This window comes from Pseudomonas sp. BIGb0558 (assembly GCF_024807515.1).
GTDB lineage: Bacteria > Pseudomonadota > Gammaproteobacteria > Pseudomonadales > Pseudomonadaceae > Aquipseudomonas > Aquipseudomonas yamanorum_A.
Genome location: NZ_JANUEW010000026.1, coordinates 1 through 55,680 on the forward strand (window position 1 = coordinate 1; position 55,680 = coordinate 55,680).

The following is a 55,680-nucleotide window of genomic DNA, read 5'->3' on the forward strand; positions in this document are numbered from 1 at the left end:
GCGGGGGTAGTTCCCCCCGGGTGTTGGGCTCCCCCCCCCAAAAACCGCGGGCCCCCCCCCCCCCCCCCGCGCCCCCCCCCCCCCCCGCCACAGCAAGCTCCCTCGCCACAGTGTTGCACCCCATGCGGTTCAAACTGACCGCCTTTCGAGCAATCCCCGTATAATCGCCGTTTTTCTCGAAGGCACCCTCTCCCGTGGGCAATAAACGCTACAGCTGCATCGGTCTGTATAACCCCAAATCCCCCGAAAACGTCGGCTCGGTGATGCGCGCCGCCGGCTGCTACGGCGTGGCCTCGGTGTTCTACACCGGCAAGCGCTACGAGCGGGCCCGGGACTTTATTACCGACACCAAGAAGGTCCACCACGACATTCCGCTGATCGGCATCGACGACCTGAAAAAGATCCTGCCCCTGGGCTGCATCCCGGTCGCCGTCGAGCTGGTTGAAGGCGCCCGCCCTCTCCCCGAGTACACCCACCCGGACCGCGCGCTGTATATCTTCGGACCGGAAGACGGCTCCCTGGACAAGGAGATTCGCGACTGGTGTGAAGACGTGATCTACATCCCGACCACCGGTTGCATGAACCTCGCTGCCACCGTCAACGTGGTGCTTTACGACCGCCTGGCCAAGGGCAACAACACCCGCTCGGGTCCCAAGTACTGATTTTTTGGGAACATCCACGGCCTGTGCGCAGTCAGCTGCATATCACTAAGCCCTTGTTGGAGACAGATCATGAGCGACAGCAAAACCCTGCGACCCGTTATCCGGTCCACGCCGTTCGAGCCTCAACCCACGCAAAACGTCCAGGGCTGGGAACGCATCGGCTCCCTGGCCGGTGGCGTGGTGATGATGGGCAAAGGCCTGCGCCGTGGTGGCTTTTTCGGTTTGATTCAGGTGGCGATTGGCGGCGTGGCGCTGGCACGCGGGATCAGCGGGCACAGCTCGGCGAAAGAGTTGCTGGAACGCAGCCGTCAGGAAATGAACACCGTGCGGACCAAGATTGAACGCGCCGGTGAGGAACTGAAAAACCTCAAGACCAAGGCTGAAGTGGCGGCAGAGAACGCCAGCAAAACCACAGGTTGAACCCGATACTGTAGGAGCCCGGCTTGCCGGCGATGGCGTCCTCAAGGGCCTCATCGCCGGCAAGCCGGGCTCCTGCAGGGATCAGCGCAGCAGCTTGCTGTCGAGCACCACCGACGACTCCCCGATAATGCTCTCCCCCAGCTGCACAAACTCCTTCGTGCTGATGCTGTTCATGCGCATCACCGCCTGGGTCAGGTCATCCAGCGAACGTTTGTTGTGGGTTTTCACACGAATCTCGCGGTCCAGCTCCTGCAACAACACCACCGCCCGTGCCACCGTCGCGCTGTTGGCGTGTTCAACCCGCAGGCTGGTCACGTCCTTGCCTTCCTGGGCCAGCTTGGCCTGGATAGCAGTGTAACGATCGTCACTGATCCCGCCGGCACGACGCATCAGTTCAATGGCGTAATACTGCGCCAAGCCCTCGCTGATCCAGTCGCTGCCCTGATGGTCGTTGAAGCGACCGATGGCCTGCACCACTTCACGGAGCAACGGGCTGCTGCCGTTTTCGCTGACCAGCGGCGTGCGGCTGTTGAGGTAGATCGAATCCCGCGCCGAGAACGCACCGCGACGCATCGGATCACTGGCGCCCACCACCAACAGTTTCGCCGGATGCCGCGGGAAGGCCGCTTGCACTTGAGGCCAGACAAACGTCAGCAAGGTCAGCACGTCCATGCGGTGCATGCCCTGCCCCTTGGGTGACGCCACGGTGATTTCAGTCTCGCCCAGGCGCATCCTGCGGCTGCCCAGGTTGCCGGCGAGCATCCAGCCGGTGGGCCGGTCAAACAGGCGGGACACGTTGTCGATGCGGAATTTATTCTTGCCGATGCGCGGCCAGGCCGTCTCGACGCTTTTCCAGCCGGTGGGCAGTTCAAACACCAGGCGTGACACCAGCTCAATGCCGTCCTGCTGGTCGAGACGCGCAGCGGGCACCAGGTCCTCACCGCGAAACAGCGCCCAGCTCGGGGTCATGCGGGCTTCGTAGACTCCCTTCTTGCGCGCATGGCTCAGGCGTACACGGTAGGTCAGGCTGGCCTTGTCGGCGCTGGGTTGCCACAGGCCACGGCTGTCACCCGGCGTATTGCCCGGCAGTACTTGCCACTGGCCATCGGCCTTGAAGTCGCTGTAGTCACCGTCGCGGCCCAGGTCGAAGTTGAGGCTGCGCACCGCCGAGCCCTGGGACAGGCTCAGGCGTACTTCAGCCTGATCACTTTGGGGCAACAGCTTGACGTGATAGTCCAGGTCGACTTTCTTCGCCCACGCCGACGTACTCAATGCCAACAACAGCAGGCTTGCCGCCAGCCTGGCTCCAACCGTCATACACACTCCCTCTCAACCTGCGCGAAAAATCAGGTAATCCTCCCAGTCATCCTCGGGCACGCTGCCTTCGGCCAGCATGCGCCCGGACTGGGAAATGCGTTCGTGGTGCACCGCGTCGCGATCGCCGCACACCAGGTGGTGCCACAGCGGCAAGTCCTTGCGCTCGCTGACCAGCCGGTAGCCGCAGGTAGGCGGCAGCCATTTGAACTGGTCGGCCTGGCCCGGGGTGAGCTGGATGCAATCGGGCACCGAGTCCCGACGGTTGGGGTAATCGGTGCACTGGCAGGTTTTGAGGTCGAGCAGTTTGCAGGCGATGCGCGTGTAATAGACGCTGTTGTCGTCTTCATCCTCGAGCTTTTGCAAGCAGCACAGGCCGCAGCCGTCGCACAACGACTCCCACTCATCCTGGTCGAGTTGTTCGAGGGTTTTACGGATCCAGAAAGGTTCGACTTTGGCGGCCATGGCTCTACATCAATATCGGTATGTTAAAAGGCCGCCAGTCTAGTGCCCATGGCCGCCGGGGCCAAGCGCTTACGACTGTCGGTAGAACAAGACTTGTCAGTCGACCGGCGGCGAAGTAGCTTTGAGCTCCGGTTTTTTCATCAGGATCAGCCCAATGAGCAGCAACCCACGCGTCGCCGACTACCCGATCCACCCACAATTCACCGACCGCTGGTCGCCGCGCGCCTTCACCGGCGAGAGCATTCCGGTGGACACCCTGTTGAGCTTCTTCGAAGCGGCCCGCTGGTCGCCGTCGGCCTACAACTCGCAGCCGTGGCGGTTTCTCTACGCACGCCGTGACACGCCGAACTGGGAGCGCTTCCTGGGCCTGCTGAACGAATTCAACCGTGGCTGGGCGCAGCATGCGTCGGCCCTGGTGATCGTGGCATCGAAGACCGACTTCCAGGTGCCCGGCGCCGCCGAAGAAACCCCGGCCCTGTGGCACACCTTCGACACGGGTTCCGCCTGGGGTCACCTGGCATTGCAAGCCAGCCTCAGCGGCTGGCACACCCACGGCATGGCCGGTTTCGACCAGGAGCTGACCCGCAAGGAGCTGAAGATCCCCGAAGGCTACGCCCTGCACGCGGCCGTGGCGATCGGCAAGCTGGGAGACAAGTCGACCCTGGCTGATTACCTGCAAGCCCGGGAAACTCCGAGCCCGCGCAAGCCGTTGAGCGAGTTGGTGGCCGAAGGCGATTTCAGCCTCTAGGCAGAGCCTGGGAGTTACCGGGTCCTGGAAGACGCCGGTAACTCGCAAACACCCCGCTACCTGACAAGCAAACCGAAGTCCCTGAGCAACTCTTTCTTTCTACTGTTGTACGTCTTCATCTCCCACTCATACAGACCATCACCGGGCACCATGTCTTCAAGGGACAACGACTGGATATCCACCGGGTAGACTCTTTTATCCGCCGCGGAATACAGAAAGTTCTTAAGCTGCAAGTCCTGATGGCGTATGCCCTTTTCCTCCATCCCCTTCAATGCGTCATCCAGCCAGGTTCGTGCCTCTGGCGTCAAGCTGCGCCGTTCGACCGTGGCCAGGTTGACCCCATCCAGTTTGCCCATCTTGATATAAGCCCGGCCGTTCTCAACGACTGCCGTCGCGAAACCCTCGCCATAATATTTATTCAGGCAGTCCCGCTCCTGCGTTACATAATCGGGAATGCGCGTGGCGTTTGTAGTGTTGAAGTCTTTATAGACGCTTTTGCCATCCAGGCTTTCGTAGACCACGCCCTCACCGCCCCGGCCAATTTCAGGCCCAAGGTCAGAGGCGACCGACTGCGGGCTACCACCCCGGGCGCCCAATCGTTGCCACTGATCACCCTGAACATGCTGGACCAACACCGGCGTCTGCCGGTTGTTGTGATAAATCCGCGCCTGGACCACGCCGTCGGCGGTTCGGGTCGCCTCCCGCACCTCATAGACGGCGCTTTGGCCGGTACTGTCGGTATGGCGTATATGCGACACGTGCCCGTCTGCGGCCACATAGAGCCCCTGGCTGTTACGTGAAAGCCCGGCGATTTTCGATTCAGGCACCTTGAATTCAGTCAGCAGTCGATTGCCTAGCTCAGTGCCCTCCATTGTCGCTGCGCCGCCCCGGCGTATCAGCCGGGCGCCCCCCAGCACCAGATCGTCCAGGCCATTGAGCGGATTGAATTCGCGGATAAGCGTGGTGCCAATAATCCTCGATACCTTGGCCGCCTTGGCAGCCGTGCCGGCAAGCCGGGTTCCGGCCTTCGCCACTTTCCCCGCAACCCCCGCCCCGGCAGTGAGGAAACCAAAGGCATCCATGGCCAGGTCCATTGCGCCGTCGACATAGTTACCGTTCTGAAAATTGACGATGGCGGACCGAAGCGGAACCAGGTCCAGAAAGAAATTCGTAACCTTCCACTCCTGTTCCATTTGTCGGTCCAGGGGAGTGATTCCCTTGGCCTGCTTCACCACGTCCTGGTTGTCGATATTCAGGTGCTCGACAAATACATCGGCAATGGCCTTGGTACGCGCCGTGGTAAAGCTTGATGGTGGCAATGAACCCTGCGGCTGCCCTCGACCCAGGTCCGAAGTACCGGCCTTGGTCGGCGTAAAGGTTTCTGTCTTGTAAGTCTTGTTGGCATTACGCGGTATCTGCTCCGTCAACACTGAGGTGGGTACCGTGGTTATCTCTGCATTTTTCAGATCGATTTTATAAACGACAACACCGTTGGCACCCGAGGCTTTCAGCAGCAGGTTTTCATCGGTGTGATGCAGGGTTTTAGACGTGAAATCCATCCCCAGTGCGTAGGTCTTTTTTTGAAAGAACTCAAGCTGGCCCTGTTCAAGCTTTCGCCTGTCGGCCAACGGAAGCTTGGCCACCATGTGTTTGATGGTGGTCGCAATCCCTTGCTTGCGTGAGTCGATGGCCTCGCTGAACTGTGCGTCGAAGGTTTTATTCACCTCCAGTTTCAGCGGAGCATTTATCGCCGCAACAGGAATGCGCCGGTCGCTGGTTTTCCAGCGGTAGCCATTCAGTTCCATCATGGCGATATCCAGCATCGAATAAAGCCCGGCGGGTGCGCGGTTTGGGTTGTAAAGCGGCTCGATGCCCGGCTGCCGTGGATCATCGACTTTCAGGAGTTTTTCTTCAAATGGCAGATCGTTCCCAAACTGCTCTTTGAGCTTGGCCAATGCAATGTCTTGGCGACTCGGGATTTCTACCTCCAATAACCGCGAGGCGACTATCCGTTCCTTTTGCTGCTGATTGAACGCAGTCCTTGCACGCTCCACTTCATCAGGGCTGTAGTGATCATCGGCTTTTCCCGGGACAATCCCGTTGACCACGCCCCAGTCAATCAGCGCCGCCACTTGGGCCTGCTCGGTCACCGCACGATCATCCAGGCCAGCACTTTCAGCGGCCGACATCACTTGGGCGAAGGTCATGTTCGGCACCTTCCCCGGCGCCTTGGCTTCAATGGTCGCCGCCGCGATGGCCAGGCTGACCCAGGCGGGGCTGCCGTAGGTAACGCTGTCGGGGATGTCCTTGATCAGAAACACCGGGGCCTTTCTTGCCAGCAGCAGGTAAGCGCCGGTCGCGGCCATTGCCGGGCTGGTCTTGCCATTGCTGCTCAGGTGCTCGCTCAAGGCCGCCAGCACCGCCGAAGCCGGCTTGCCCCAGTGGTCCGGGTGCGCCAGGTTGAATCCTGCCACCCGGTTTCGCAGGGGCTGGGCGATGGATTCCGGGTCTAGCGTCAGATTGATGGCGGCCAGTGTGTATTCATTCACACTGGTATCGGTGGCGAGGCCATTCAGTTCGGTTTGAATTACCTGGCCCAGCGCCCGCCCGCGCGCGGAGTTAACGAGGGTTTCCAGGGTGCTGGCCGGGTCATCGAGTGGCGGTTGATTGCGGTGCAGATACTCCAGCACCCCGAGGCTTGCGCCGATCTGTGGCGGGTTCGGGTTCTGGCTGCCATGGCGCAACGCGGCGGCGAGAGCCTTGCGCTGATCATTGGCATGCATCGGGACCGGCCAGGACAAAGCGCCACCGAAATTTCCCAGGGGGTGCTCAAGGGCCTTGAAGCCGGAATGTGCGCTGACCACCGGGGCATCCTGCGTCAAGGGCGTGTTTGCGGCCGACACCGTTGCACGATCAGTGGGCAGTAACGGAATAACGCGGGCAGGTGCAGCGCCAGTATGAAAATTCAACATCGGACCAGTTCCATTGGAAAGAAGGGTCCAAGCCTCACATAGGCACTGCCAGGGGAGAATTGCAGGAGTGTTTACAGAGATTTGTCAGGGCCAGTCATCAGGCCCTGCCGAGCCGCTCCAGAGAACCCGGAACTGCTCGCCAAGCCTCGTATTTTCAGTAGCCGCGCTCGAAACTCACTTCGCCGCGCAACACTTCGTTTGCCTGGTACGCCCGTAAATTTTCGACAAACAACTGCACCATCATCCCCGGTGAGGTCGGCGCCGAGCTGTGACCGGTCAGCAGCAAACCCCAGGCGGTCCAGAACGGATGGCGCTGTGGCAACGGCTCCTGACGGCAAACGTCGATCACCGCGCCCGCCAGATGCCCTTCCTTCAAGGCTTCCACCAGGTCCGCATCCACCACTGCCACCCCGCGCCCGACGTTGATAAACAACCCGGTCGGCTTGAATTGCTTGAACAGCGCCGCATCGTACAAGTCATGGGTATTGGGCGTGTTAGGCAGCAGGTTGACCACGTAGTCCACCTCGCCCACCAGGCGCGGCAACTCGTCGAGCCCGGCCACTTCGATAAACGGCGCCTGTTCGCGGGCTTCACTGGCGATGCCATACAGCTCAACGCCAAACGGCTGCAAAAACTGCGCAACGCTACGGCCGATATCACCAGTGCCGACGATCAGCACCTTGCGCCCCGCCAGGCTCTGGCCCATGCGGTTGTCCCACTTGCGCTCGACCTGGCTGACCAGCCGCGCCAGTACTTCTCGCTCGTGGCCAAGCATGTAGGTGAGCACGTATTCAGCCATCACCTGGCCAAAAATGCCCACGGCGCGGGTCAGGCGGTAATCCCGCGGCAGGCCTTCAGCCAACAATGGCGTGATGCCAGCCCAGGTGGATTGCAGCCATTGTGGCTGGTGGCCCTGGCGCAACAAGGTGGCCAGCAGGTCCGGTTGGCCCAGCCACACCGGGCAATCGGCCGCCAGGCGCGACAATTCAGCGGAGTCGCCGCTGGTCATGACCTCAAGGTCCGGCGCCGCTTCGCGCAGCAGTCGGGCGTACAGCGGGTGATCGTGTTCAGCAATCAGAACGCGCATGGTTCAAACCTTTCAAAAACACTGCAGGCGGCCGCCGGCCCAATTCACTGTCCGTTGCGGCCACCGCCAAAAATTGAATTCCATTGATGAATGTGCCCCGGACGGGGCACTGACCGATCACATCGGGTCATTACGTCGCAGCAGCTCTTCGGGCAAGTGTTCGATGTACTCGTCCTCGGCCGGCGGCATCTGCAGGTGGTAGCCCTGCTTCTCGAGGTTGTCCAGGACCACGGTGATGTCCTCGCGGGACAGCTTGCGCTCCGGGCTCAACACCAAGTCAAAGGCGTGGTGCGGCTTGCCGAAGGCGGCCAGCAGGCTTTCCGGCACGCGCTCCAGTGCATCGCTTTTCAGCACGTAGAGGTACATCTCGTTGCGTTTGAGGCTGCGATAGATGGAGCAAATACGTTTCAAGGCTGTTCTCCGGCAGTGGCCAGGCTGTCCAGCAGCGCCTGGCCCATCAATTCGCGGCGCCAGCCACGCAGCGAATCTGGCAATTTGTAAGGCCCCTCGGGGTAGCCGCTCTTGACCAGGGCTTCGAGGGTTTTCTTGCGCAGCATCAGTTCCGGCGCCATGTCCAGGCGCTCAGCCTCGGCCTGGCCCAGGGCGCGCAGTTGCTTGATCAGCGTGGCGGCGTCCACCGGCAATGGCTCGGCAACTGCCGGCGGCCATTGGTCCATGGAGACGCTGCCGGCACGCTTGATCAGGCCCAGCAGGAACTCGCCGTCCTGGCGCACGGTGCGCGGGTGCATGTCTTCGATCTTGCCCAGCGCGGCGAGGTTATCCGGCTGGGATTTGGCCAGGGGCCATAACGAGTGTTCACGAATGATCCGGTTGCGCGGCAGGTCGCGGGCACGGGCCTGCTGCTCGCGCCAGGCGCACAGTTCACGCAATACGGCGAGCTGGGCACGGGACAGTTTCCAGGCCAGCTTGGCGTCGCGATAGACCTCGTACGGGTCGACTTCGCGGCGCAGGTTGGCCACCAACTCGGCACCGTCTTCCAGGACCCAGGTGTATTTGTCGTCGGAAAGCTTCGGGCGCAGGCGTATGTAGACTTCCGCCAGGTGCACCGCGTCTTCGGCGGCGTAGCTGACTTGCGTCTCGGACAATGGCCGCTGCAGCCAGTCCGAGCGGGTCTCGCCCTTGGGCAGCTCGATATCGAGCACGGCTTGCACCAAGCGCGAATAGCCCATGGAAAAACCGAGGTTGAGGTAGGCCGCCGCCAGTTGCGTGTCGAACAACGGCACCGGCAGGCTGCCGGTCAGGCGCAGCAACACTTCCAGGTCTTCGCTGCAGGCGTGCACCACCTTGATCACCGCTGGGTTTTCCAGCAAGGCGGCCAAGGGTTGCCAGTTGTCGATGGTCAGGGGGTCGATCAGGTAAGCGCGAACGCCATCACCAATCTGGATCAGCCCGGCAATGGGATAAAAGGTGTCGACCCGCATGAATTCGGTGTCGAGGGCGACGAATGGCAACTGCTGCCATTCGGCGCAATGCTGGCCGAGGCTATCGTTGTCGCAGATCCAGTGAATATCGATGGCCACACGGCTCTCCCTTGAAGAATGGCGCGCAGTATATATCGCGAAAGGGAGTTGCGAGCATTCGCAGTGCACCTGCGACCATGAAAACTCCTATAGGCTCTGAAGAATAGTCCGACAGGCGGGACTTATCCTCTCTTACGCAGGACGTAGACCCGCCACATGGCTGAGCCGGGCATGAATTCCTGTTGGTTGAGGACCTTGAAACCGGCCTGGCGAAACTCCGCCTCCACCTGTAACCGATGGCTGGCAACCGCCGCCAGGGCGGGCTGCGCAGCGCGGTAGCCGCTGTCGCTGTTGACCGAGACGATCACCGTGTCGCGGCTCACCCGGTGAAACTCCCCGAGCAGCGCCAGGCGCCCTTCTGCCGTCGGCACATGACGAAACAACTCCAGGCAAAAAATGCAGTCCACCGCGTTGGCCGACAGGCCGATGGAAAAGGCCGAGCCCTGGAAGGTCTTGATCCGCTTGAGCAAGCCCGGCGCGTGATGGGTGCGGGCATGGTCAAGCATGTCCTGGGAGTTGTCGGACGCGAGGATCACCCGGTTGCTGTGCTCGGCCAGCACCGGCCAGAAGCGCCCCGAGCCGCACGCCAGGTCGAGGATCAGCCCCGGTTCGCCGGCGATTTTCAGCGCACGGCGTACCAGTCGCTCATCACGCCACAGCGCCAGGCGCCGCAGCAACTTGGGCGGGCGCGTGTCAGCACAGACCCGGGCATGCTCCTGGCCTGCACGTTCGGCAAATTCAATCTCGATGGAAGACGGCAGTTGCGACGGCATCACACGACTCAGTTAATGGATCAGACATTCGCAGCTTAACCACCGTCTCGTGAAAAAAAGGTCGAAGGATTGTTTACCGCGCATGCAGGGCCAGTATCCGGCGCGCAGCCTGTCGGTTAACTGTCTGTGATCAAGGCTTCATCTTCAGGCCTGGTGCAAATACCAGCGCCAGTCCTGCTCCCCCACTTCACCCATGAACTGGCGATACTCGGCCCGCTTGACCGCCAGGTACACGCCGAGGAATTCACCACCAAAGGCTTCCCGGGCCCAGGACGAACCTTCGAGGGCGCGCAGGGTGGTCAGCCAATCGGTGGGCAGTAACTCCTTGGCCTGGGCGTAACCGTTGCCTTCCACCGGCGCGCCGGGGTCGCGCTGTTCGCGGATGCCCCGGTGAATACCCGCCAGGATCGCCGCCGCCGCAAGGTAGGGATTGGCGTCGGCGCCGCAGATACGGTGTTCGATATGCCGGGAAAACGCCGGGCCGCCGGGCACCCGCAACGTCACCGTGCGGTTGTCCACGCCCCAGGTGGCAGCCAGCGGCGCATAGCTGTTGGTCTGGAAGCGCCGGTAAGAGTTGGCGTTCGGGCAGAACATCAGCAACGAGTCGAGCAAGGTGCTGAGCATGCCGCCCACCGCATGGCGCAGCAGCGGCGTGCCGTCGGGTGCTTCGCTGGCAAACAGGTTGTTGCCGTCGCGGTCCGCCAGGCTGACGTGCATGTGCATGCCGGTGCCGGCCAGGTCGTCGAAAGGCTTGGCCATGAAGCATGCGGTCATCCCGTGCTTGTGGGCCACGCCCTTGACCAGGCGTTTGTAACGCACTGCTTCGTCCATGGCTTGCAGGGCATCACTGCGGTGCTCCAGGGTGATTTCCACCTGGCCCGGGGCGTATTCGGAAATCGCCGTGCGCGCCGGTATGCCCTGGAGTTTGCAGGCGCTATAGAGGTCGGCGAGGAAAGGTTCGATCTGCTCCAGTTCCCGCAGGCCGTAGACCTGAGTCGAGCGCGGGCGACCACCATCCACATCCCGCGCTGGTTGCGGGCGGCCGTTGCTGTCGGGTTTCTGGTCGAGCAGATAAAACTCCAGCTCCGCCGCCATCACTGGGTAATAGCCGTCGGCCTTGAGGTCGTCGATCACCTTGGCCAGCAGGTGCCGCGGGTCGGCCACCGTGGCGGGCATACCTTCGGTGGGGTGCATGCTGACCTGCACCGCCGCCGTCGGGATCAGGCGCCACGGCATGCGCTGCAAACTGCCGCTGACCGGGTAGGCGCGGCAGTCGATATCGCCGACTTCCCAGACCAGCCCGGAGTTCTCCACGTCGTCGCCATTGATGGTCAGGCCGAGGATGGTACTCGGCAGCGGCCGGCCACTTTCGTAGACCGCCAACAGCTCATCGCGGTGCAACAACTTGCCCCGGGGCACTCCGTTGTTGTCGAGGATGAACAGCTCGAACATCTCGATATCCGGGTTCTGGGCAAGAAAGGATTGGGCTTCGTGCAGGGTGGCAAAGGGCGTGCTCATGGGCATTCTCATACGTTCGCGTCAGGCAGGCGCGTGGGCGCTGCCAGGCAGATGCGCGGGGCATCCGGTTGGGCAAATCAACGTGTGAGAACGATGTCCGGTGGGCGCGCGTGGCGGCAGTGCCAGAGCGCCCAGAAGGCGAGTTCGGAGGGAAGTGCATCAGCGGTGATCCGACGACGGTCCGGACGGCTGGACGCGTTGGCGCCTGGCGATGTCTCAGGGTGTGTGTCGGGGGAACCGTCCATGCGGGAATCACAGTAAAGAGATGCCGGGCAGCCTCACACGCAAGGTTAAGCCGTTAAATCCAGTCTTGACGGAGTTTGGTTGTGCCACGGCTAAACATTTGCAAATAATGGCGGCCCTGCTCATGCCCAAGGACCCGACCGCATGAAAGCTTTGCTGACCCTTTCCCTGCTGGCCGGCCTGTCGACCCAGGCCCTGGCCGACAGCCCCGTATCGCGCCTGGATGAAGTGCTCCAGCGCGGTGAAATGAGCGTGTGCACCACCGGCGACTACAAGCCCTACAGCTATTTGCGCCCGGACGGCAGCTACGAAGGCATCGATATCGCCATGGCCCAGTCCCTGGCCAAGAGCCTTGGGGTGCAGGTGAAATGGGTGCCCACCACCTGGAAAACCCTGATGCCGGACTTCCTGGCCCAGCGCTGTGACATTGCCCTCGGCGGTATTTCGGTGTCGCTGGAACGGCAGAAGAAGGCGTTTTTCAGCCAGCCATTGGGCGTCGACGGCAAGATCCCGCTGGTGCGCTGCGCCGACGTGCAGCGCTATCAGACCGTGGAGCAAATCAATCAGCCGCAGGTGCGGGTGATCGAGCCTGCGGGCGGTACCAATGAAGTGTTTGCGCGGGCGCATCTGGGCAAGGCGCAACTGACGCTGTTCCCGGACAACGTGACGATCTTCGAGGAACTGTTGGCCAACAAGGCCGACGTGATGATCACCGACGCCAGCGAGGCCCGTTATCAGCAGAAGCTCAAGCCGGGACTGTGTGCGGTGAATCCCGAGCGCTACATGCAATACAGCGAGAAAGCGTTTTTGCTGCCGCGTGATGATGTGGCCTGGAAGAGCTACGTGGACCAATGGCTGCACTTGAGCACGGTGACCGGTGTGTATGACGGCATCATCAACCAGTGGCTGGCTGCGCCCTGACCAGTTCGACAAACGCCCGGCACGCCGCGCTGCGATAACCTCCCTTGCGACTGAGCAGCGCGGCCGTGCGTTGCGGCAACGGCGGGCTCAGCGGCACCGCCTGCAAGCCTGTCTGCACCCGGGCAATCGCGCTGGGCAGGATGGTCGCCAACTGAGTGTTCCGTACGATTTCGATAATCGCGCTGATGGAATTGGCCTCCATGGTGATCAGAGGCTTCGCCGCCTGGCTGCGAAAATACTCATCGATATAGCGGCGAGTGGCGAAGCCTGAGTTCAGCAGCACCCATGGCTGCTGAAGCCACGACTGTTGGCCAATACCCGGATGGCCGTCACTCACCACCACGCTCAGCGCCTCGACAAACACCCCTTCACACTCGATATCCGGCAAATGCTCGCCGGTGAAACCGATGCCGATATCCAGCAAATCCTCGGTCAGCGCCGCCTCGATGCGGTCCTGCGTCAGTTCCTCGACGCTGACGGTTATTCCCGGATACAAGCCGCTGAACCGCGCCAGCAGCGGCCCGATCAGGTAGGCGGTAAACGTCGGCGTCATGGCCAGGCGCACGCTGCCGCGGCTCAGGTCCTGCACGTCATGCATGGCCCGGGTGCCGGCCTGCAAATCCTGCAAGGCCAGGCGCGCAAACCGCACATAGGCCTCACCCGCGTCGGTGAGGCTGACGCTTCTGCCGGAGCGATCCAGCAACGCTGCGCCGAGGGTGTCTTCCAGTTGCTTGATCTGCTGCGACAAGGTCGGCTGCGACACATGCAGTGCCTCGGCCGCCCGGGTGAAATTGCGGTGCTCGGCAACAGCCAACAGGTAGCGGATATGACGCAGCAACATGAATGGCGCTCCAACTATAGGCATGACTTATGGAAACCATAATAAGCCGGTCTTGGACGCTATAGCTGAAAACTTCCATCCTTGCCCCATCAGCGACGCAAGGAGAACCACCATGCAAGATCTCATCGACGGCTTTCGCAAGTTCCAGGGTGAAGCCTTCACCCAACGCAGCGATCTGTTCAAGCACCTGGCCACCACGCAAAACCCCGGCACGCTGTTCGTGTCCTGTTCCGACAGCCGCGTAGTCCCGGAACTGCTGACCCAGCAGGAACCCGGTGACCTGTTTGTGATCCGTAACGCCGGCAACATCGTGCCGTCCTACGGGCCGGAGCCTGGCGGCGTGTCGGCCACCGTCGAATACGCAGTAGCCGTTCTCGGCGTCAGCGACATCGTGATCTGCGGCCACTCCGACTGCGGCGCCATGACCGCGATTTCCACCTGCAAATGCCTGGATCACTTGCCTGCCGTGGCCAACTGGCTGCGCCACGCCGAGTCGGCCAAGGTGATCAACGCCGCCCGCACTCACGCATCAGACGCCGACCGGTTGAACTCACTGGTACGGGAAAACGTGGTCGCACAACTGGCTAATCTCAAGACTCACCCTTCAGTGGCACTGGCCCTGGAACAAGGCCGGTTGAGCCTGCACGGCTGGGTCTACGACATCGAAAGCGGCGGCATCGACGCCCTTGACGGCCGCAGCGGGCGCTTCGTCTCGCTGTTGGACAACCCGAACACCCGCGCCCACGCCGCCTGAAACCTATTAAACCCCAAGAGGAAATCACCATGCTGCAATCCCAATTTGCCCAAACCCCACGCCTGGCCCTGGCCGACACCGTTATCGACATCAAGGCGCGCAAGAACCTGTCGTGGCAGGACCTCACCGACGGCACCGGCCTGAGCCTGGCGTTCGTCACCGCCGCCCTGCTCGGCCAGCACCCGTTGCCGAAAGACGCTGCCGACGTGGTCTGCGACAAGCTTGGCCTCGACCAGGACGCCAGCCGCCTGCTGCAAACCGTGCCCCTGCGCGGCTGCTTCCCCGGTGGTGTGCCGACGGACCCGACCATGTACCGCTTCTATGAAATGCTGCAGGTCTACGGTTCCACCCTCAAGGCCCTGGTGCACGAGCAGTTTGGCGACGGGATCATCAGCGCCATCAACTTCAAGCTGGACATCAAGAAGGTCGAAGACCCGGACGGCGGTTCCCGCGCGGTAATCACCCTGGACGGTAAATACCTGCCGACCAAACCGTTCTGATTTATCGGCAAACCGTCTACGCTCTTGGCACACCAACAAGAACGAGGGACGGGTAATGAAAGGACTGCTCCGAGCCACCTGGCTATTGCTGTTGTGCCTTGGCCAGGTGCACGCCGCGACCACTCAGGATGAGGACGCCCAAGCCGCCAAGGCCCTGCTGGAAAGGGCCTTGGCGTATTACCAGAGCAATGGCGACAAGGCCTTTGCGGCATTCAGCCGCCAGGGTGATTTCGTCGACCAGGACCGCTACGTATTCGTGGTCGACACCAAGGGCGTGCTGCTGGCAAGTGGCGGGCCCTCTTCGGCATTGATCGGGCGCAATGTGTCCGAGGTGCTCGGGCCGGATCTGAAGAAGTCGTTCAAGGACGCGCTGGCGGTGCCGGAAGGCAGTGGCATCCAGCAGGCCGAGTACCGGTGGCAGAACTGGAATGACGGCAAGGTCGAGCGCAAGCACGTGTATTACCAGCGCGTCGGGCAGCGGATCCTGGCCGTGGGTTATTACTTGCCACGGGCGACCCCGGAGCATGCCAGGGCCCTGCGCAATAAAGCGGTCAAGGCGCTGGAGAAGGACCCGGTCGGGACACTCAAGGCGATCAACGACATGCAGGGTGGTTTTCTGCAGGACGACCTGTATGTGTTTGTGGTTGACCTCGACACCCACCGCTATGTGGCCCATGGCACGACTCCGCGCTTGGTGAATACGGATTTCAGCAAGATCAAGGATCCCGACGGGAAGCCGGTGGGTGAGCCGATCCTGGCGGTGATGGCGGAGCAGGATCAGGGGGAATACAAGTACCGCTGGAAAAACCCGGTGACCGGAAAGGTCGAGAACAAGCATGCGTATTTGCGTAAAGCTGGGCATTTCATGGTGGCGGTGGGGTATTACAGTCCTTGATACGCCTTCGTAACGGCCTGATTTTTTTAGCCGGAAAGCTTCTTTTGCCGACGGCGGAGTATTTCCCTGATCCGCTTGCGCCTGTAGCGAAGCTCGAGAAACTTTCCACGCATTTCCCGGTGGCGCTTGCTGTTAAGTATCAGCAGGCCCAATAACGGCCAAAATAGACTTTCTGCATATAAAAATGGGTGCAGGGAGAATTGAATGGCCGGCAAAGCCATGAGCAGACAGACCACAAAAAAAACCACCATGCCCCACACCCATTGGGGCCGTCCATACATCATCATAAAATTGCAGAGGGTGATAATGCAGGCGAAGAAAGTAGCAGCGCGCTCACCAAATGTTGTCCATAACGCCAAAGGCGCCACGCGAAAATAGTAATGTTCCATCAGGAAAACTATTGCAGAGCCTCCCAGAAAACCGCAAAAAATGGCGGCCATAAAGGTAGGAAAGTAGCGTTTCAGAAATGGCTCCAACGGCATCAGATGGATCATTCTGAAACCTCCTCGTAAAGCCCAACCGCAATGGTGCGGATGTTCCCAGACATCGCACTGCCCGCAACACTCAATGCGGCGCCAAGAGCATCTTGAATTTGAGCGATAGTTCCTTGGCGGATTTCAGAGGATGTGTAGCGCTTGGGCATATCTCCCATCTTTTGCTTTAACTTGATCAATTTTCGAGTCATTTCCGGACGATTGATGCTCAGCAGCTCGTTGGTGAGCCTTACCCGCTCCTGGCGATTCAAACCTTTAAGGACCTGGCGCAAACTCTTACCGGTAGTTTTCCTGAGCACATTAACGAGTCGGATGGTTGCCATTGAAGTCACTCCAGCGCCTAACAATGAAGCTGCATCGAGACCGGCTGTGACAGTTTGGTACCACTCATCACTGTCCAAATAATCATTCTGGGCAGAATTAAAAAGTTCGTTACGAACCCGAACAAACCCGTTAAGACATTGAACGCTACTTGCCAGCCCGGCGGAAACACCAATGGCAGCGACCACGCCCGAGGCACCGCCACTGAATGGAATCAGTGAAGCGCCACTCATCGCAACCCTCCAACTAATCCATGCCGCCGTGCAGGCCAGCGCCATATTCACCAACTCAAACACCACCTGCGATTCCCGCGGCTCATGCTCCAGGCGCCGAATAAACTCCACTCTCCCGACAGACCGCGGTGCCTCGCGCAAAATCACCTTCTTGGGCACGATGCTGCAAATCGGCTGGAACTCACGCAACACAACCGCCCGTAAATTCCCATCGAGATACACCACCCCGGCCCCGACAATGGCGGGGTCGGCGTCGATGGCAGCAAACAGGCGGCGCACGTCGATACTGCTTTCCACCCGCTGCCGGGTAGTGAGATGGGCACTGGGAAAGCCGTCTTTCATTACGCTGGAAGTCATCCCTTCACTCCTTGGTCTTAAAGAGCGCAGAGCGTAAAGATTGAATCCCCTCGAAGAATGTCAGAAAACTCCTCTTTTCCAGACAGGCACTTCCTGATCACGTCCCACGGTCTTGTGGGCAATATCCGAATAAGAAAAGGTACGTCCCCCCGCCACTACCGGCGAAACATAAGAGAGGGAACGACGATGGCAACTGATATGTTTTTGAAGCTGGGAGACATCAAGGGAGAGTCAAGGGACCAGGTCCATCGCGACGAGATCGATATCACCGAGTGGAACTGGGGCATGTCCCAATCAGGGTCCATGCATACCGGCACTGGTGGCGGTGCCGGCAAGGTCAACATCGATAACCTGATGCTCACCAAGCGTATGGATAAATCCTCGCCCAACCTGATGATGGCCTGCTCCACCGGCAAGCATTATCCCGAAGCCAGGCTGGTAGTACGCAAGGCTGGGGGCGACAGCGCCGTAGAGTATCTGGTGATCACCTTGACGGAAGTCATGGTCACCTCCTACCAAGCCGATGCAACGCAAACGGCGGATGTACTGACCGAGGTTATCGGCCTGAATTTCGCCAAGGTCGAAGTCGGCTATCAACCGCAAAAAGCCGACGGCGGCAAGGATGGCGGCGCCGTCAAGTACGGCTGGAATATCCGCGAGAACATCAAAATGTGACCGAATGTGGGAGCGGGCTTGCTCCCACATTCAATCTTCATTGCTCCAACTATTTCGCCTTGTCTTCCCGCCCCCGCAGCACGCGGTTAGGCATCGCAATCGCGGCCGCCAAGCCCAGCAACGATACCCCGGCACTGACCATCAGCAAATGCCGGAACGTGATCAGCAACTCCCCCCGCAACGCGTCCTGCGCCGGCCCAGGCGCTGCATTCAAACCATCCAGCAGCACATTCCCCGAACTCCCCTCCGCCACCAGCGCCCCGCTGGCCAGGTGCGCAAAGCTGGAGTCCTGCAACAACGCCAACAACAGCGCCGACATGCACGCCACCCCGACCGCACCACCCAGGGAACGAAACAGATTGGTGGTGCTGGTCGCCACGCCAATGTCCCGCTGCTCCACCGAGTTCTGCGTACCCACCAGGGAAGTCGGAAACTGCATCCCTGCGGCAATCCCGCAGAGCAACATGAACAGACTGGTAACCGCCACAGCCTGGGGCGCACTGAGGGCCATGCCCAGAATCGCGATCGGGCTCAGCAAGGCGCCAATCAGGATCATCGGTTTATAGCGGCCGGTCACCGAAGTCATGCGCCCGGCGAAATACGCACCCATCGGCAAGCCAATCGCCAGCGGCAACAAGTGCAAGGCAGCGCTGTCGGCACCCGAGCCGGTAACGGTCTGGTAACGCAGCGGCATCAATACCGTGAGGGAAATCGCCTGGAAACTGGTAAAGAAAATCGTGCACCAACACAGCACCGCGCTGCGGTTGGCAAACAGGTGCATCGGCAACAACGGCTCCCGTGCCCGGCGTTCGTGCCACACAAACAGCGTCAACGCCACCAGCGCACAGGCCAGCAGCCCCAGCACTTCATTGTCACGCCAATGATGACCCTGGCCGATCTCGGTGATGCCCAGCAACAACGCAGTCAAGCCGACGATCATCAGCACGGTGCCGAGGTAGTCGATCACCGGCTTGCGCTGCGGCACCGGCAGCCCCACCAGCGTGCGATGGGCCACCCACCAGGCGCCCGCGCCCAATGGCAGGTTGATCAGGAACACCCAGCGCCACGACAGGTACTCGGTCATGTAGCCACCCAGCACCGGCCCGGCCACGCTGGCCACTGCGTACATGCTGCTGAAATAACCCTGGTAACGCCCACGCTCACGGGGCGGGATGATGTCGCCGATAATCGCCTGGCTGACCGAAATCATCCCGCCGGCACCGATGCCCTGGAGGATCCGCGCCAGCACCAGTTGCTCCATGCTCTGGGCCATGCCGCAAAACAGCGAAGCAACGGTGAACAGGCCCATGCCGATCAGCATCATCGGCCGGCGCCCGTACAGGTCGCCGAGCTTGCCGTAGATCGGCACCGCCACGGTCATCGCCACCATATAGCCGGAGATTACCCAGGCCAGCAGGTTGACGTCGTGGAACTGGGCAGAAATGGCCGGCATGGACACGGCGACGATGGTCTGGTCCAGCGCTCCGAGAAAGATCGCCATCATCAAGGCGACAAGGACACTGCGAACGGCGGGTGTGGCGGGCTGATTGAGGTTGGTCACGGCAGAACCTGCGAGCAAGGGCCCACGGGAAAAGGAGGCCCGCGGGAATGCTCGTCAGTGTACTAGATAGCTGGCTATTCGATAGCCTCGTAAGGAAGTCCGACGTAATTTTCTGCAATGGTTTTACGCCCGGCTTCGGAGTCGACGAAATATTCCAGTTCGCTCTGGGCGATGCGCTGGCTGAAGCCATCCGCCTCCGGAAATTGGTGCAACATCGAAGTCATCCACCAGGAAAACCGTTCGGCCTTCCAGATCCGCCGCAGGCAAATCTGTGAGTATTTTTCCAGCAACTCCACCCGGCCCTCGCGGTACACCTTGAGCAGGATGTTGAACAAGGTGCTGACATCGCTGGCCGCCAGGTTCAAGCCCTTGGCGCCGGTGGGCGGCACGATATGGGCGGCATCACCGAGCAGAAACAGGCGGCCGTACTGCATCGGCTCCACCACGAAGCTGCGCAGGGGCGCGATACTTTTTTCAATCGACGGGCCGGTTATCAGTTGCTCGCTGAGTGCCGTGGGCAAGCGGGTTTTCAGTTCGTCCCAGAAGCGCTCATCGGACCAGTCCTGCACCGATTCATCGGCCGGCACTTGCAGGTAATAACGGCTGCGGGTCGGTGAGCGCATGCTGCACAGGGCAAAACCGCGCTCATGCTTGGCGTACACCAGCTCATCATGGATCGGCGGGGTGTCGGCAAGGATGCCCAACCAGCCAAACGGATAGACCCGCTCAAAGATTTTCAGCGCCTCAGCCGGAATCGACTGACGCGCCACACCGTGAAAACCGTCACAACCGGCGATGTAGTCGCAGTCCAGGCGATACTGCTCGCCTTCATGCTCGAAACTCAGCCACGGCTCCGCGCGTTTCAAATCATGGGGCTGTACGTTACTGGCTTCGTAGAAAGTGACAGCACCGCTGGCCTGGCGCGCGGCCATCAGGTCGCGGGTGACTTCGGTCTGGCCGTAGATCATCACCGTCTTGCCGCCGGTCAACGCCTTGAGGTCGATGTGGGTCAGTTGCCCGTTCAACGCCAGCTCAAAACCCTCATGCACCAAACCTTCGGCATCCATCCGCGCACTGACGCCGGCCTGGCGCAACAGGTCGACCATGCCTTGCTCCAGCACCCCGGCCCGGATGCGCCCTTGCACGTAATCCGGCGTCTGGCGCTCAAGAATCAGGGTTTCAATCCCGGCGTTGTGCAGCAGTTGGCCAAGCAGCAGTCCCGAGGGACCGGCGCCAATGATGGCGACTTGGGTTTTCAGCGTTTTCATTATTTTTATGGCCCGCAAGCTTCACCGAACGTATTCGGTGAAAGAGTTGTCATTGATGGTGTTGCTGGCATTTTTCACTTGAGTGCCCGGCATAAGAAGGTGAAAACTGAGCCCAAAGCTGCGCTTTTCGCCAATTGGGGCGATTACCGCACAACTCTCCCGAAGTATCGGATGAAGCCATGACCAAAACTGCCAGTGCAGCGATTCCAGTGTTCAAACTCTACGGAGAGAGCCAGCAATGGCCGACCCCGGATTTGTTGCACTGTGAAACCATCTCCCGGCGCAGCCGTGAGTACCAGTGGGAAATCCAGCCCCACCGGCATGCGGACTTGTGCCAGTTGCTGTACGTGCACAAGGGCCAGGCGCAACTGGAGATCGAAGGCCAGCGCAGTACCCTCAGCGAATCGACGCTGCAGGTGCTGCCGCCGTTATGCGTGCATGGCTTTCGGTTTTCCGAAGACGTCGAAGGGTTCGTGGTCACCCTGGCCGCGCCGCTGATGGCGCATTTGCAGGAACAACTGGGCGCGGCGCTGGATGGCCTGAACGCCCTGGGCAGCTACCCCGCCGGCAAGGACAGTGACTACCTCAACAGTTTGTTCGCCCGGTTGCAGGAGGAGTACGCCAGCGACCAACCGGCACGGGACATGATGATGCACGCGCTGGTCAGCGTGCTGCTGGTGTGGATCAGCCGCCAGGCGACCCAGCGTCGTCATCCGCGCGCGCCGCGAGGCCGCGAATACTTCCGCCGGTTCACCCAGTTGGTGGAGCAGCATTACCGCGAACACCCGAAAATCGAAGACCTGGCCCACAAGCTCGGTATCTCGGTCTCACACCTGAACGGGACATGTCGGGAATTGGGCGGGCAGCCCGCCTTGCAGATCATGCACGACCGCCAATTGCTGGAAGCCAAGCGCCTGCTGACTTACACCAGCATGACCATCAACGAGATGTCGGAAGTGTTGGGGTTTTCCGACCCGACCAACTTCTCGCGGCTGTTTCGCCGGCGCGTCGGGTTTTCCCCGAAAGCGTTTCGGGAACAGTTGAAAGCCGATCAGGACGTTAGCGCAACGAGCTGAAGGCGGCCATGTGGCCAACGCATTGGCCGTGATTGCAGCTGGCGGCGTAGCTCGGCTGCATGCGGGCCTGTTCAACGCGGTAGGCGGCAGTGCCATAGAGCGCTGTAGCGGCGGCGCACAGGGTGAAAATCATCAGGTACTTTCTTGTTTTGATCGACATGATGCTGACCTCTGATCGGATCAAGAAGGTGCTTGTATAAGCATAGGTCAGCGTGGGCATGTCGCCATTATCGGGCGCCATTCAATCTGTTTATGTCGGCTTAGAGACCGACGTCCCATTCAGGCTCTTCCGGAAACCTCAGCACCAGGAAATCCAGCAGGCTGCGCAGTGCCGCCGGCATGTGCTTGCGCGAGGCGTACACCGCATAGATGTTCATCTGCTGCGGCTCGGCCTCGGGCAGCAGGCGGATCAGCTCGCCACTGCGGATGTAGTCGCCGGCCTGATAACTCGGCAGCCGCGACACCCCCGCCCCCGCCAGCGTCACCCGCAACAAGGTACTCGCCTCATTGGCGCTGATATTGCCCTGCACCGGCACCGACACTGGTTCGCCGTTTTCCACGAAGTGCCACAGGCTTTTGCCGAAGTAGGAATGGGTCAGGCAATTGTGCCGGGCCAGGTCCTGCACGCGCCGGGGTTGCGGGTGCTCGTGCAGATAGGCGGGCGATGCACAGATCACCGAACGGCACAGCGTGAGCCGGCGGGCGATCAGGTTCGGGTCCAGTTCATAGCTGGTGCGGATCGCCAGGTCGATGCGTTCATCCACCAGGTTCACCGTGCGGTCGAGCATCTGCATGTCGATACTGACCAACGGGTAGCGCTTGACGTATTCGGCGATGGCGTCGGCCAACTGGGCCTGGCCAAACGAGGTGCTGACACTCAGGCGCAGCAGGCCGCGGGGCGCTTCGTCGGGCTCGCTGACGGCGGCCTGCATGTCGCTGCACAATTCCAGCATCTGCCGGCAACGGGGCAAGGTTTCACTGCCGGCGGCGGTCAGGCTGAGCTTGCGGGTGGTGCGGTGCATCAGCCGCGCACCGACCCAGTCCTCCAACTCCGCCAGATAGCGCGACACCACCGGCCGCGACAGGTCCAGGTGGTCGGCCGCCGCTGACTGGCTGCCCAGGTCCACCACAGCCACGAACACCCGCATTGCTTGAAGACGATCCATGATTTGCCCGCTTTCAGAAACAAACTATGTCCCAGCATCGCATTTTTTGTAGCGTTTGGTGCAACTAAGCTCTGTCCACACCTTAGCGATGACTGGAGCTGCACATGTTTGGATTCTCCCCGCTCAAGCGCGTGGCCCTGGCCGCCGCTACCCTGGCCTTTACCGCCCACGCCGCGGCTGCCGACTTGACCCTGGACGCCTACAACCCGGGCGAAACCGCGATGATGCCGGTCACTTCGGTACTGGTCAGCGGCGACAAGGACGCGATCCTGGTGGACGCCCAGTTCGGCAACACCCAGGCCGAACAACTGGTGCAGAAAATCCGCGCCAGCGGCAAGCGCCTGACCACCATCTACATCAGCCACGGCGACCCGGACTACTACTTCGGCCTCGACACCCTGACCGCCGCCTTCCCCCAGGCCAAGGTCGTGGCACCGCAGCCGGTGGTGGACCATATCAAGGCCACCGTTGAGCACAAACTGGCGTTCTGGGGCCCGAAACTGGGGGCCGACAAACCTGCCAAAGCCGTCATCCCCCAAGTGCTTGAGGGCCACAGCCTGACCCTCGAAGGCAAGCAGTTGGAAGTGATCGGTCTCGACGGCGCGCAACCGGACCGCACCTTTGTGTGGATCCCGTCGATCAAGGCGGTGGTGGGTGGTGTGGTCGTCTCCGAGAACATTCATGTGTGGATGGCCGATACCCAGACCGCCAAATCCCACACCGATTGGCTGGCAACGCTACAACGTATTCAGGATCTGAAACCGCGCACCGTGATTCCGGGCCACTACCTGGGCACGCCGTCGCTCACATCCGTGGCGTTCACCGCCGACTACATCAAGGCGTTTGACGAAGAAACCGCCAAGGCCAAGGACTCTGCCGCGCTGATCAGCGCAATGAAAAAACGTTACCCGAACCTGGGCGACGCAAGCACCCTGGAACTGGGCGCCAAAGTCGCCAAGGGCGAAATGCAGTGGTGAGTTGATTCAACCCTTAACCGTACTGGAGAACGTCATGAGCAAGATCGCAATCATTGGTGCCACCGGTCGTGCCGGTAGCCAACTGCTGGAAGAAGCCTTGCGTCGCGGGCATACCGTGACCGCCATCGCCCGCAATACCGACAAGATCGGCGTACGCCCCGGCGTCACCGCCAAGCAAGTGGATGCGCTGGATGCCGAGGCGCTGGAACAGGCCATTCGCGGCAACGACGTGGTGATCAGTGCGGCGCACTTCGCCACGCTGCCGGCAGACGCGGTGATCAATCCGGTGAAAAAGGCCGGTGTGAAACGCCTGCTGGTCGTGGGTGGTGCCGGTTCGCTGCTGTTGTCGGGCGGTAGCCGGGTGATCGACAGCCCCGGCTTCCCCGAGGAATACAAAACCGAAGCCAGCGCCGGCAGCGTGTTCCTCGACACCCTGCGCCAGGAAAAAGACCTGGACTGGACCTTCCTTTCGCCCTCGGCGGAATTCACCGAAACCGCCCGCACCGGCAAATTCCGCCTGGGCCAGGATGAGTTGCTGGTGAGCGAGGAAGGCCGCAGCTGGATCAGCTTTGCCGACTTTGCAATTGCGCTGATTGATGAAGTGGAAACACCGAAGCATTCGCGCCAGCGGTTTACGGTCGGATACTGATCACCCGTACTTTGCGTAGCAGCTGTCGAGCCCCAGCGAGGCTGCGTTTGCGGTACATCTGATACACCGCAAACGCAGCCTCGCCAAGGCTCGACAGCTGCTACGCAGGTTTCTGTGCCTGGCTCACCAACCAATTCATAAGCTGCTCCAACCCCGCCGAGGGCTCCGTCGCCGGCGGGTACACCAGGTAATAACCCATCCCCGTCGGCACCCGCAGTTCAAACGGCGTCGCCAGCCGCCCCGCCTTGAGATCTTCGCCAATCAGCGCGCTGTCGCCAATCGCCACGCCGGACCCCTGGGACGCCACCGTCATCGCCAGGTCCAGCGTTTCAAAATGATGCCCCTGAGCCAGATTGCTCAAACGCGTATCCGCCGCCTTCAACCACAACGCCCAATCCCGTTCATCCCGCGTGGGGTGCAACAGCACCTGTTGCTGCAAATCCGCTGGCGTGTGCAAACCACCGAGCAACGCCGGTGCGCACACCGGCGTCAGGCGCTCATCAAACAGGTGCCGCGCCTCGCACGACTGCTCGGCAATCGGTGCATAGATCACCGCTGCATCGAACTGCTCACGGCGAAAATCGACGGTGTAGGCCACGGTAGTCGTGAGTTCCACCGGCACGTCCGGGCGTTCCTGCTGCCACTGCATCAGCCGTGGCAACAGCCAGCGCATCACGCAGGTGGAGGCCTTGAGCTGCAAGGTTTCGCGGCGGGTGCCGATCTGCTCCACCGCCTCACCGATCAAACCAAATACCTGCTGCACCCGCAGCGACCATTCGCGGCCCTCTTCTGTCAGGCTCAAACCCCGGGCCTGGCGCTGGAACAGCGCATAACCCAGGTGACTTTCCAGCCCGGCAATCTGCCGGCTCACCGCGCCCTGGGTGATGTGCAATTGCTCGGCGGCACGGGTGAAGTTGCAGCACTGGGCCGTGACCCAAAAGGTGTGCAAGGCGGGCAACGGCGGTAGGCGTTTCATAAGGGCGCAGCCATGACGTGAGGACATGGCTAGTATGACTTTTTATCGATTGTTGCCGCTACGGGCCAGCCGTTCCAATACCGGCCTTTATCAACAATAAGAGCGACGACAATGGCGACCTGCGGCGAAGTATTGGTCAACCTGCTGGAAGGCTACGGCGTGGACCAGGTGTTCGGTATCCCCGGCGTGCACACCGTGGAACTCTATCGGGGCCTGGCGCGCTCCAGCATCCGCCATGTCACCCCGCGCCACGAACAGGGCGCCGGCTTCATGGCCGACGGCTATGCGCGCACCAGCGGCAAACCCGGTGTGTGTTTCATCATCACCGGCCCCGGCATGACCAATATCACCACCGCCATGGGCCAGGCCTACGCCGACTCGATCCCGATGCTGGTGATTTCCAGCGTGCAGTCCCGCAGCCAGCTGGGCGGCGGGCGCGGCAAGCTCCACGAGTTGCCGAACCAGGGCGCGATGATCGCGGGCGTGGCGGCGTTCTCCCACACCTTGATGTCGGCGGCCGAATTGCCCGGTGTATTGGCCCGGGCGTTTGCGCTGTTCCAGGCCGGGCGACCGCGCCCGGTACACATCGAGATCCCGCTGGATGTGCTGGTGGAAAACGCCGACGCGTTGCTCGGCAGCGAGCCGGTCAGCGTGTCCCGCGCCGGTGCTGCGCCGTCGGCGGTCAAGCAGATGAGCCGGTTGCTGGCGGCCGCCAAACGCCCGCTGATTCTCGCCGGTGGCGGTGCCATCGACGCCGCGCCCGAGCTGACGCAATTGGCCGAAACCCTCGGTGCCCCGGTCGCCCTGACCATCAACGCCAAGGGCATGCTGGCCTCCCACCATCCGCTGCTGATCGGCTCGACCCAAACCCTGGTCGCCACCCGCGCCCTGGTGGCCGAGGCCGACGTAGTGCTGGCGATCGGCACCGAGTTGGCAGAGACCGACTACGACGTGACCTTCGCCGGCGGCTTCGAAATTCCCGGTGCCCTGCTGCGCATCGACATCGATTCCGACCAGACCGTACGCAATTACCTACCGCAAGTCGCGCTGGTGGCTGACGCACAAATCGCCACCCAGGCATTGCTCGCCGAACTGGGCAACACGCCCTTGGCCGCCCGCGACAGCGGCTGGGGCGCACACCGCGTCGCCCGCCTGTGGAGCGAACTGGAACCGACCTGGGACGCCGCCACTCGTGCGCAAACCCTGTTCCTCAACACCGTATTGGCAGAGCTGCCCGACGCCGTACTGGTGGGCGACTCCACCCAACCGGTGTACACCGGCAACCTGACCCTGAACCTCGACCAGCCGCGCCGCTGGTTCAACTCCTCCACCGGCTACGGCACCCTCGGCTACGCCTTGCCGGCGGCCATCGGCGCATGGCTGGGGCGTGGCAACGGTGCGCCGGTGGTGTGCCTGATCGGCGACGGCGGCCTGCAATTCACCCTGCCGGAACTGGCCAGCGCCGTGGAAGCGCGCACACCGGTAATCGTGCTGCTGTGGAATAACCAGGGCTATGAAGAGATCAAGAAATACATGGTCAACCGCGCCATCGAGCCGGTGGGCGTCGACATCTACACCCCGGACTTTATCGGCGTGGCCAAGGCCCTTGGCGCGGCTGCCCAGCGCATCCAGGGGATTGAAGAATTGCGCAGCGCATTGCGTGCCGCCACTGATCGCCAGGGGCCGACGCTGATTGAAATCGACCAGGGGCTTTGGATGAAAGAGGTGGCGGTATGAGCACGGTAGTGAACGGGCTGTACATCAATGGCGTGTGGCGTGCGGGCCATGAGGTGCTGGACGTGATCAACCCGGCGACCGAGGCCACGTTGGCCCAGGTGAATGTGGGTGATACCGGCGCAGTGACCGAGGCCGTCGGTGCTGCCAGCGCGGCCTTCCCGGACTGGTCCAGAAGCACCGGCCGTGATCGCGCCGCACTGCTGCGCAAAATCGCCGAGGGCGTCAGCGCCCAACGCGAACACCTGATGCACCTGCAATCGAGCAACAACGGCAAGCCGCTGTTCGAGGCCGGGATTGATGTGGATGACGTGATCGCCACCTTCACCTATTACGCCGGTTTGGCCGACGACATGGACGCCACCCAGGATCGTTCGGTGGCACTGCCCACTGCGGATTTCAGCGCCCGTGTACGCCGTGAACCGTGCGGCGTGGTGGGCCTGATCGTGCCGTGGAATTTCCCGATGGTGACCACCGCCTGGAAGCTCGCCCCGGCGCTGGCTGCCGGCTGCTGCGTGGTGCTCAAACCGTCGGAAGTGACGCCGCTGGCAGAGCTGGAACTGGCCAGGATCATCGCCTCGGTGGGGCTGCCTGCCGGCGTGTTCAACGTGGTCTGCGGCACGGGCCTGGCAGTTGGCGCGCCACTGGCGGCGGACCCGCGAGTAGCAAAAATCTCCTTCACCGGCAGCAATGCCGTGGGTGTGCAGGTGATGCAGCGCGCCGCCGAAACGGTCAAGGGCGTGAGCCTGGAGTTGGGCGGCAAATCTTCCTTGTTGGTGCTGGCGGACGCCGACCTCGACCTGGCCGTGGAGCTGGCCTGTGGCGGTGGTTTCTTCAACGCCGGGCAGATGTGTTCCGCCACCAGCCGGGTGTTGGTGGCCGACGAATTGGCGGACGAGTTCCTGACCCGTTTGCAGGCCAGGGCCGAGAGTATTCGCGTGGCGGACCCGTTCGCCGATGACGTGGAAATGGGCGCGCTGGTCAACCGTGCGCAGTACCAGCGGGTGCTGGGGCATATCGAGCGAGGCGTGCAAGCCGGTGCGAAATTGCTGTGTGGCGGCGCACGCCCGACGGACTTGCCTCACGGTTACTTCATTCGCCCGACGGTGTTTACCGAAGTGCCGCTGGACAGCGCGTTGTGGAACGAAGAAATCTTCGGCCCGGTGCTGTGTGTGCGCAGTTTTGCCAGTGAAGCCGAGGCGGTGGCGCTGGCCAATGACAGCGAGTTCGGCCTGGTGGCCAGTGTGCTGAGCAGCGACCTGGAAGCGGCTGAACGGGTGGCCAATGCGTTGCAGGTGGGCCTGGTGTGGATCAACGCGCCGCAGGTGATCTTCCCGCAGACGGCGTGGGGGGGTTACAAGCAGAGCAGCATTGGCCGGGAACTGGGGCCGTGGGGGTTGCAGGCGTTTCAGGAGATCAAGCATGTGATTCGGGCGGTCTGAAACCACCCGAAAGCACTGTGGCGAGGGAGCTTGCTCCCGCTGGAGTGCGAAGCGCTCCCAAAATTCTTGGGGCCGCTACGCAGCCCAGCGGGAGCAAGCTCCCTCGCCACAGCAAGCTCCCTCTCCACAGCAAGCTCCCTCGCCACAACAACCCCGCCCGCATTTTTTCAATAGCCCCAACGACTTTCTCATTTGCCGCCCTCCCCCACGCCCGGCCTAATGCTGCCCTTGTCAGCTTAAGGCCCGCCCATGGAAAACGTCCGCGCAAAACCCGCCACCGCCGTTTGGCTGATGATCAGCGTGGTGCTGGTCGCCCTCAACCTGCGCCCGTCGATGGCCGCCGTCGGTCCGTTGTTGTCGTCAATTCGCGCTGATGTGCCGTTGAGTTTCAGCACCGCCTCCCTGCTGACCATGTTGCCGGTCATGGCCATGGGCCTGGCGATGTTTTTCGGCATGGGTGCGGCCAAGCGCTTCGGCGAGCATCGCAGCATTGTGCTGTCGCTGGTGGTGATCGGCCTGGCCACCGTGTCACGCTTGTTTCTCGACTCGGCGGCTGAGCTGATCCTCAGCGCCATCGCCGCCGGCATCGGGATCGCGATGATCCAGGCGTTGATGCCCGCGTTGATCAAGTCGCGCTTCAGCGACAACGTTTCCCTGTTCATGGGCCTGTACGTCACCGCGATCATGGGCGGCGCGGCCCTCGCCGCTTCGTTCTCGCCGTTTGTCCAGGTGCACACCGGCAGTTGGCGCATCGGCCTGGCAATCTGGGCGGTGCTGGCCGTATTGGCGCTGGTGTTCTGGTACGCCCAACGCTCGGTGTTGCCGCCTCTGCCCCAAGCCGGTACCGGCCCGCAGGAGTCGTTCTTCGGCAATCGCCGGGCGTGGTTGCTGGCGCTGTTTTTCGGCCTCGGCACGGCGTCCTACACCTGTGTGCTGGCCTGGCTCGCGCCGTACTACGTGGAACTGGGCTGGAGCGAACAGAATGCCGGCCTGTTGCTGGGCTTTTTGACCGCCATGGAAGTGGTCTCCGGCCTGGTCACCCCGGCCATCGCCAACCGTCGCCAGGACAAGCGCGGCGTGGTCGCGGTGCTGCTGGTGCTGATCATCGCCGGCTTCTGCGGCCTGATCCTGAGCCCGCAACACCTGAGCCTGCTGTGGCCATGCCTGCTGGGCCTGGGGATTGGCGGGTTGTTTCCGATGAGCCTGATCCTGTCCCTCGACCACCTGGACAACCCCCGCCGCGCCGGCGGCCTGACGGCCTTTGTGCAGGGCATCGGCTACCTGATCGCCGGTTTGTCGCCGCTGATCGCCGGGATGATCCGCGACCAACTGGGCAGCTTCGAATGGGCCTGGTGGTCACTGACGGCAGTCGTGGTGGTGATGCTGCTGATAGTACTGCGCTTCGACCCACGGCATTACGCGCGGCATATTCGCTGAGGTCGTGTTGTAAACATTATTTGTCCCACCTCAAACAGAGAAAGGTCCGACAGAGCTTTCTATTGGCACGAACGTTCCGTTAACATTTTGTATTGTCTTGTACCGAGCTCGGTACAAACGATTTGCGGACGGAATGGATGCTAAACAGCAACTTGCTTAGAAAGCTCGATATGCAGGACCTGATGGTGTTTGTCGCTGTTTACGATCAAAGCAGCGTCACCGAGGTCTCAGAAACCCTGTTCGTCAGCCAGTCCACCGTGAGCTACAGCCTGAAGAAGCTGCGCACCAGCTTCGAAGATGAGCTGTTTATCAACACCCGGGCGGGCATGCGTCCTACGTACAAAGCCACAAGCATGTACGGCCATGTGCAGAAAATTCTCGAGAGCATCAACCTGTGCCACGCCGGCAGCCAGGCTTTCGACCCCACCCAGAAGGCCGTGGCCTTCAACATCTGCGCCCCTGAATATTTCGAACAGTTGATCCTGCCGCGCCTGCTGAAAACCTTCGACCACGCCGACCTGCCGGTGATCGTCAATGTGCACAAGCTGGAAACCGACATTCCGGCCGACGCCTTGCGCGACGGTCGCCTGGACCTGGTGATCTGCTTCGGCCCGCACTTTCATCGGGCGCACAAGGATTTCAAGACCCAGATGCTGCTGGAAGATGACCTGGTGTGCGTCTTCGACAAACACTCGGCCCCCCGGGAGCCGGCGTTCAGCCTGCAATCCTTCGTCGAGCGGCGCCATGTGTTCCCCACGCCCTGGAGTTCGGACACCAACATGATCGACGGCTGGCTGGCGCGCCAGTCCCGCAAGCGCCAGGTGATCGCCCGGGCCAACAGCTACAGCGCGGCGCTGAAGATGATCACCGGCACCGACTTTATCGTCACCCTGCCCCGTCGGGTGCAGAAGCTGCTGGCGGACCAAACCCTGTTCGGCCATTGCGATGCGCCGAACGGGTTGCCGGGGTTTACCCTGGATATGCAATGGAACGAACACAGCGAGCAGGACAGCGCCAACACGTGGTTCAGGGAGCAGGTGGTGAAGGTGTGTGCGGATCAGGGGTTGCTATGACCTTTTTTTGTAGGAGCGAGCTTGCTCGCGAAGAACGTTAACGATAACGCGGACATTCAGGATTCCCGCGTCGCCTGTCAGTTCTTCGCGAGCAAGCTCGCTCCTACAGTGTTTAGCCGATGGTGACTTTGCTGTAGGACTCGCGATCCATGTCCACCAGCAACACACTGAGCTGCACCTGCAAGTCCGCAGGCCAGTCGCCCAAATCCTGCAGCGCCGCCAACAGGCTCTCCGACAACTGCTTCTTGACCTGCGGCGATCGCCCGCTGAGCAATGACAGTTTCACCGCGATAAACGCCCGCGGGCTCAAGGAAGTGCCGACCTGGAACGTCTCGACCTTCTGCGCCCGACTTTTGATATCGAACTCGGAACCGAACTGCCCGGACGCCATCAGCACGTTGTTGAGCCGCAACAGGGTTTTCTCAACGGCCAGCTCTGTGAGGTTGGCGGTGTATTCCAGATGCAGGTGCGGCATGAAAGGCTCCGAGTTGTTGTAGGAAAAGAGTCATACATATAGCACGGTGCCGCGCAGAATCAGACCGCTTTCAATGTGAAACTTCGGTCACGCTGCGCAACGCGCGATTTTCCCAAATCGCCACCACCACCAACACGGCCGACGTCAGCGCGCCCAGCACCAGCGCCGAAAACATCTGCTGCAAGCCCAGCGGCAACAACACCAGCAACAGCAACAACCCGCCCAGGTGCGAGAGCGGTGGCAATGGCCGGTCGCTCATCACCCACTTGAACAACGCACTGCCCAGCAGGAACAAGCAAGGGCCGGCGATGATCGCCACCACGCCCGCCTGGCTCGCGTGCCCCGGGTGCACCAGCACCAGTTCGTCGGCCACCGCGCTGACGATGATCCCGGCCACGATCAACACATGCAGGTAGGTGTAGGCGATCCGCGCCTGGCGTCCCGGGTCGGCGGAGCTGGCGATGCGGTGGTGGGCGCGCTCGGCGCCGCTGTCGAAATAGATCCACCACAGGGCAATGCTGCCCACCACCGCCACCAGGAACGCCGCCAGGCCTTCCCCGCTCCAGGGCAATTCGGCGAAGGTGGCGCCGGTCACCAGCAACGACTCACCGAGGGCAATGATCACAAACAGGCCGCAGCGCTCGGCCATGTGGTTGCCTTCCACATTCCAGTCCGAAAGCGTCGAGCCCCCAAGCCCCGGCACCCAGAAATACACCGACGGCGAAATCAGCTCGATCAACAGCGCCAGGGCCCAGAAGGCCAAACGCTGCTCGCCCTCAAGCAGCGCGCCGGTGATCCAGAACACCCCGGAAAACAGCATCCACGCCAGGATCCGCTGGAAATTGCGGGTCATGTTCAGCGACTCGCCACGCACCGCCCACAACGCAAACAAAGTGCGCCCGGCCTGCATGAATACGTAGGCGCCGGCGAACAACAGGCCACGGTCGGTAAATGCCTTGGGAATCGAAGACGACAGCAGCAAGCCCGCCACCATCAAGCCGAACAGGCCGATGCGGATCGGGATTTTTTCCGGGTCGAGCCAGTTGGTGACCCACGAGGTGAAGATCCACACCCACCACACCGCCACCATCATCAGCGCCACCTGCACCGCACCGCCGATGGACAAGTGCGCAAGCAGCGAATGGGACAACTGGGTCACGGCGAACACGAACACCAGGTCGAAAAACAGCTCGACCATGCCAACCTTGCCGCTGTCATGACTGCCGCGACCACGCAGCAAGGAACGGGATGGGGTCATGGGTGGATCTCCCTGAAGGTGTTATCTCAAGATTTTGGTGCAACCACCGCCAGCATGTCCCGCTCACTCATGAACGCCTCCAGCCGCGAGCGCATCCAGCGTTCCGCCGGGTCGGTGTCGACGTGGCTGAGCCAGACCATCGACAAGTCCAGGGTCGGGGTTTCGAACGGGAACGGCTCACAGAACAGATTCCCGCCGGCGGCCATGGCCTGGGCAGTGTAGTCCGGCAGGCTGGCGATCATGTCGGTGCCGGCGAGCAACGCCGGCAGCGCGCTGTATTGCGGCACCGACAGCACCACATGGCGCTTGCGACCGATCTCCGCCAGCCACTCATCGGCAAACCCGGACACGTTGGCAGTGTGGGACACCAGCACATGGGGCCGTGCGCAATATTCGTCGAGGGTCAGGGGGTTGTCCGAGGCGTCCGCCCGCAGCAGGCACGGGCGGATATGCCGCAATAACTTGCGCTTGGCATTGGCCGGCAGGCCGCGGGTCTGGGTGATGCCGACGGTGATATCGCCGGAGGCCAGCAGGTCCGGGATGCGCCAGTAATCCACATGCTGCACCACGAACACCACCTGCGGCGCTTCCTGGCGCAAAGCACGCAGCAGCGGCGGCAGCAGGCCGAACTCGACGTCGTCGGACAGGCCGATGCGAAAGGTCATGGTGCTGATGGACGGGTCGAAATCGTGGGTCAGGCTCAGGGCCGACGACAAGGAATCGAGGGCCGGCGACAGGTGCTTGATGATCTCCTCGGCCCGCGCCGTCGGCTCCATGCGATGGCCGACGCGAATGAACAGCGGGTCATTGAACAGCGTGCGCAGGCGATTGAGGGCGGAACTGATGGTGGGCTGGCCGAGAAACAGCTTCTCGGCCACCCGAGTCACATTGCGTTCGAGCATCAAGGTTTCAAAGACCACCATCAGGTTGATGTCGGCCTTGCGTAATTCATTGCGATTCATCGGCGCTCGCCCCACTGCCCTGGATAGGAGGCAGTTTAGGAACACCCGGGGCCCTGCGTCTATGCGCACACTGTTCAACGCGGGCCTTTGAGACTATAAAACAGCTTCCGAGGCTTGCGAGAACACCATCGTGCTGGTCATTTCTGCCTTGAGCGTCCTGGTTGCCGGGATTTTGCTCTGGGCCATCAAATTTATCGCTCACCCCACCGCCAGGACATTGTTGCGGGTTTTCGTCGGTTTATGCCTGGCGGCAGTCGTCGCTTACCTGGTGCTGGCTTCGGGGTTTCCCACCTCATTGCTGGTGTGATCGGCCTCCTGGCCCTGGCGCAAACGCAGTGCGGCCAAGGCGGCCACCACCAGCACCACGGCAATCACTTTCAAGCCGTTCATGGCATTGCCGGTGCTCATCTCGATTGCGCCCATCACCGACGGCCCGACAAACCCGCCGAGCAATCCGCAGGCATTGACGAAGCCCAGCCCGCCCGCCAGCGCCACGCCTTTGAGGCGCGAAGCCGGGTACAGAAAGATGATCGACTGCACCACAAAGAACATCACCGCCGACACACAAAAGCCCAGCAGGCTGAACACCGGCCCCGACACCGAGGCAATGCCCAGCCCCGCCGCCATGGTCAGCAGGCCGGTAATCAACAGCCGCCGGGCACGGGTGGGTGTGGTCGCAAACCGCGGCAGCAACACCGCACCCGCCGCTGCGGCAATCCACGGCAATGAGGTCAGCAGGCCGACGCTCATGGTGCTCAGTTCACCGTATTTGCTGATGATGCTCGGCAGGAAAAAGATCACGGTGTAGATGGTGATCTGATGGCAAAAATACACAAAGATCGCCAGCAGGATCTGCGGGGTCAGCCAGTTTTTCAGCGAATGCCCGCCCTCGCCTGCGCCCTCTTCGGTCTCCATCGCGATGCGCTGTTCAATCCCGCGCGCCTCTTCGGCCGAGAGCCACGGCGCCTTGCTCGGACGGTCCGGCAGCTTGCGCCACACCACCCAGGCAAACGCCACCGCCGGCAGGCCTTCGAGCAGGAACATCCACTGCCAGCCGTGCCAGCCGAGCATCCCGTCCATGCGCATCAACGCCGCGCCCACCGGGCCGCCGATGATGTTGGCAAAACACACGCCCAGCAGGAAATACCCGGTGGCCCGCGCCCGCTGCTCGCGGTTGAACCAGTAGGTGAGGTACAGCATCACCCCGGGAAACAGGCCGGCTTCGGCAATGCCCAGCAGCAGGCGCAGGACATAGAACGAGGTCTCGCCCTGAACGAACGCCATGGCCGCCGAAATCAGGCCCCAGGTCACCATGATCCGGGCGATCCAGAAGCGCGCGCCGACCTTGTGCATGATCAGGTTGCTGGGGATTTCCGACAGTGCATAGGTCAGGAAAAACAATCCGGCACCCAGGCCGTAGGCCGCAGCGGAAATGCCCAGGTCAACGTCCAGGTGATGCTTGGCCAGGGCAATGTTGGTGCGGTCCAGGAAGCTCAGCACGTAGGCGATGATCAGCAAGGGCATCAGCTTGACGAACATCAGTTTGTTCAACTCCCGTGGCTCACGGGCGGTAGTGGCAGTCTTCATCGGGCAAGTCCTCTTGGCGCCCCGCCAGCACCCTGGCTGGGGGACGCATCGGTGTTGTTCTAGGGTTCGAGTTGCGCAACCAGCGCCGGCGGGCGATGGGAAAACAGTTGCAGCAGCGCCCCGCCCAGGGCACAGCCGGCCATCACGAAGAAGCACACCGTGTAGCCGTGCAAGGTGGTCCAGCCGCCGCCCATGGCAATCAGGCTACCCATCAGCACCGGCGCCAGGCCGCCGCCGATAAACATCGCGGTGGTGATGATGCCGTTGGCAGTGGAGGTCGCCGACGGCTCGGCCGAGTCGCAGGCCACCGCGTAGTAGATCGGCCACACCGCGTTGGCCACCAGGCCGAACAGCAGCTGCACGACGATGATCAGGGTCAGGGTGTTGGCGAAGTAAAACGCGCCGACACTGGCGGCCATCCACACCCCGCAGATGATCAGGGTGACACGCCGGCCAATGATGTCCGACAGCGATGGCCACACCAGTTGCCCGAGAATTCCGGTGAGGGTGAACACCACGCTCATCCCCGCCGACTCCGCCAGGGACAGCCCGGCAATGTTGTACAGGTAGGCCGGCAGCACGATGTTGACGCCCATGTACACCACCTGGGTCAGCATCGTATTACCCGCTGTCAGGGCGATATTGCGGTTGCGCAAGGTGGCGATAAACGTGCGCCAGGCGTGGCCTTTTACCTGGCTGGCCGGCGCGTTGTCCGGCGGGGTCATGCCCTTGGCGGCGATGTCGACGTACAGCGCGGTGATGCGTTCGGCGGTGGAGTATCGCGCCCAGAAAATCATCAACGGCAACGCCACCACAAACGCGAAGAAAAACACGTAGCGCCAGTTGTCTTCCCCAAAGGTGCTGATGACAAAACTGGCGACGATGCCACTGAGCATGGCGCCAATCGGGTAACCCGTGTGGTGCGCGCCCAGGGCAAAACCGCGACGCTCCACCGGCCACCATTCGGCGGTGTTGCTCACGCCCACCGGCTCGCCCCAGCCTGCACCAAGGTTGACGCCCACCCGCAGCGCAATAAAGGTTGCGAGGTTGCCGCTCAGGGCCTTGAACCCGGACAGAAACGAAATCGCGGTGTAGCCCAGCACCAGCGGCACCTGGAACCGCGCGCGCTTCCAGCCACCGCCGTAGCGGTCGCTCCACATCGATCCGGGAATATCCAGCAGGGCCAGGGCGAGCATGATCACCGTGGCCATGGTGCCCCACTGATCGGCCGACAAATCGAAGTGCTTGGAAATGGTCGGCCCCAGGCGCAGTACGATCTCACGGTCGTAGGCGTTGAGGATCCAGATCATCCAGCACACCAGCAGCGACACCCAGGAGTGCCGGTGAATGCTGCGCAGCGAGGCTTTTTTCAAGATTGCCATGGGTTTCTCCAGGCGCGCGAGGGCGCGCACTGACACAAGGTTGCGGAAGGAAAGTGCCTTGTTGAAAAAAACGCGCTAGCTGGCGAACCGTCGCTCGGCTATTCCTTGCACGCCTAGCCCGGTGATCGCAAAAAGCGCCCCGCGCTGCTGACCGTCGGCCGGGAAACGCGGCAACGGCGGCTTGGCCATGGAAGTCACGAACAGGGTGTCCAGGTTCGGCCCGCCAAAGGTCAGGCTGGTGACCTTTTTCACCGGCATCTGGATGATCCGGTCGACCTGGCCATCGGGTGTGTAGCGCACCAGTTGCCCGGCGTAGACCAGCGCCTGCCACAGGCAGCCTTCGGCATCCACGGTGCAGCCGTCGGCGGCGCCACCGCCACGGGTGTCGACCTTGGCGAAGGTGCGTCGATTGCTCACCGCGCCCGTCGCCAGGTCGTAGTCATAGGCCCAGATCTCGCCCGACCAGGTGTCGCAGAAGTAGAAGGTGTCGCCCGCCGGACTCCAGCACGGGCCGTTGGACACGATGATGCCTTCGTCCAGGGTGTGCAGGCTCAGGTCCGCGTCCAGCCGGTAGAGCTTGGCGCTGGCGCTGTCTTCGAGAGTGTCCATGGAGCCGAACACAAAGCGGCCCTGGCGGTCGACCTTGCCGTCGTTGAGGCGGTTGTTGGGCAGCGCGGGTTCCGGGTCGATCACCAGGGCCAGTTCGCCGCTGCTGAGGTCGAGGGTGTGCACGCCGTTTTGCAGGGCGACGATGGCATGCTCGCCACTGTGACGCAGGGCCATGGAGCCGATTTTCTGTCCCACGTCCCAGGCGCGCAGCTCGCGACCGTCATCGGTGCAGCGCAGGATCCGGCCGTCGGCGCTGTCGATCCAGTACAACCGTTGTTGCAGGACGTCCCACACCGGGCCTTCGCCCAGGGTGGTCTTGACGTCCACAAGCACTTCGATACGCATGGTGTTATCCCCTTTTTTGTTGTTGTGCGGGATGGGCATGGCCGCGCCGTGACGCGGCCGGTTTATCACTTAGAAGTTGACCTGGTCGCGCCCCTTCAGCCCGAGGATTTCCCGCGCTTCATCCGGCGTGGCAACCCGGTGGCCGAGGGCTTCGATCACCGTGCGAATGCGCCGTACCTGGTCGGCGTTGGACGCGGCCAGTTTGCCCGGGCCATCCCACAGCGAATCCTCCAGGCCGACCCGGGCGTTGCTGCCCATGGACAGGCCCATGGTGGCCAGCGGAATCTGCCCACGGCCGGCGCCGAGGATCGACCACACGTAGTCGTCGCCAAACAGTCGGTCGGCGGTGCGACGCATGTGCGCCAGGTCTTCCGGGTGGCCGCCGATGCCGCCGCGCAAACCGAATACCGACTGGATAAACAGCGGCGGCTTGAGCAGGCCGCGTTCCAGAAAATGGGCGGCGGTGTACAGGTGGCCGATGTCGTAGCACTCGATTTCGAAACGTGTGCGGTTCTCGGCGCAGGAATTGAGGATGTGGGTAATGTCGCGGAAGGTGTTGCGAAAGATCCGGTCGTCGCTTTCTTCCAGGTACGGACGCTCCCAGTCGTGCTTGAACTCGGTAAAGCGGTTGAGCATTTCGTACAGGCCGAAGTTCATCGAGCCCATGTTCAGCGAGGCCAGTTCCGGCTTGAACTGCATTACCGGTTGCAGGCGCTCTTCGACGCCCATGGTCGGTGCGCCACCGGTGGTGATGTTGATCACCACGTCGCTGGCGGCCTTGATCTGCGGCAGGAATTCGGCGAACAGCGCGGGGTCCTGGCTGGGACGGCCATCGATGGGATCACGGGCATGCAGGTGAACAATCGCGGCGCCGGCTTCGGCGGCACCGATGGCGGCGTCGGCAATTTCCTGCGCGGTGATCGGCAAATGCGGCGACATCGACGGCGTATGGATGGCACCGGTGACGGCGCAGGTGATGATGACAGGACGTTTTTTGGACATGACGATTCTCCGACTTTTATTCTTATGAAAAAAAATCCCGGGTGCTGCGTGTGTGTTCTTCCTTGGCGGACTGCTGGCGCGGCCTACAGGTACTCGACGTTACCGTCGACACTGATCGCTTGGCCGGTGACATTGCGGGCGGCGGGCGAACAGAGAAACAAGGCCATGGCCGCGACGTCTTCGGCGGTGACCATGCGCTTGAGAGAGATCTTGTTGAGGTATTCCTGGCGCATCTCGGCTTCCGGTACGCCGACCTGTTCGGCACGGGCGCGAATCACGCCGTCCATGCGCGGGCCTTCGACGATGCCGGGCAGCAAGGCGTTGACGCGGATGTCGCTTTCGCCCAGCTCCGAGGCCAGGGATTTCATCAGGCCGACGATGGCCCACTTGGTCGCGGCATACGGCGTGCGCCAGGCGTAGCCGAGACGCCCGGCAACCGAGGCGATATGCAGCAGATGGCCGTGGGACGATTCCTTGAGCATCGGCACTGCGTGGTGGGCAAAGCGGTATTGCGCCGTGAGGTTGATATTGATCGTGGCTTGCCACTCGGCGTCGCTGATGGCATCGATGCCACCGGTGGGCCCGGCAATCCCGGCGTTGTTGACCAATACATCCAGCCCGCCGAACTGCTCGCGCTGCACCTGGAACACCGCCTCGATCTGCGCGGCATCACTCACGTCGGCACGGGTGGCGACAGTGCCCGGGTACTTGTCGCGAAACGCCGCCAGGGCCGGTTCGCTGACATCACACACATGCACCTTGGCGCCGGCTTCCAGATAGGCCGCGGCCAACACTTCACCGATACCGGCAGCCCCGCCGGAAATCAACACACGTAACCCAGGATAGGGCTGCAGCCGTTGTAGGACACTCATGCACGTTTACCTCCTGAAACAGACGACCGCGAACGGTCGTTCTTGACGAGCAGGCGCGCCAGGGAATCGGCGGCCTGCATGATGTCATCGGTCACCGCAGCGCGGGCGCCGGCGCCATCGCGGGCGGCCAGGGCTTCGACGATGCGCGTATGCGCCTCCATCGAACGCTGCAAGTGAGCTTTATCGGGAGCGACCAGGGCAAAACACGGGCCCATGTGCAGCCAGAAGTTTTCCACGGCGGCCATGGTCAACTCGGCCTGGGCGACGGCATAGATCCGACGGTGAAAGGCGAAGTTGGTCCACAGGTAGCGGGAAACGTCGACTTCGTCGGCGGCCTGTTGCATCTGCTGGCAGAGGTCGGAGATTTCGTCGAGGTCGGCCTTTTCCAGGAGCAGCACGGCCTTTTCCGCGAGCAAACCTTCCAGGGCGACCCGCGCATCGCGAATCTCCCGCAGGCGTTCGACCGTCATCATGCGGACCCGCAAACGAGAGGTTTCGGTGACTTCAAAGGCGTTTTCGGCGCTCAGACGCTGGAGGGCTTCGCGCACCGGCATGGGGCTGGAGCCGAGGGCTTCGGCGAGGCCGCGGATGGTGAGTTTCTGGCCGGGCTGGAAACGACCACTCATCAAAGCTTCGCGGATCTGGCGATAGACCTGGTCTTGCAAGGTATCGCGGGACACCTGGCGCAAGGTGGGAAGGAGAAGCGGGCCATCTGTCATGAGTCAAAACCTGTGTTGTCGTTCTTATGGCTCCAATATGTGATCACAAATCAAATATGTCAAATAGTTTCCCGTTGACCGTGAGTGCGACGCTGACTTAAATGGCCTCTCTCTCAAGCAAGGACCGCTGAACCATGAAATTTGCCTACACCATCGTCTACGTCCCGGACGTGTCCGCATCCCTGCAATTCTTCGAAAAAGCCTTCGGCTTCAGTCGCCGTTTCCTGCATGAATCGGGGACGTATGGCGAGTTGGATACGGGCGCTACTATCCTCTCCTTCGCGGCGCATGAGTTGGTCGAGATGAATTTCGAGGGCGGGCACGTGGAGGCGCATGCTTCACAGCAACCGCTGGGGATGGAGCTGGGGTTTGTGACTGAGGATGTGCCAAAGGCCCACGCCAGAGCGCTGGCGGAGGGTGCGACAGAGCTCTCGACGCCGAGCACCAAGCCTTGGGGGCAGGTTGTTTCTTACGTGCGATGCCCGGATGGCACGCTGGTGGAGTTGTGTACGCCGATTCAGTGAATCGTAATGTGGCGAGGGAGCTTGCTGTGGCGAGGGAGCTTGCTCCCGCTGGAGTGCGTAGCGCTCCCGCTTTTTTTGGGGCCGCTGCGCAGCCCAGCGGGAGCAAGCTCCCTCGCCACAGCAAGCTCCATCCCCACAGCAAGCTCCCTCGCCACAGTGAAATGTAGGGCTCAAGGCCTGAGCGGGCGCTCCTGATCGCGCTCGGACAGCTCCGTGCCATCGTCCGGATGCTTCCAGGTCTGGGGTTTTTCTTCCTCGCGAAGCTTTCTGGCCCGCTCCCGCTCCAACTCCTCGCGCTGCTTCTGCTCGTTACTCATACCCACCTCCCATCCGTAAGATTTGGACACACTGGGCAAGCATAGATGAGGGAGCGGTTTTGTGTAGCTCAGCCAATTGATAACCAAGACGCATCAATGCATGTAAACAACTCACTTATCATTTCTAAATGTGTCAGCCACTATCCGCGGTCTTAAGCGAAACAAGCACTTTAAAAAGAACGCTGGAGACACAAAAAAATGCAAAACCCTTCACGGCCTGACTCTGCCCGCTCCAAAGTCGGCGCGGTCTTTCGCGTCACCTCCGGCAACTTTCTCGAACAGTTCGACTTCTTTCTGTTCGGCTTCTATGCCACCTATATCGCTGCCGCCTTCTTCCCCGCTGCCAATGAATTTGCGTCATTAATGATGACCTTCGCCGTGTTCGGCGCAGGCTTTTTGATGCGTCCGCTGGGGGCCATCATCCTCGGCGCGTACATCGATGATGTGGGCCGTCGCAAAGGCTTGATCGTGACCCTGGCGATCATGGCCAGCGGCACGCTGCTGATCGTGCTGGTGCCGGGCTATCACACCATCGGTTTGTGGGCACCGCTGCTGGTGCTGATGGGCCGTCTGTTGCAAGGCTTCTCGGCCGGCGCGGAACTGGGCGGCGTGTCGGTATACCTGGCCGAAATGGCCACCCCGGGCCGCAAGGGTTTCTACACCAGCTGGCAATCGGGCAGCCAGCAGATCTCCATCGTGGTCGCTGCCGCCCTGGGTTATGGCCTGAACCAGTGGATGGAACCGGCCGTAGTTGCCGATTGGGGCTGGCGCATTCCGTTCGCCATCGGCTGCGTGATCATCCCGTTCATCTTCGTGCTGCGTCGTAACCTGCAGGAAACCGAAGAGTTCGCCAACCGCAAGCACCGCCCAACCATGCGCGAAGTGTTGGCCACCCTGGTGACGAACTGGACCGTGGTGATCGGCGGCATGATGATGGTGGCGATGACCACCACCGCCTTCTACCTGATCACCGTCTACGCGCCGACCTTCGGCAAAACCGTGCTCAACCTGACCACCTCCGACGCCCTGCTGGTGACCTTGCTGGTGGCCGTGTCGAACTTCATCTGGCTGCCCATCGGCGGCACCCTGAGTGACCGTTTTGGCCGCAAGCCGGTACTGGTCGCGATGACCGTCCTGACTGTGCTGACTGCCTACCCGGCACTTTCCTACGTGGTCAATGCACCCAGCTTCGCGCACATGCTGGAAACCCTGCTGTGGTTCTCCTTCCTCTATGGCATGTACAACGGCGCGATGATCCCGGCCCTGACCGAAATCATGCCGGTGGAAGTGCGCGTGGCCGGTTTCTCCCTGGCCTACAGCCTGGCGACCGCGATCTTCGGCGGTTTTACCCCGGCGATTTCCACCTGGTTTATCCATGTGACTGAAGACAAGGCATCCCCGGCCTACTGGCTGATGTTTGCCGCGCTGTGCGCCTTGTGCTCGACCCTGGCGCTGTATCGCAGCGCCAAAGCCCGCACACAACTCGCCTGAGGATCATGCCGATGAAAATCCTGCTGAAAACCCTGGCGGCGCTGGCGCTCGGTTCACTGGCAATGGCCGCACACGCGGAACAGCTGAAGGTCATGACCTCCGGCGGTTTCACCGCGGCGTATAAATTGCTGGGCCCGCAATACACCACCCAGAGCGGCGACACCCTCGACACCATTCTCGGCCCGTCGATGGGCAAGGCGCCGGAAGCGATTCCCAACCGCCTGGCCCGTGGCGAACACGCCGACGTGGTGATCATGGTCGGCTACGCCCTGGATGAGTTGATCAAGCAAGGCAAGGTCGACAAGGCGTCCCGCGTTGAGCTGGCGGATTCACGCATCGGCCTGGTGGTCAAGGAAGGCGCGGCCAAGCCCTCGATTGCCACCGATGCCGAACTGAAGGCGGTACTGACCAAGGCCAAATCCGTGGCGTATTCCGACAGTGCCAGCGGCGTCTACGTCGAAAAGGAACTGTTCAAGAAACTCGGCATGCCGTCCAAGGGCACCATGATCGAACGCATCCCGGTGGCCTCTCAGGTGGCCAAGGGTGATTACGAAGTGGGCTTGCAGCAGGTCTCCGAACTGCTGCCGATCCCGGGCGTGACCTACGTCGGAAAGATCCCTGAAGACGTGCAGTCCGTCACCCGTTTTGCCGCAGGCATTCCGGTGAATGCCGAACACCCCGAGCAGGCGAAAAAGCTCCTGCAATTCCTCGCCTCGCCCCAGGCGCAACCGGTGGTGCAATCCACCGGCCTGGACTCGGTGTCACACTGACCGAAACGGCATCTCCCGCGTCAACCGCTCCAGTTCCAGTGCCGCCGGCGTCAACGTACGCCCGCGGCGCTTGATCAACCCAACGTTGCGCACCACCTCCGGCTCCACCAACGGCACACTCATCAGAATCGGGTGCTCGCCGGCCGGCATCGCAATCGACGGCACCATCGCCACCCCAAGCCCCGCCTCCACCAGCCCGATCATCGTAGTCACGTGGTGGGTTTCACAGATACTTTGCTTCTTCACCCGCACCCCGCGCAGAGCCTGGTCCAGCAAAAAGCGATTGCCCGAGGTCTTGTCCACGGTGATGTAGTCGTGTTCGTAGGCCTCGGCCCAGGTCACACTGGCCCGATCCGCCAATGGATGCTCCCGGCGACAGGCCAGCACATAGCGCTCCTGCAACAACAGCTCGAACTCCACCCCGTCTGCCAGGCTGCCGCTGAAACTCACGCCGAAATCCGCCTCGCCACTTTCCACCGCCGCACACACCTCGCCGGCACTCGCGTCCAACACCCGCAGGCGAATCTTCGGATAGAGCTTGTGGAATTCGGAGATCACGTGGGGCATGAAGTAGTACGCGGTGGACGGCACACAGGCGATGGTGACATTGCCCATGCGGGTTGACGCCACGTTACTGATGCCCATCAGGGCGATGTCCAGGTCGTCGAGCATGCGCTCGACTTGCGGCAGGAAAGCACGGCCGACCATGGTCAGGCTGACCCGGCGGGTGGTGCGTTCGAAAAGTTTGACGTCCAGGGCGGACTCGAGCTTTTCAATGCGCCGGCTGAGCGCGGGTTGTGAGATACGGATGGCTTCGGCCGCCGCACGGAAACTGCCCTTGTCTACCACGGCGCGGAAGGCTTGGAGGTCGTTGAGGTCGAAGTTGATGATCACGAGGGCAGCCATTGGTTGATCAGATGTGGCGGGCATTATCGTATGAGGGCTGGCGGGATGCTATTGGCACGGCCCATACGCTCGAGATCAGCCAATGGCCCTACAGAAAATATGCGCTCATACATATCAGCCGCAAATTTGCGTGGGAGAGAAACGGAGGTTCTGAAAAGCGTCAATACTGAAAACTCTCAAGTACCTCCTCACAGGCCTCAAATGGGAAAGACACAGACACCGATGGAAATCACCCAGGATCAGACGCAAGCTTGCTCGAACAACGAGCCGGACGGCAGTAAAGATAATCACGGCGGGTCGCGAGCTCCGCTCGACAGTGATGGCATTGTGAAAGAATGGGTTCGGGATCAAGTGATTCCTGCAGCTATAGCTCTTAAGGCAGATCCAGCTATGGCGATCCCTATCAGTCAAGTCCGCGAATACATGACCGCCAAACGCCAACAACGAGGCATAGGTAGTCGTTAGCCAGACTGTAGCTTTTTCACCCAAAACGATATGAGCCCCAAATCCGTTTACGAGGACGCAAGGCATGCTGCCTGCTTGCAGCGCGAAGACAGCGATTAACTTCGGCTCCACTCTTCTCCATTCACCAATACCTACGGGCAGCGCAATCAATGGATAAAACAATAAAAAGGACTTCAAGCCCAGCCTCTCTCTATCGCGTGCTTCGACCGGGGTTGTGGCTACTGGGCTTGCTCTGCTTTGCAGCTTTGGGCTTCTTCGCCTGGCAAAGCTTCTACCCGGTCAGCGCTGCCGATGACTGGAGTGTTCAAGTGATCCACCGCGATGTGGAAAAGGCTGCATCGCTGATGCCGATGCCCGACGGTTCACTGATGGTCAGCCAGGAATTAAGCGACGGGCTTGGCAGTATCGTGCGCATCTTGCCCGACGGAAAACGCGAACTGGTTGTAGGAAATCTGTCCAAGCCGGATGGGATGGTCGCCACTCAGGGCGGTTGGGTGTTCAGCCAGGAAGTGGACGGTGCGCCGGTCAGCTTCCTCAAGGATGGCGTCGTCACCGAGCTGTTCAAGGGAGAAAGCGTGCAAGGGCTGTGGGACGACGGCGAGTACCTCTACGCCATCGAAGACCGCAAGTTCGGGGCCCGGATCCTGCGCTATCACTGGAGCGACAAGACATTGAGCGTCGTGCGTGACCAGCTCAGCGAAGGCGAGTCGATCGTTCGCTGCACGGATGGGCGCATGCTCTACACGGAAAAGAAAAAGGGCGTGGTCCGCGAGTTGACTGAAGACGGCAGCGATCCGGTGGTGCTGAGCCAACTGAACAAACCCACCTTCCTGATGTGCGATGAACGCGGGTTATGGATCAACGAGGATTCAACACACCGCGCCCGCTTGTTGTTGATCGACAAGCAAGGGCGACAGCAGACGATTCTGTCTTTCCTGAAGGCCCCGCAGTCGATTGTGCGTACGACGAAGGGAACGTACCTGGTGGCCGAAGGTGGCCGTAACCGTGTGTTGGAATTGGTGCCGTCCCTGGCACAGGTAGACCCCGTTACAGCTGAAACCGCGCCACCGCCTCATTGAGCGACACGGCCAAACGCGCCAGCTCATGGCTCGATCCGTTGATCTGCCCCGCTCCGGAGGATGATTGCGCAGACAGGTCACGAATGTTGACGATGTTGCGGTCCACTTCCTTGGCCACCTGGGCCTGCTCCTCGGCGGCGCTGGCGATGACCAGGTTGCGCTGGTGAATCTGGTCGATGGAGTCGGTGATCTGGCTCAATGCGCCACCGGCCCCTTCGGCCAGGATCAAGGTTTCGCTGGCGCGCTGGGTGCTCGATTGCATTGAGGTCAATGCCTCGCTGGAACCCGTGCGCATGGCGCTGACCATCTGGTCGATCTCCAGGGTCGATTGCTGTGTGCGGTGGGCCAGCGCACGCACTTCGTCGGCCACCACCGCAAAACCACGCCCGGACTCACCGGCCCGCGCCGCCTCGATCGCGGCGTTCAGGGCCAGCAGGTTGGTCTGCTCGGCGATGGAGCGAATCACGTCCAGCACCTTGCCGATATCCCGCGACTGATCGGCGAGGTTCTGCACCAGGCTCGAGGTTTCACCAATGTTGGTACTCAGCGCCTGAATCGCGCTGACCGTTTCGCCGACGCGCTGCTGGCCGTCGCGGGCCGTTTCATTGGAGAGCCGGGTGGACTCGGAGGTGGAGACAGCATTGCGTGCCACCTCATCGGCGGCCGAAGTCATCTCGTTGACTGCGGTGGCGGCTTGCTCGATTTCAGCGGTCTGCTTCTGCAGGCTGCGGCTGCTCTGGTCGGTGATGCCGTTGAGGTCGGTGGCCGATGCCGCCATCTGGCCGGCCGACTGGCGAATCAGTTGCAGGGTACTGCGCAGGCTGCCTTGCATGGTCTGCAATGCCACAAGCAGGCGGGTCACTTCGTCGTCACCGGTGACTTCAACATTTTGGGTCAGGTCGCCTTGAGCGACGTTTTCTGCGGCCCGCACCGCATGGCTCAGCGGACCGACGATGCTGCGCGTCAGCAACCAGGCCAGGGCCACGGTGCTCAACGCCGCCAGCAGCACGAAGCCAAACACCATCGTGCGCGAGCAGCTGTACTGTGATTCGGCCGTCTGGCCTTGCAGGTTTATCTGGGCGTTGTAGTAGTCAGCCAGGGCATTGAGCTGATTGCCAGAACCGTCGACCACGGTCTTCATGTCCACCAGCAGCAACTTGTTCAACTCGGCGGTCTGCTGCTTGTCGGCAAGGACGAATGACTGGGCAAGACCTTGCTGATACTGACGCAGGGAAACCTGGAACTGATCGTAGAGATTGCGCACCTCGGGCGTGTCGATAACGGCATTCAGGTCGGCGAGTTTTTTCGTCAGGTCCTGGCTGCGGGTGTCCATCTGGCTGCGGTACTGCGAGATGCCGGCCGGATTGGGATCAAGGGCCATGCGCAAGGAAATGGTGCGGATGCGCAGCATGATTTCGCGAATATCCGACACCAGGCGCATTTTCGGCACCAGGCCGCTTTCAACCTGCACGGCGCTTTCGCGGATGCTCGCCATGTTCGAGAGCGCAAAGAACCCCAGCAGCGCCACGAGCAAGGCAATCAAGGCAAAACCGAGACCCGCGCGGCGGGCGATGGACAGATTGCGGAGCGACATGGCGATTCTTCTCATTATTGGTATACGACATCGTATGACAGAGTTTCGGCCAGGCGGGGCAGGACTTGAGGGAGATTCGTGGGAAGTTAGCGGATATAAATCAATGACGAAAAAGCCCGCTGGCTTTTAGCTACAGCGGGCTTTGCGGGGCGTCGGAGGCGGTCACAGATTGGCGGGGTTATCAGCCGCAAATTGACGGTCAAGTACCGAGTCCACCAACGCCTGAGCATTCTCGATCAACTGGGCCAGGCCCATGGTCAGGCGGTAGTGAATGCTGTCTTGGCCATCGGCGCAGCGGTAAGCCGTTTCCAAGGCTGAGGACAGGATTTCGGTGGCGTTGGCCAGTGCTTCTTCGGTGCCTACATCCGTACCTACGCTGAAAATCCTGCGAGGTGGGCGTTCGTCGGTTTGCGCGGGTTCAGGCGCAGGTTCGCGCAAGTAATGGTCGAGTGCCCGTTGTGCCGCGTCGGACATTTTGCCGTCGGTGAGTTTGTTGCGCGCACGGGCGCCAAAGGAATCAGGGGGATTGGGGGTGATCTTTTTCATGGTGTAGCTCCTGTATGTAATTGGAGCTGCCATTCCCCTGCTGTCAAACAGGATTGGGTGGCAGCTGTACGCGGGTTGACAGACCGGTATACAGGACCCGGCGCACCCGAAGATGCCCCACGTACAGCCGCCATAAAACGACGTCACAGCTTAGGCAGCCTGCAATCGTAACGGAAGTTGTACACCTGTAAATCGGTCTGTCAAAACCGACCGCCGTGCTGGCGGCGAAGGGAAGACTAACGTCCTGCCTCAAGCAAAGCAAATCTGGAAAGATTTCTAAAAGTCACAACTAACGGTAAGTTACTTAATCAGTACAGCAATTTTATTCCGATAAATCAATGTATTATCCGACTCTCTCACCTCACATTCCATCGTATGAATACCTCTATAAGAGGTACCTTCTATTAGTTCACAGCTAAAAAAAGGACCACTACCCGAGCGTCTAATACACTCAGTAACAGGCACTTCCACAAGCTCATCCAATGGGACATCTGGGCCGTGATTTTTCTTCGTAAACTTAACTGACAGAGGAAACTTCAATCGACTTATTGAGTTCGCCTCAACGATAAAACGCAAAGACATATTTTTATCTAAGAACCTAGAAGCAGAAACATAATTCGTCATATTTTCCGTGCACGTACCGGCATCACAACGGTAAGAAATCAGCGGATTATCAATTGAGCGCCCTCCTTTCAGCCGAGACTTAACATCCACATCTATCGGCAAGTAATCAATACACTTCTGATAATTAAGTATTCTCATACCGTAATTCAAATCGGTACCATCAGGCTTTTTATAATTTGGCGTCACAAATTCCTGAGCCATATCAACGCCATTTTTTTGCACAATTTTTATTTTTGAAAACTCCTCGGGCCAGTTGATAAAATTCATTATTCCCTGCCCAAGCATAATTTCATTCTTACTCGCAAGCCCCTGCAACTTTGCTGCAAGATCTACTGGCAAGCCTGTCGGTGACACCTCCCCCAAATAACCATAACCATAATTACCCCACAGAACCTCTAAATCGTCCCCAAAATTGCACCCAACACGGAAACCAAAATTTTCAGCATCAAACCCCTTATGCTTCTCCAGCCAAGGTTTTATGGAATACTCAAGAACAACCTTGAACATTATAGAACAATTTATTGCGTCTATTGCGGCCTGCTCTTTACCAACAAGGCTAGATCCAAAAAACGCCATTAACGCATCGCCCATAAGTCGATGAACGTAGCCATCAAAAGATCTAACTATATCAATACAAGCTTTAAGGACTGCGTTTTTAAAATTATATATGAACTCCAAATCATACAAGAGAGAAAGACGTGTAGAACCCTTAATATCAATAAATACCGTACAGACGTATTGATTGATAGTTTCCCCTGTAATAGGCATATTTTTAAAATCTGGATGCGCCGCTATTGCCCCCTCATTAACTCCCAGCTTATCAAACCACTTTCTAATTGCCCCCTGAATAACATATTCACCTTGAGGACCAATTTCTAGCGACTCTGCAATATCCCTATTAGTCGCTTCAGCTAAAATAGCATCATGAGACTCAAGCCCCATAGATGATTTCAAATGAGCTTCGCCCTTTAACTTCTCTCGTTTTTTTAGAGTCGAATTAAAAATCGCATCGAACCCGCGTTCCGTCAGTATATTAGATTCCACTCACTCAACTCCATTAAGAAAGCGACTTTATCAGTCCACATAGTGAGGACGTCGCAAGCGCGAAGGGCACTACCTGCCTCACAGTAGTATTCATAACGTCTTTCTGATGATTAAATTTCTCGCTCACTATTTTAGCTAGGGCATTTGCCTGAAAAGAAAGATCCTCGATAAACTTATCACAACTCATCTCTTTAAAAGCATGTGCATATTCGACATGACTGCGCCCGCCAACGTCACCAAAAAAAACATTAGACGGGTCAACACCAACCGGACTACTTGTATTAGGGAAAATTATACTATTTACACCTTTAATCGCGACTCCACTAAAAAACAAAAAGGCAAAATAACAAATTAACGATAGAACCTTAAAAATCCCTACGAAAGGAAATCCGACCTCAAACTTTAAAACCTCAGAATAACCAAGCAATGCTGCCATCGCGACATTGACAGTAATTATAGAAGCCAACACATAATTAGCCTTGTTGTTAGCAAGCTCTATATAATGATCATACCTACCAATAATTCTGAAAAGACCATCAATCTTATCCATCTCACCCCCTTACCCACTAATCAACTAACACTCTACGGACTGCTTCAATTCCAACACCAACAGCCTCCCTCTCACATCTATAAACGTTATAACACTCAAAACAGCTCCATCAGATCAAAAAAACTAGTGCTAATCGCTGAAGGCAAAGCATAAATATCTTCTTCAAAGATCATCTGTAAAAATCACGCCAAGCGATGGCATAAAGATATCACAGCCGCCACGCTCTATCTGCCGGTAATATCTCGCTAAGCAGATACCCCCCAAAAAACGCCTGCGCATTACTGTCCAGCGTCTCCAGGTGATACCCGCCCTCCTGCACGATCACACACGGCAGCCCCAACCCACGAATACACTGACCCAACCGCGCAAACCCTTCCCGCGTCACCGCCACCTTGCTCTGTGGGTCCAGCTCATAGATATCGAACCCCAGCGACAACACCAGCACATCCGCCGAGAAGTCCTTCACCGCCTTCAACGCCAGCTCCAGCTTTTCAAAAAATAGCGCCTCACTGGCGCCATGGGCCATCGGCAAATTGAGGTTGAAGCCCTCCCCCGCCGCCGCGCCGCGCTCCTCGGCAAAGCCTGCAACGCCGGGATAGAAGTTGGTCGGGTCGCCATGAATCGACACGTAAAGCACATCGTCACGGTCGTAGAAAATCTCCTGGATGCCTTGCCCGTGGTGCATGTCGGTATCGAGCACGGCAACGCGTTCGAAGCCATCGCGCAACGCCTGCGCCGCAACCGCCGCATTGTTGATGTAGCAAAACCCACCGGCGGCATCAAAGCGGGCGTGGTGACCCGGTGGACGGCACAACGCATAAGCGGCGGGCGCACCGTCGAGAATGTCCTGGGCGGCGGCCACGGCGCTTTGGGCGGACCAGTACGCCGAGCGCCAGGTGAGTTCGCCAATCGGGCAACTGCCGTCGGCGAGGTAGCGCGCCGCCTGGGCAAGGATGCCGCGCAGGGCGTTGGGCTCGCGCACGAAGATGTTGGACATGACTTCGTCGCCCCAGTCTTCGGGGATATCTTTCCAGCGCGGGTAGGCTTCCTGAAGGAAGGTCAGGTAGGCCGCGCCGTGTACGGCCAGCAATGGATCAAGGCCGTGGTCGCGGGGTTGCTGGATGTCGAAGCCCAGGGTTTGCGCGGCCAGCAGCAGGTTGCGGGCACGCTCGGGGACTTCCTGCGGGGTGCGCATCTGGCCGCGTGAGTAGTAACTGCGGGGATGGTGCAGGAGTTGTTCGGGATGGAAAAAGGTACGCATGGGATTTCTCCTGATGGGCACACATCTGCGGTTGAACACCGGACCTGTAGGAGCTGGCTTGCCTGCGATTGCGGTGGCTCAGATACACACTTGTTGCCTGAACCACCGCTATCGCAGGCAAGCCAGCTCCTACATTTTGATCGTGTTCAACCTTGCAGAAATGTTTCGTTAATTAGCCTGGCCGGCGCGTTTCAGCACGGCATTGAGCAATACATCGGTGCCCTGGCGAACATCCTCGGGCAGCACATCTTCGGCTTCGTTATGACTCAAGCCGCCCACGCACGGGATGAACACCATCGCCGTGGGGCAGAACCGCGCCAGATGGATGGCGTCGTGGCCGGCGCCACTGACGATGGATTGCTGGGCATAACCCAACGCATCCACCGCCGACTGCACACACGCCACACACTCGGCATCAAACGGCGTCGCCGGGCTGACCCAGTGCGGGCTGACGGTGACGCTCAGGCCACGCCGGGCGGCGATGTCCTGCAGGCGCGCGCGCACGTGTTGTTCCATGGCTTCAATGTCGGCGTCGTGGTGGTGGCGCAGGTCGACGGTGAAATTCAGCAGGCCGGGAATGGTGTTGCGCGACGACTTGGCGATGCTCAATTCACCCACCGTGGTCAGGCCCTGCGGCGCAGAGTCGGCCGCCAGGTTTTCCAGCGCCTGGATCATCTGCGCGGCACCGTACAGGGCGTCCTTGCGCAGGGGCATCGGCGTGGTGCCAGCATGGGCGGCCATGCCTTCCACGCGCACGTCGAGCCAGCGAATCGCCTGGCCACCGGTGACCACGCCGATGCTCTTGGCGTTGTCTTCCAGGATAGGACCTTGCTCGATGTGCGCTTCAAAATATGCATCCACTGCGCCGCCCAATGGGCGCTCGCCGTTGTAGCCCGTGCTGCGCAACGCATCCGCGACGCTGACACCGTCGACATCCTGGGTGGCCAACGCCTTGTCCAATGCCAGGGTCCCGGTGAACACCGCTGAGCCGAGCATGGCCGGGGTAAAACGGGCGCCCTCCTCGTTGGTCCACACCGCAATTTCCAGTGGCTTGCGGGTTTTGATGCCGTGGTCGTCAAGGCTGCGGATTACCTCCAATCCGGCCAGCACACCATAGACACCATCAAAGCGCCCACCTTCGGGCTGGGTGTCGAGGTGGCTGCCCATCATCACCGGCGCAGCCTCGTGGTCGGTACCCGCCCGGCGGGCGAACAGGTTGCCAATGGCATCCACACTCAAGGTCAGCCCGGCGTCTTCACACCAGCGGCTGAACAGCGCGCGGCCGGCCTGGTCTTCGGCGCTCAACGCCAGCCGGCAACTGCCGCCGCGCGCCGTGGCGCCGATTTCGGCCATGGCCATCAGGCTGGCCCACAGGCGCTCACCCTTAATCTTCAACATACAAACGCTCCAATAAAACTCATCAAGCCATTTCAAGACGGTGGGCTGTGGCGTGGCGGCGGGACAACGCGAGTACACACACCAGCGACACCGCCGCAATCGCGCTGTAGAACACAGCCATCGGCCACCACTGGCCCTGGTATTCATGGGCCAGCCAGGTGCCGATCAACGGCGTGAGGCCACCGGCCAGCGCCCCACACACTTGGTAGGCCAGGGAGATGGCGGTGTAGCGCACGCGGGTTTCGAACAAGCCGCTGACGAAGCCGGCGATCACCGCATAAAACGAGGCCATGCACACCACGGCCAGGGCGATGCCGAGGATGATCAACGGTGCCTGGCCGCTGCTGACCAGCACGAACATCGGATACGGCGAAGCCATTGCCAGCAGCGTCATGGCACACAGAAAGCGCGTCGCGCCGACCTTCTCCGCCACCCAGGCCGCCAGCGGCTGCACGCAGAACTGGATGATGGCCACGACAAACAGGCATTCCAGAATCAACGAGCGCGGCAGGTTAAGTTGCTGGGTGGTGTAGGCAATCATGAAGGTGTTGGTGAAATACACCCCGGCAATCCCCAGGGTGTTGGCGCCGATGCACAGCAGCAGCGGGCGCCAGGCCGTTTTCAGCACTTCAATCACCGGGGCCTGGTCCTGGGTGATGGCCCGGGCTTTTTCCGCCTTGGCTTTGTCTTCCAGGAACTCGGGGGATTCGTTGACGCCCAGGCGGATCGCCAAGCCGACGATCAACAGCAACGCACTGGCCAGGAACGGCACGCGCCAGCCCCAACTGAGCAGGTCGGCTTCCGGCAGACGGGTCACTGCGCTGAAGGCCAGCAGCGACAGAATCAAACCCGCCGGGCTGCCCAACTGGGCAAAAGAAGCAAAGAAATTGCGACGACCCTTGGGCGCATGTTCGCCGGCCATCAGCACCGCCCCGCCCCACTCGCCGCCTACGGCAATGCCTTGCACCACGCGCAGCAGTACCAGCAACACCGGCGCCGCGACACCGATCTGCGCGTAGGTCGGCAACAGCCCGATGCACACCGTCACCACGCCCATCATCACCAGGGTGATCACCAGGGATTTCTTGCGACCGATACGATCGCCGATATGCCCAAACACGATGCCGCCCAACGGCCGGGCGAAGAAGCCCACGGCAAAGGTGCCGAACGCGGCCATGGTGCTGAACAGTTTGTCGTCGGAAGGGAAAAACAGCTGACCGAACACCAGCGCGGCGGCGGTGGCGTAGATGTAAAAGTCGTACCACTCGATCATGGTGCCGATAAAGGCGGCGGCCGCGGCACGGCGAGGCTGCGGCGAAGCGGAAGGCTTCATGGGGTTGGCTCCTTTGGTTATTTTTTTGGCAGGAGAAAGGTCTGGCGCATGCGCTCTGATGGCGCTGAGTGAGGGTGATTTTTCGTCTCGGCGCTATGATTAGTCAATTTTCTATTTATTATTCCAATTATAAATCCTGTTTATTATCGAGCTGTCGCCATGTCTGAAAACCGCCGCGATTTTCACCCGCTGCTCAATGACCGCCTGGACTGGAACCTGCTGCGCACCTTCCGGGTGATCGGCCAGGAATTGAGCATCAGCCGCGCCGCCGCGCGCCTGCACCTGACCCAACCGGCCATCAGCCAGGCACTCAAGCGCCTGGAAGAACAGCTCGACTGCCAGCTGATTGCCCGGCGCGGCCCGCGCTTTGTGCTGACCGAAGCCGGCGAGCAGATCTTCGCGATTGCCGGCGAGATGTACGGCCAGGTCTCGCAGATGAGCAACGCCCTGCAAAAGCCTGGCGACGAGGTGATCGGCAAGGTGCGCTTGCTGATGATCAGCCGGATCAGTTCCGACACCTTTGATGACTTCCTGGCCGACTTCCATCGCCAGCATCCCAGGGTCGATCTGGACGTTGAGGTGATGCGCAGCTCCGACATCGTCGCCGCCCTGCTGGAAAAAACCGCGACCTTGGGCCTGAGCCTCAATCGCCGGCCGCAACCGCGCCTGGAGCAGCACCTGTTTCTACGCCAGCGTTATGCGTTCTTTTGCGGGCGGCATCACCCGTTGTTTGGTCGCACCGGTTTGGCGGAGGGGGATTTGCAGTCGGAAAATTTCGTGAGTTTCACCAGCGACCAGATCGGCGGGATGCTCTCGCCGTTGACGATATTTCGCGACCAGCAGGGCTTCAGCGGGCGCATCGTGGCGTCGTCCTCCAGCCTGGAAGAGGTACGCCGGTTGGTGATTGCCGGGTTTGGCCTGGGCTGCCTGCCGATTCATGTGGTGGCCGAGGATGTGAAGAATGGATTGCTGTGGCGCCTGCCGCCGGACGAAGGCATTACCGACGTGGATATCCACCTGCTGTGGAACCGCGAGCAGAAGATGAGCCGGGCGGAAACGGTGTTTATCGAAAGCCTGTCGGCGCGACTGGCCGCGGAATAAATGGCGTAAGTTGCAAGTCACTTGGCGCCCTCTTGCTAGTGTATGAAAAGGGCCCGTCCACCATCATTCGTTCACAGGTTGCTCCCGCTGTCTCAAAACGAAGAGGTGTTCGAATGTCCAGAATATGGTTTATCACCGGCAGTTCCCGCGGCCTCGGTCGCTCGATTACCGTAGCCGCCCTGCGCGCCGGTGATCGCGTAGTCGCCACCGCCCGTAACCCCAAGCAGTTGGATGACCTGGTGGCCGAATACGGTGAGGCGGTTTATCCCGTCGCGCTGGATGTCACCAACAACCAGCAGGTGCTGGAAGCGGTGGATGCCGCGGTGAAACGTTTTGGCCGCCTGGATGTAGTGGTCAATAACGCTGGCTACGG

56 protein-coding genes and 1 pseudogene (1 of these 57 only partly in view) are annotated in these 55,680 nt (G+C 60.7%); 22 read left to right on the forward strand and 35 right to left on the reverse strand.

Translation table 11 applies throughout. The features are described from left to right. Positions 1-194: 194 nt before the first annotated feature. Together M2400_RS24230 and M2400_RS24235 are read left to right on the forward strand one after the other, a co-directional pair. Complete coding sequence (locus tag M2400_RS24230; RefSeq protein ID WP_003210674.1) at positions 195-662, forward strand: RNA methyltransferase; 468 nt, start codon at positions 195-197, stop codon at positions 660-662. 69 nt (positions 663-731) lie between these two features. Further along, on the forward strand, positions 732-1,082 hold the full coding sequence (locus M2400_RS24235) for a DUF2892 domain-containing protein (RefSeq protein ID WP_177044933.1): 351 nt from the start codon (positions 732-734) through the stop codon (positions 1,080-1,082). An 81-nt stretch (positions 1,083-1,163) separates the two neighbouring features. On the opposite strand, the gene M2400_RS24240 is transcribed toward M2400_RS24235, so the two are convergent. Together M2400_RS24240 and M2400_RS24245 are read right to left on the reverse strand one after the other, a co-directional pair. Next, a complete protein-coding gene (locus tag M2400_RS24240) occupies positions 1,164-2,399 on the reverse strand; it encodes a hypothetical protein (RefSeq protein WP_259198614.1) in 1,236 nt (411 codons plus the stop codon). A gap of 12 nt (positions 2,400-2,411) precedes the next feature. Then, a complete protein-coding gene (locus M2400_RS24245; protein ID WP_177044936.1) occupies positions 2,412-2,861 on the reverse strand; it encodes a YcgN family cysteine cluster protein in 450 nt (149 codons plus the stop codon). Between the two features lie 154 nt (positions 2,862-3,015). On the opposite strand from M2400_RS24245, the gene M2400_RS24250 reads away from it, so the two are divergent. Further along, complete coding sequence (locus M2400_RS24250) at positions 3,016-3,609, forward strand: nitroreductase family protein (RefSeq protein WP_177044939.1); 594 nt, start codon at positions 3,016-3,018, stop codon at positions 3,607-3,609. A 56-nt stretch (positions 3,610-3,665) separates the two neighbouring features. Here M2400_RS24250 and M2400_RS24255 read toward each other — a convergent pair whose 3' ends face one another. From M2400_RS24255 to M2400_RS24280, 6 genes are all read right to left on the reverse strand, one after another. After that, positions 3,666-6,581, reverse strand: a complete 2,916-nt coding sequence (locus M2400_RS24255; protein ID WP_259198617.1) for a hypothetical protein — start codon at positions 6,579-6,581, stop codon at positions 3,666-3,668. A gap of 154 nt (positions 6,582-6,735) precedes the next feature. Then, a complete protein-coding gene (locus M2400_RS24260) occupies positions 6,736-7,668 on the reverse strand; it encodes a D-2-hydroxyacid dehydrogenase (RefSeq protein ID WP_177044943.1) in 933 nt (310 codons plus the stop codon). 117 nt (positions 7,669-7,785) lie between these two features. Further along, on the reverse strand, positions 7,786-8,079 hold the full coding sequence (locus M2400_RS24265; protein WP_177044945.1) for a YcgL domain-containing protein: 294 nt from the start codon (positions 8,077-8,079) through the stop codon (positions 7,786-7,788). Beyond that, positions 8,076-9,209, reverse strand: coding sequence for a ribonuclease D (rnd, locus tag M2400_RS24270; protein ID WP_259198622.1), 1,134 nt, complete (start codon positions 9,207-9,209; stop codon positions 8,076-8,078). Before rnd ends, M2400_RS24265 begins: the two co-directional genes overlap by 4 nt. 122 nt (positions 9,210-9,331) lie before the next feature. After that, positions 9,332-9,982, reverse strand: coding sequence for a class I SAM-dependent methyltransferase (locus tag M2400_RS24275; RefSeq protein ID WP_177044949.1), 651 nt, complete (start codon positions 9,980-9,982; stop codon positions 9,332-9,334). A 144-nt stretch (positions 9,983-10,126) separates the two neighbouring features. Beyond that, a complete protein-coding gene (locus M2400_RS24280; protein WP_177044952.1) occupies positions 10,127-11,500 on the reverse strand; it encodes a glutamine synthetase family protein in 1,374 nt (457 codons plus the stop codon). 387 nt (positions 11,501-11,887) lie between these two features. On the opposite strand from M2400_RS24280, the gene M2400_RS24285 reads away from it, so the two are divergent. Next, positions 11,888-12,664 carry a transporter substrate-binding domain-containing protein gene (locus M2400_RS24285; protein ID WP_177121671.1) on the forward strand — a complete coding sequence of 259 codons (777 nt, stop codon included), beginning with the start codon at positions 11,888-11,890 and terminating at the stop codon, positions 12,662-12,664. On the opposite strand, the gene cynR is transcribed toward M2400_RS24285, so the two are convergent. After that, complete coding sequence (gene cynR, locus M2400_RS24290) at positions 12,639-13,505, reverse strand: transcriptional regulator CynR (protein ID WP_259198626.1); 867 nt, start codon at positions 13,503-13,505, stop codon at positions 12,639-12,641. The two genes, M2400_RS24285 and cynR, sit on opposite strands and share 26 nt — an antisense overlap. A 112-nt stretch (positions 13,506-13,617) precedes the next feature. Here cynR and M2400_RS24295 point away from each other — a divergent pair, with 112 nt between their 5' ends. The 3 genes from M2400_RS24295 to M2400_RS24305 are packed head-to-tail and all read left to right on the forward strand — an operon-like array spanning position 13,618 to position 15,654. Further along, on the forward strand, positions 13,618-14,259 hold the full coding sequence (locus M2400_RS24295; protein WP_177044958.1) for a carbonic anhydrase: 642 nt from the start codon (positions 13,618-13,620) through the stop codon (positions 14,257-14,259). 29 nt (positions 14,260-14,288) lie between these two features. Next, a complete protein-coding gene (gene cynS / locus M2400_RS24300) occupies positions 14,289-14,759 on the forward strand; it encodes a cyanase (RefSeq protein ID WP_259198628.1) in 471 nt (156 codons plus the stop codon). A 55-nt stretch (positions 14,760-14,814) separates the two neighbouring features. Continuing rightward, the gene (locus M2400_RS24305; RefSeq protein WP_177133812.1) at positions 14,815-15,654 is read left to right on the forward strand and encodes a cache domain-containing protein; all 840 of its coding nucleotides are present in this window, start codon (positions 14,815-14,817) and stop codon (positions 15,652-15,654) included. A 26-nt stretch (positions 15,655-15,680) separates the two neighbouring features. On the opposite strand, the gene M2400_RS24310 is transcribed toward M2400_RS24305, so the two are convergent. Further along, a complete protein-coding gene (locus tag M2400_RS24310) occupies positions 15,681-16,148 on the reverse strand; it encodes a hypothetical protein (RefSeq protein WP_259198633.1) in 468 nt (155 codons plus the stop codon). Continuing rightward, the gene (locus M2400_RS24315; protein ID WP_259198635.1) at positions 16,145-17,059 is read right to left on the reverse strand and encodes an NAD synthetase; all 915 of its coding nucleotides are present in this window, start codon (positions 17,057-17,059) and stop codon (positions 16,145-16,147) included. Before M2400_RS24315 ends, M2400_RS24310 begins: the two co-directional genes overlap by 4 nt. A 186-nt stretch (positions 17,060-17,245) precedes the next feature. On the opposite strand from M2400_RS24315, the gene M2400_RS24320 reads away from it, so the two are divergent. Next, positions 17,246-17,734, forward strand: coding sequence for a type VI secretion system tube protein Hcp (locus tag M2400_RS24320; protein WP_259198637.1), 489 nt, complete (start codon positions 17,246-17,248; stop codon positions 17,732-17,734). A gap of 49 nt (positions 17,735-17,783) precedes the next feature. Here M2400_RS24320 and M2400_RS24325 read toward each other — a convergent pair whose 3' ends face one another. Together M2400_RS24325 and pobA are read right to left on the reverse strand one after the other, a co-directional pair. After that, a complete protein-coding gene (locus M2400_RS24325) occupies positions 17,784-19,295 on the reverse strand; it encodes an MDR family MFS transporter (protein WP_259198639.1) in 1,512 nt (503 codons plus the stop codon). 74 nt (positions 19,296-19,369) lie between these two features. Continuing rightward, positions 19,370-20,554, reverse strand: coding sequence for a 4-hydroxybenzoate 3-monooxygenase (pobA, locus tag M2400_RS24330; RefSeq protein ID WP_259198715.1), 1,185 nt, complete (start codon positions 20,552-20,554; stop codon positions 19,370-19,372). 188 nt (positions 20,555-20,742) lie between these two features. Between pobA and M2400_RS24335 the strand changes: the two genes are divergently transcribed. Next, positions 20,743-21,639, forward strand: a complete 897-nt coding sequence (locus tag M2400_RS24335) for a helix-turn-helix domain-containing protein (protein ID WP_177133806.1) — start codon at positions 20,743-20,745, stop codon at positions 21,637-21,639. Here the strand turns inward: M2400_RS24335 and M2400_RS24340 are convergent. After that, positions 21,623-21,799 (reverse strand): hypothetical protein, encoded by a 177-nt coding sequence (locus tag M2400_RS24340; protein WP_177044971.1) that lies wholly within the window; start codon positions 21,797-21,799, stop codon positions 21,623-21,625. The genes M2400_RS24335 and M2400_RS24340 overlap by 17 nt on opposite strands. A 100-nt stretch (positions 21,800-21,899) precedes the next feature. Further along, positions 21,900-22,805, reverse strand: a complete 906-nt coding sequence (locus tag M2400_RS24345) for a LysR family transcriptional regulator (protein ID WP_177044972.1) — start codon at positions 22,803-22,805, stop codon at positions 21,900-21,902. 104 nt (positions 22,806-22,909) lie between these two features. Here M2400_RS24345 and M2400_RS24350 point away from each other — a divergent pair, with 104 nt between their 5' ends. Next, on the forward strand, positions 22,910-23,782 hold the full coding sequence (locus tag M2400_RS24350; protein WP_259198647.1) for an MBL fold metallo-hydrolase: 873 nt from the start codon (positions 22,910-22,912) through the stop codon (positions 23,780-23,782). Between the two features lie 34 nt (positions 23,783-23,816). Further along, positions 23,817-24,431, forward strand: a complete 615-nt coding sequence (locus M2400_RS24355) for an NAD(P)-dependent oxidoreductase (RefSeq protein ID WP_177044976.1) — start codon at positions 23,817-23,819, stop codon at positions 24,429-24,431. A 100-nt stretch (positions 24,432-24,531) separates the two neighbouring features. Here M2400_RS24355 and M2400_RS24360 read toward each other — a convergent pair whose 3' ends face one another. Further along, complete coding sequence (locus M2400_RS24360) at positions 24,532-25,407, reverse strand: LysR substrate-binding domain-containing protein (protein ID WP_259198649.1); 876 nt, start codon at positions 25,405-25,407, stop codon at positions 24,532-24,534. A 111-nt stretch (positions 25,408-25,518) separates the two neighbouring features. On the opposite strand from M2400_RS24360, the gene M2400_RS24365 reads away from it, so the two are divergent. From M2400_RS24365 to M2400_RS24380, 4 genes are all read left to right on the forward strand, one after another. Beyond that, positions 25,519-27,144 carry a 5-guanidino-2-oxopentanoate decarboxylase gene (locus M2400_RS24365; protein ID WP_259198651.1) on the forward strand — a complete coding sequence of 542 codons (1,626 nt, stop codon included), beginning with the start codon at positions 25,519-25,521 and terminating at the stop codon, positions 27,142-27,144. Further along, positions 27,141-28,583: an aldehyde dehydrogenase family protein gene (locus M2400_RS24370; RefSeq protein ID WP_259198653.1), complete on the forward strand. Its 1,443-nt coding sequence runs from the start codon at positions 27,141-27,143 to the stop codon at positions 28,581-28,583. Before M2400_RS24365 ends, M2400_RS24370 begins: the two co-directional genes overlap by 4 nt. 249 nt (positions 28,584-28,832) lie before the next feature. Further along, complete coding sequence (locus M2400_RS24375; RefSeq protein WP_177079525.1) at positions 28,833-30,020, forward strand: cyanate transporter; 1,188 nt, start codon at positions 28,833-28,835, stop codon at positions 30,018-30,020. Between the two features lie 137 nt (positions 30,021-30,157). Continuing rightward, on the forward strand, positions 30,158-31,093 hold the full coding sequence (locus M2400_RS24380; RefSeq protein ID WP_177121676.1) for a LysR family transcriptional regulator: 936 nt from the start codon (positions 30,158-30,160) through the stop codon (positions 31,091-31,093). 112 nt (positions 31,094-31,205) lie between these two features. Here M2400_RS24380 and M2400_RS24385 read toward each other — a convergent pair whose 3' ends face one another. The 9 genes from M2400_RS24385 to M2400_RS24425 form a co-directional block, all read right to left on the reverse strand. Next, positions 31,206-31,568 carry a 5-carboxymethyl-2-hydroxymuconate Delta-isomerase gene (locus tag M2400_RS24385; RefSeq protein ID WP_177044988.1) on the reverse strand — a complete coding sequence of 121 codons (363 nt, stop codon included), beginning with the start codon at positions 31,566-31,568 and terminating at the stop codon, positions 31,206-31,208. Positions 31,569-31,638: 70 nt separating this feature from the next. After that, positions 31,639-32,826 carry a low temperature requirement protein A gene (locus tag M2400_RS24390; RefSeq protein ID WP_259198658.1) on the reverse strand — a complete coding sequence of 396 codons (1,188 nt, stop codon included), beginning with the start codon at positions 32,824-32,826 and terminating at the stop codon, positions 31,639-31,641. A gap of 26 nt (positions 32,827-32,852) precedes the next feature. Then, positions 32,853-33,788, reverse strand: coding sequence for a LysR substrate-binding domain-containing protein (locus tag M2400_RS24395; protein ID WP_177121677.1), 936 nt, complete (start codon positions 33,786-33,788; stop codon positions 32,853-32,855). Between the two features lie 261 nt (positions 33,789-34,049). Then, positions 34,050-35,375 (reverse strand): MFS transporter, encoded by a 1,326-nt coding sequence (locus tag M2400_RS24400; RefSeq protein WP_177121678.1) that lies wholly within the window; start codon positions 35,373-35,375, stop codon positions 34,050-34,052. A gap of 59 nt (positions 35,376-35,434) precedes the next feature. Then, on the reverse strand, positions 35,435-36,757 hold the full coding sequence (locus tag M2400_RS24405; protein ID WP_177044996.1) for an MFS transporter: 1,323 nt from the start codon (positions 36,755-36,757) through the stop codon (positions 35,435-35,437). A 75-nt stretch (positions 36,758-36,832) separates the two neighbouring features. After that, positions 36,833-37,711 carry an SMP-30/gluconolactonase/LRE family protein gene (locus tag M2400_RS24410; protein WP_259198659.1) on the reverse strand — a complete coding sequence of 293 codons (879 nt, stop codon included), beginning with the start codon at positions 37,709-37,711 and terminating at the stop codon, positions 36,833-36,835. 69 nt (positions 37,712-37,780) lie between these two features. After that, positions 37,781-38,713 carry a 3-keto-5-aminohexanoate cleavage protein gene (locus M2400_RS24415; RefSeq protein ID WP_259198660.1) on the reverse strand — a complete coding sequence of 311 codons (933 nt, stop codon included), beginning with the start codon at positions 38,711-38,713 and terminating at the stop codon, positions 37,781-37,783. 83 nt (positions 38,714-38,796) lie between these two features. Continuing rightward, entirely contained in the window at positions 38,797-39,585 is a 789-nt protein-coding gene (locus M2400_RS24420) for an SDR family oxidoreductase (RefSeq protein ID WP_010176559.1), read from the reverse strand. After that, the gene (locus M2400_RS24425) at positions 39,582-40,304 is read right to left on the reverse strand and encodes a GntR family transcriptional regulator (protein WP_003211913.1); all 723 of its coding nucleotides are present in this window, start codon (positions 40,302-40,304) and stop codon (positions 39,582-39,584) included. The genes M2400_RS24420 and M2400_RS24425 overlap by 4 nt, the downstream gene beginning before the upstream one ends. Before the next feature lie 134 nt (positions 40,305-40,438). Between M2400_RS24425 and M2400_RS24430 the strand changes: the two genes are divergently transcribed. Then, positions 40,439-40,828 carry a VOC family protein gene (locus tag M2400_RS24430; RefSeq protein ID WP_259198665.1) on the forward strand — a complete coding sequence of 130 codons (390 nt, stop codon included), beginning with the start codon at positions 40,439-40,441 and terminating at the stop codon, positions 40,826-40,828. A gap of 170 nt (positions 40,829-40,998) precedes the next feature. Here the strand turns inward: M2400_RS24430 and M2400_RS24435 are convergent, their stop codons facing one another. Next, a complete protein-coding gene (locus M2400_RS24435) occupies positions 40,999-41,145 on the reverse strand; it encodes a hypothetical protein (protein ID WP_177045002.1) in 147 nt (48 codons plus the stop codon). Positions 41,146-41,343: 198 nt separating this feature from the next. Between M2400_RS24435 and M2400_RS24440 the strand changes: the two genes are divergently transcribed. Together M2400_RS24440 and M2400_RS24445 are read left to right on the forward strand one after the other, a co-directional pair. Then, a complete protein-coding gene (locus tag M2400_RS24440) occupies positions 41,344-42,636 on the forward strand; it encodes an MFS transporter (RefSeq protein WP_177079530.1) in 1,293 nt (430 codons plus the stop codon). An 11-nt stretch (positions 42,637-42,647) separates the two neighbouring features. Continuing rightward, positions 42,648-43,406 carry a substrate-binding domain-containing protein gene (locus M2400_RS24445; protein ID WP_177079531.1) on the forward strand — a complete coding sequence of 253 codons (759 nt, stop codon included), beginning with the start codon at positions 42,648-42,650 and terminating at the stop codon, positions 43,404-43,406. Here M2400_RS24445 and M2400_RS24450 read toward each other — a convergent pair. Next, positions 43,398-44,300 carry a LysR family transcriptional regulator gene (locus M2400_RS24450; RefSeq protein ID WP_029616148.1) on the reverse strand — a complete coding sequence of 301 codons (903 nt, stop codon included), beginning with the start codon at positions 44,298-44,300 and terminating at the stop codon, positions 43,398-43,400. The two genes, M2400_RS24445 and M2400_RS24450, sit on opposite strands and share 9 nt — an antisense overlap. Positions 44,301-44,534: 234 nt before the next feature. Here M2400_RS24450 and M2400_RS24455 point away from each other — a divergent pair, with 234 nt between their 5' ends. Together M2400_RS24455 and M2400_RS24460 are read left to right on the forward strand one after the other, a co-directional pair. Further along, positions 44,535-44,777, forward strand: coding sequence for a hypothetical protein (locus M2400_RS24455; protein ID WP_259198668.1), 243 nt, complete (start codon positions 44,535-44,537; stop codon positions 44,775-44,777). A 227-nt stretch (positions 44,778-45,004) separates the two neighbouring features. Beyond that, positions 45,005-45,856 (forward strand): hypothetical protein, encoded by an 852-nt coding sequence (locus tag M2400_RS24460; protein WP_259198672.1) that lies wholly within the window; start codon positions 45,005-45,007, stop codon positions 45,854-45,856. Here the strand turns inward: M2400_RS24460 and M2400_RS33650 are convergent. From M2400_RS33650 to M2400_RS24495, 8 genes and pseudogenes are all read right to left on the reverse strand, one after another. Next, positions 45,825-46,688 (reverse strand): methyl-accepting chemotaxis protein, encoded by an 864-nt coding sequence (locus M2400_RS33650; protein WP_371317291.1) that lies wholly within the window; start codon positions 46,686-46,688, stop codon positions 45,825-45,827. The two genes, M2400_RS24460 and M2400_RS33650, sit on opposite strands and share 32 nt — an antisense overlap. Then, positions 46,683-47,465: pseudogene (locus M2400_RS33655) on the reverse strand (MCP four helix bundle domain-containing protein); the annotation flags it as partial. The pseudogene M2400_RS33655 and the gene M2400_RS33650, both read right to left, overlap by 6 nt. A 147-nt stretch (positions 47,466-47,612) precedes the next feature. Then, positions 47,613-47,996: a DUF6124 family protein gene (locus M2400_RS24470; protein ID WP_256348455.1), complete on the reverse strand. Its 384-nt coding sequence runs from the start codon at positions 47,994-47,996 to the stop codon at positions 47,613-47,615. Positions 47,997-48,296: 300 nt separating this feature from the next. Continuing rightward, complete coding sequence (locus M2400_RS24475) at positions 48,297-49,664, reverse strand: adenylate/guanylate cyclase domain-containing protein (RefSeq protein ID WP_259198676.1); 1,368 nt, start codon at positions 49,662-49,664, stop codon at positions 48,297-48,299. Positions 49,665-49,677: 13 nt separating this feature from the next. After that, the gene (locus M2400_RS24480) at positions 49,678-50,214 is read right to left on the reverse strand and encodes a hypothetical protein (RefSeq protein ID WP_259198678.1); all 537 of its coding nucleotides are present in this window, start codon (positions 50,212-50,214) and stop codon (positions 49,678-49,680) included. Positions 50,215-50,422: 208 nt separating this feature from the next. Beyond that, a complete protein-coding gene (locus M2400_RS24485; RefSeq protein ID WP_259198679.1) occupies positions 50,423-51,475 on the reverse strand; it encodes a histone deacetylase family protein in 1,053 nt (350 codons plus the stop codon). A 168-nt stretch (positions 51,476-51,643) separates the two neighbouring features. Then, positions 51,644-52,873: a Zn-dependent hydrolase gene (locus tag M2400_RS24490; RefSeq protein ID WP_259198680.1), complete on the reverse strand. Its 1,230-nt coding sequence runs from the start codon at positions 52,871-52,873 to the stop codon at positions 51,644-51,646. 22 nt (positions 52,874-52,895) lie between these two features. Further along, positions 52,896-54,206 carry an MFS transporter gene (locus M2400_RS24495; protein WP_177045016.1) on the reverse strand — a complete coding sequence of 437 codons (1,311 nt, stop codon included), beginning with the start codon at positions 54,204-54,206 and terminating at the stop codon, positions 52,896-52,898. 159 nt (positions 54,207-54,365) lie between these two features. On the opposite strand from M2400_RS24495, the gene M2400_RS24500 reads away from it, so the two are divergent. Together M2400_RS24500 and M2400_RS24505 are read left to right on the forward strand one after the other, a co-directional pair. Continuing rightward, positions 54,366-55,307: a LysR family transcriptional regulator gene (locus M2400_RS24500; protein ID WP_259198682.1), complete on the forward strand. Its 942-nt coding sequence runs from the start codon at positions 54,366-54,368 to the stop codon at positions 55,305-55,307. 113 nt (positions 55,308-55,420) lie between these two features. Further along, a protein-coding gene (locus tag M2400_RS24505; RefSeq protein ID WP_259198683.1) for an SDR family NAD(P)-dependent oxidoreductase crosses the window boundary here: on the forward strand, positions 55,421-55,680 show its beginning. The gene runs 562 nt beyond the window's last position; the window shows 260 of its 822 coding nt (coding positions 1-260); it begins with the start codon at positions 55,421-55,423; the stop codon falls past the right edge of the window.

What these genes read in the sequence shown, in the direction of transcription:
- M2400_RS24285 (WP_177121671.1), top strand. Translation starts at nt 11,888, where the DNA reads ATGAAAGCTTTGCTGACCCTTTCCCTGCTGGCCGGCCTGTCGACCCAG.
- M2400_RS24500 (WP_259198682.1), top strand. Translation starts at nt 54,366, where the DNA reads ATGTCTGAAAACCGCCGCGATTTTCACCCGCTGCTCAATGACCGCCTG.
- M2400_RS24340 (WP_177044971.1), bottom strand. Translation starts at nt 21,799, where the DNA reads ATGTCGATCAAAACAAGAAAGTACCTGATGATTTTCACCCTGTGCGCC.
- M2400_RS24320 (WP_259198637.1), top strand. Translation starts at nt 17,246, where the DNA reads ATGGCAACTGATATGTTTTTGAAGCTGGGAGACATCAAGGGAGAGTCA.
- M2400_RS24480 (WP_259198678.1), bottom strand. Translation starts at nt 50,214, where the DNA reads ATGGATAAGATTGATGGTCTTTTCAGAATTATTGGTAGGTATGATCAT.
- M2400_RS24420 (WP_010176559.1), bottom strand. Translation starts at nt 39,585, where the DNA reads ATGAGTGTCCTACAACGGCTGCAGCCCTATCCTGGGTTACGTGTGTTG.
- M2400_RS24485 (WP_259198679.1), bottom strand. Translation starts at nt 51,475, where the DNA reads ATGCGTACCTTTTTCCATCCCGAACAACTCCTGCACCATCCCCGCAGT.
- M2400_RS24375 (WP_177079525.1), top strand. Translation starts at nt 28,833, where the DNA reads ATGGAAAACGTCCGCGCAAAACCCGCCACCGCCGTTTGGCTGATGATC.
- M2400_RS24310 (WP_259198633.1), bottom strand. Translation starts at nt 16,148, where the DNA reads ATGATCCATCTGATGCCGTTGGAGCCATTTCTGAAACGCTACTTTCCT.
- M2400_RS24365 (WP_259198651.1), top strand. Translation starts at nt 25,519, where the DNA reads ATGGCGACCTGCGGCGAAGTATTGGTCAACCTGCTGGAAGGCTACGGC.
- cynS (WP_259198628.1), top strand. Translation starts at nt 14,289, where the DNA reads ATGCTGCAATCCCAATTTGCCCAAACCCCACGCCTGGCCCTGGCCGAC.
- M2400_RS24445 (WP_177079531.1), top strand. Translation starts at nt 42,648, where the DNA reads ATGAAAATCCTGCTGAAAACCCTGGCGGCGCTGGCGCTCGGTTCACTG.
- cynR (WP_259198626.1), bottom strand. Translation starts at nt 13,505, where the DNA reads ATGTTGCTGCGTCATATCCGCTACCTGTTGGCTGTTGCCGAGCACCGC.
- M2400_RS24425 (WP_003211913.1), bottom strand. Translation starts at nt 40,304, where the DNA reads ATGACAGATGGCCCGCTTCTCCTTCCCACCTTGCGCCAGGTGTCCCGC.
- M2400_RS33650 (WP_371317291.1), bottom strand. Translation starts at nt 46,688, where the DNA reads ATGCAAGGCAGCCTGCGCAGTACCCTGCAACTGATTCGCCAGTCGGCC.
- M2400_RS24440 (WP_177079530.1), top strand. Translation starts at nt 41,344, where the DNA reads ATGCAAAACCCTTCACGGCCTGACTCTGCCCGCTCCAAAGTCGGCGCG.
- M2400_RS24240 (WP_259198614.1), bottom strand. Translation starts at nt 2,399, where the DNA reads ATGACGGTTGGAGCCAGGCTGGCGGCAAGCCTGCTGTTGTTGGCATTG.
- M2400_RS24305 (WP_177133812.1), top strand. Translation starts at nt 14,815, where the DNA reads ATGAAAGGACTGCTCCGAGCCACCTGGCTATTGCTGTTGTGCCTTGGC.
- M2400_RS24415 (WP_259198660.1), bottom strand. Translation starts at nt 38,713, where the DNA reads ATGTCCAAAAAACGTCCTGTCATCATCACCTGCGCCGTCACCGGTGCC.
- M2400_RS24385 (WP_177044988.1), bottom strand. Translation starts at nt 31,568, where the DNA reads ATGCCGCACCTGCATCTGGAATACACCGCCAACCTCACAGAGCTGGCC.
- M2400_RS24370 (WP_259198653.1), top strand. Translation starts at nt 27,141, where the DNA reads ATGAGCACGGTAGTGAACGGGCTGTACATCAATGGCGTGTGGCGTGCG.
- M2400_RS24490 (WP_259198680.1), bottom strand. Translation starts at nt 52,873, where the DNA reads ATGTTGAAGATTAAGGGTGAGCGCCTGTGGGCCAGCCTGATGGCCATG.
- M2400_RS24280 (WP_177044952.1), bottom strand. Translation starts at nt 11,500, where the DNA reads ATGAGCACGCCCTTTGCCACCCTGCACGAAGCCCAATCCTTTCTTGCC.
- M2400_RS24260 (WP_177044943.1), bottom strand. Translation starts at nt 7,668, where the DNA reads ATGCGCGTTCTGATTGCTGAACACGATCACCCGCTGTACGCCCGACTG.
- M2400_RS24295 (WP_177044958.1), top strand. Translation starts at nt 13,618, where the DNA reads ATGCAAGATCTCATCGACGGCTTTCGCAAGTTCCAGGGTGAAGCCTTC.
- M2400_RS24355 (WP_177044976.1), top strand. Translation starts at nt 23,817, where the DNA reads ATGAGCAAGATCGCAATCATTGGTGCCACCGGTCGTGCCGGTAGCCAA.
- M2400_RS24430 (WP_259198665.1), top strand. Translation starts at nt 40,439, where the DNA reads ATGAAATTTGCCTACACCATCGTCTACGTCCCGGACGTGTCCGCATCC.
- M2400_RS24395 (WP_177121677.1), bottom strand. Translation starts at nt 33,788, where the DNA reads ATGAATCGCAATGAATTACGCAAGGCCGACATCAACCTGATGGTGGTC.
- M2400_RS24275 (WP_177044949.1), bottom strand. Translation starts at nt 9,982, where the DNA reads ATGCCGTCGCAACTGCCGTCTTCCATCGAGATTGAATTTGCCGAACGT.
- M2400_RS24360 (WP_259198649.1), bottom strand. Translation starts at nt 25,407, where the DNA reads ATGAAACGCCTACCGCCGTTGCCCGCCTTGCACACCTTTTGGGTCACG.
- M2400_RS24435 (WP_177045002.1), bottom strand. Translation starts at nt 41,145, where the DNA reads ATGAGTAACGAGCAGAAGCAGCGCGAGGAGTTGGAGCGGGAGCGGGCC.
- M2400_RS24255 (WP_259198617.1), bottom strand. Translation starts at nt 6,581, where the DNA reads ATGTTGAATTTTCATACTGGCGCTGCACCTGCCCGCGTTATTCCGTTA.
- M2400_RS24245 (WP_177044936.1), bottom strand. Translation starts at nt 2,861, where the DNA reads ATGGCCGCCAAAGTCGAACCTTTCTGGATCCGTAAAACCCTCGAACAA.
- M2400_RS24250 (WP_177044939.1), top strand. Translation starts at nt 3,016, where the DNA reads ATGAGCAGCAACCCACGCGTCGCCGACTACCCGATCCACCCACAATTC.
- M2400_RS24335 (WP_177133806.1), top strand. Translation starts at nt 20,743, where the DNA reads ATGACCAAAACTGCCAGTGCAGCGATTCCAGTGTTCAAACTCTACGGA.
- M2400_RS24380 (WP_177121676.1), top strand. Translation starts at nt 30,158, where the DNA reads ATGCTAAACAGCAACTTGCTTAGAAAGCTCGATATGCAGGACCTGATG.
- M2400_RS24345 (WP_177044972.1), bottom strand. Translation starts at nt 22,805, where the DNA reads ATGGATCGTCTTCAAGCAATGCGGGTGTTCGTGGCTGTGGTGGACCTG.
- M2400_RS24235 (WP_177044933.1), top strand. Translation starts at nt 732, where the DNA reads ATGAGCGACAGCAAAACCCTGCGACCCGTTATCCGGTCCACGCCGTTC.
- M2400_RS24410 (WP_259198659.1), bottom strand. Translation starts at nt 37,711, where the DNA reads ATGCGTATCGAAGTGCTTGTGGACGTCAAGACCACCCTGGGCGAAGGC.
- M2400_RS24455 (WP_259198668.1), top strand. Translation starts at nt 44,535, where the DNA reads ATGGAAATCACCCAGGATCAGACGCAAGCTTGCTCGAACAACGAGCCG.
- M2400_RS24390 (WP_259198658.1), bottom strand. Translation starts at nt 32,826, where the DNA reads ATGACCCCATCCCGTTCCTTGCTGCGTGGTCGCGGCAGTCATGACAGC.
- M2400_RS24315 (WP_259198635.1), bottom strand. Translation starts at nt 17,059, where the DNA reads ATGACTTCCAGCGTAATGAAAGACGGCTTTCCCAGTGCCCATCTCACT.
- M2400_RS24400 (WP_177121678.1), bottom strand. Translation starts at nt 35,375, where the DNA reads ATGAAGACTGCCACTACCGCCCGTGAGCCACGGGAGTTGAACAAACTG.
- M2400_RS24495 (WP_177045016.1), bottom strand. Translation starts at nt 54,206, where the DNA reads ATGAAGCCTTCCGCTTCGCCGCAGCCTCGCCGTGCCGCGGCCGCCGCC.
- M2400_RS24350 (WP_259198647.1), top strand. Translation starts at nt 22,910, where the DNA reads ATGTTTGGATTCTCCCCGCTCAAGCGCGTGGCCCTGGCCGCCGCTACC.
- M2400_RS24470 (WP_256348455.1), bottom strand. Translation starts at nt 47,996, where the DNA reads ATGAAAAAGATCACCCCCAATCCCCCTGATTCCTTTGGCGCCCGTGCG.
- M2400_RS24405 (WP_177044996.1), bottom strand. Translation starts at nt 36,757, where the DNA reads ATGGCAATCTTGAAAAAAGCCTCGCTGCGCAGCATTCACCGGCACTCC.